50 protein-coding genes (2 of these 50 running past the window's edge) are annotated in these 57671 nt (G+C 31.4%); 34 read left to right on the top strand and 16 right to left on the bottom strand.

Annotated elements, in window-relative coordinates; all coding sequences use genetic code 11:
- From LQ609_RS02665 to LQ609_RS02640, 6 genes are all read left to right on the top strand, one after another.
- Positions 1–195 carry the 3' portion of a HesB/IscA family protein gene (locus tag LQ609_RS02665; protein ID WP_078357676.1) on the top strand. Its footprint begins 165 nt before the window's first position, so the window shows 195 of its 360 coding nt (coding positions 166–360); its start codon lies off the left edge, out of view; its stop codon occupies positions 193–195.
- 153 nt (positions 196–348) lie between these two features.
- Positions 349–1563, top strand: coding sequence for an NAD(P)/FAD-dependent oxidoreductase (locus tag LQ609_RS02660; RefSeq protein ID WP_078357675.1), 1215 nt, complete (start codon positions 349–351; stop codon positions 1561–1563).
- Between the two features lie 65 nt (positions 1564–1628).
- Positions 1629–1949 (top strand): YuiB family protein, encoded by a 321-nt coding sequence (locus LQ609_RS02655; RefSeq protein WP_078357674.1) that lies wholly within the window; start codon positions 1629–1631, stop codon positions 1947–1949.
- A 16-nt stretch (positions 1950–1965) separates the two neighbouring features.
- Positions 1966–3441: a M17 family metallopeptidase gene (locus LQ609_RS02650; protein ID WP_208144041.1), complete on the top strand. Its 1476-nt coding sequence runs from the start codon at positions 1966–1968 to the stop codon at positions 3439–3441.
- Positions 3442–3667: 226 nt separating this feature from the next.
- Positions 3668–4951 carry a Na+/H+ antiporter family protein gene (locus LQ609_RS02645; protein WP_239710560.1) on the top strand — a complete coding sequence of 428 codons (1284 nt, stop codon included), beginning with the start codon at positions 3668–3670 and terminating at the stop codon, positions 4949–4951.
- A 22-nt stretch (positions 4952–4973) separates the two neighbouring features.
- Entirely contained in the window at positions 4974–5342 is a 369-nt protein-coding gene (locus tag LQ609_RS02640) for a PaaI family thioesterase (protein WP_078357671.1), read from the top strand.
- Between the two features lie 97 nt (positions 5343–5439).
- Here the strand turns inward: LQ609_RS02640 and mnhG are convergent, their stop codons facing one another.
- From mnhG to kapB, 8 genes are all read right to left on the bottom strand, one after another.
- Positions 5440–5781 carry a monovalent cation/H(+) antiporter subunit G gene (mnhG, locus tag LQ609_RS02635; protein ID WP_078357670.1) on the bottom strand — a complete coding sequence of 114 codons (342 nt, stop codon included), beginning with the start codon at positions 5779–5781 and terminating at the stop codon, positions 5440–5442.
- Complete coding sequence (locus LQ609_RS02630; protein ID WP_078357669.1) at positions 5759–6049, bottom strand: Na(+)/H(+) antiporter subunit F1; 291 nt, start codon at positions 6047–6049, stop codon at positions 5759–5761. The genes mnhG and LQ609_RS02630 overlap by 23 nt, the downstream gene beginning before the upstream one ends.
- Positions 6046–6528, bottom strand: a complete 483-nt coding sequence (locus LQ609_RS02625; RefSeq protein WP_078357668.1) for a Na+/H+ antiporter subunit E — start codon at positions 6526–6528, stop codon at positions 6046–6048. The genes LQ609_RS02630 and LQ609_RS02625 overlap by 4 nt, the downstream gene beginning before the upstream one ends.
- A complete protein-coding gene (locus LQ609_RS02620; RefSeq protein ID WP_078357667.1) occupies positions 6528–8018 on the bottom strand; it encodes a Na+/H+ antiporter subunit D in 1491 nt (496 codons plus the stop codon). Before LQ609_RS02620 ends, LQ609_RS02625 begins: the two co-directional genes overlap by 1 nt.
- Positions 8011–8352, bottom strand: a complete 342-nt coding sequence (locus tag LQ609_RS02615) for a Na(+)/H(+) antiporter subunit C (RefSeq protein ID WP_078357666.1) — start codon at positions 8350–8352, stop codon at positions 8011–8013. Before LQ609_RS02615 ends, LQ609_RS02620 begins: the two co-directional genes overlap by 8 nt.
- On the bottom strand, positions 8352–8780 hold the full coding sequence (locus tag LQ609_RS02610) for a Na(+)/H(+) antiporter subunit B (RefSeq protein WP_078357665.1): 429 nt from the start codon (positions 8778–8780) through the stop codon (positions 8352–8354). The genes LQ609_RS02615 and LQ609_RS02610 overlap by 1 nt, the downstream gene beginning before the upstream one ends.
- Positions 8761–11172, bottom strand: coding sequence for a Na+/H+ antiporter subunit A (locus LQ609_RS02605; RefSeq protein ID WP_078357664.1), 2412 nt, complete (start codon positions 11170–11172; stop codon positions 8761–8763). Before LQ609_RS02605 ends, LQ609_RS02610 begins: the two co-directional genes overlap by 20 nt.
- 152 nt (positions 11173–11324) lie before the next feature.
- Positions 11325–11702 carry a sporulation phosphorelay system protein KapB gene (gene kapB, locus LQ609_RS02600; protein ID WP_078357663.1) on the bottom strand — a complete coding sequence of 126 codons (378 nt, stop codon included), beginning with the start codon at positions 11700–11702 and terminating at the stop codon, positions 11325–11327.
- Between the two features lie 76 nt (positions 11703–11778).
- Between kapB and LQ609_RS02595 the strand changes: the two genes are divergently transcribed.
- The 6 genes from LQ609_RS02595 to LQ609_RS02570 all read left to right on the top strand — a co-directional run bounded on the left by LQ609_RS02595 (position 11779) and on the right by LQ609_RS02570 (position 18072).
- On the top strand, positions 11779–12372 hold the full coding sequence (locus tag LQ609_RS02595) for a peptidylprolyl isomerase (RefSeq protein ID WP_239734281.1): 594 nt from the start codon (positions 11779–11781) through the stop codon (positions 12370–12372).
- An 82-nt stretch (positions 12373–12454) separates the two neighbouring features.
- Positions 12455–12655: a hypothetical protein gene (locus LQ609_RS02590; RefSeq protein WP_078357661.1), complete on the top strand. Its 201-nt coding sequence runs from the start codon at positions 12455–12457 to the stop codon at positions 12653–12655.
- Between the two features lie 589 nt (positions 12656–13244).
- Positions 13245–13625, top strand: coding sequence for a S1 domain-containing post-transcriptional regulator Ygs (gene ygs, locus LQ609_RS02585; RefSeq protein WP_078357660.1), 381 nt, complete (start codon positions 13245–13247; stop codon positions 13623–13625).
- 288 nt (positions 13626–13913) lie between these two features.
- A complete protein-coding gene (gene pruA, locus LQ609_RS02580; protein WP_208144039.1) occupies positions 13914–15458 on the top strand; it encodes an L-glutamate gamma-semialdehyde dehydrogenase in 1545 nt (514 codons plus the stop codon).
- A 70-nt stretch (positions 15459–15528) separates the two neighbouring features.
- On the top strand, positions 15529–16719 hold the full coding sequence (locus LQ609_RS02575) for an ornithine--oxo-acid transaminase (protein ID WP_239734280.1): 1191 nt from the start codon (positions 15529–15531) through the stop codon (positions 16717–16719).
- 108 nt (positions 16720–16827) lie between these two features.
- A complete protein-coding gene (locus tag LQ609_RS02570) occupies positions 16828–18072 on the top strand; it encodes a Glu/Leu/Phe/Val family dehydrogenase (protein WP_078357657.1) in 1245 nt (414 codons plus the stop codon).
- Between the two features lie 564 nt (positions 18073–18636).
- On the opposite strand, the gene argH is transcribed toward LQ609_RS02570, so the two are convergent.
- On the bottom strand, positions 18637–20010 hold the full coding sequence (gene argH / locus LQ609_RS02565; protein WP_208144038.1) for an argininosuccinate lyase: 1374 nt from the start codon (positions 20008–20010) through the stop codon (positions 18637–18639).
- Positions 20007–21209: an argininosuccinate synthase gene (locus LQ609_RS02560; protein ID WP_078357655.1), complete on the bottom strand. Its 1203-nt coding sequence runs from the start codon at positions 21207–21209 to the stop codon at positions 20007–20009. Before LQ609_RS02560 ends, argH begins: the two co-directional genes overlap by 4 nt.
- A 212-nt stretch (positions 21210–21421) precedes the next feature.
- Here LQ609_RS02560 and LQ609_RS02555 point away from each other — a divergent pair, with 212 nt between their 5' ends.
- From LQ609_RS02555 to LQ609_RS02505, 11 genes are all read left to right on the top strand, one after another.
- Positions 21422–22759 carry a glucose-6-phosphate isomerase gene (locus tag LQ609_RS02555; RefSeq protein WP_107510101.1) on the top strand — a complete coding sequence of 446 codons (1338 nt, stop codon included), beginning with the start codon at positions 21422–21424 and terminating at the stop codon, positions 22757–22759.
- A gap of 94 nt (positions 22760–22853) precedes the next feature.
- Positions 22854–23756, top strand: a complete 903-nt coding sequence (locus LQ609_RS02550) for a nuclease-related domain-containing protein (protein ID WP_239734279.1) — start codon at positions 22854–22856, stop codon at positions 23754–23756.
- A gap of 428 nt (positions 23757–24184) precedes the next feature.
- The gene (locus tag LQ609_RS02545) at positions 24185–24793 is read left to right on the top strand and encodes a TVP38/TMEM64 family protein (protein ID WP_078356662.1); all 609 of its coding nucleotides are present in this window, start codon (positions 24185–24187) and stop codon (positions 24791–24793) included.
- Between the two features lie 2 nt (positions 24794–24795).
- Positions 24796–25326, top strand: coding sequence for a signal peptidase I (gene lepB, locus LQ609_RS02540; RefSeq protein WP_239734278.1), 531 nt, complete (start codon positions 24796–24798; stop codon positions 25324–25326).
- A 19-nt stretch (positions 25327–25345) separates the two neighbouring features.
- Entirely contained in the window at positions 25346–25912 is a 567-nt protein-coding gene (gene lepB / locus LQ609_RS02535; protein ID WP_078356664.1) for a signal peptidase I, read from the top strand.
- A gap of 96 nt (positions 25913–26008) precedes the next feature.
- Positions 26009–29479, top strand: a complete 3471-nt coding sequence (gene addB, locus LQ609_RS02530; RefSeq protein WP_239734277.1) for a helicase-exonuclease AddAB subunit AddB — start codon at positions 26009–26011, stop codon at positions 29477–29479.
- A complete protein-coding gene (gene addA, locus LQ609_RS02525) occupies positions 29476–33117 on the top strand; it encodes a helicase-exonuclease AddAB subunit AddA (protein WP_239734341.1) in 3642 nt (1213 codons plus the stop codon). Before addB ends, addA begins: the two co-directional genes overlap by 4 nt.
- Positions 33117–34244 carry a DUF418 domain-containing protein gene (locus tag LQ609_RS02520; protein ID WP_239734276.1) on the top strand — a complete coding sequence of 376 codons (1128 nt, stop codon included), beginning with the start codon at positions 33117–33119 and terminating at the stop codon, positions 34242–34244. The genes addA and LQ609_RS02520 overlap by 1 nt, the downstream gene beginning before the upstream one ends.
- 76 nt (positions 34245–34320) lie before the next feature.
- A complete protein-coding gene (locus LQ609_RS02515) occupies positions 34321–35226 on the top strand; it encodes a fumarylacetoacetate hydrolase family protein (protein ID WP_078356668.1) in 906 nt (301 codons plus the stop codon).
- 231 nt (positions 35227–35457) lie between these two features.
- Positions 35458–35802: a YisL family protein gene (locus tag LQ609_RS02510; RefSeq protein ID WP_078356669.1), complete on the top strand. Its 345-nt coding sequence runs from the start codon at positions 35458–35460 to the stop codon at positions 35800–35802.
- Between the two features lie 155 nt (positions 35803–35957).
- Positions 35958–37379 (top strand): alpha-amylase family protein, encoded by a 1422-nt coding sequence (locus tag LQ609_RS02505; protein ID WP_239734275.1) that lies wholly within the window; start codon positions 35958–35960, stop codon positions 37377–37379.
- A 427-nt stretch (positions 37380–37806) separates the two neighbouring features.
- Here the strand turns inward: LQ609_RS02505 and LQ609_RS02500 are convergent, their stop codons facing one another.
- Genes LQ609_RS02500 through LQ609_RS02490 form a run of 3 tightly spaced genes read right to left on the bottom strand, consistent with a single transcriptional unit; the run spans position 37807 to position 40814 of the window.
- On the bottom strand, positions 37807–39138 hold the full coding sequence (locus tag LQ609_RS02500) for a CoA-disulfide reductase (protein WP_078356671.1): 1332 nt from the start codon (positions 39136–39138) through the stop codon (positions 37807–37809).
- A gap of 5 nt (positions 39139–39143) precedes the next feature.
- Positions 39144–39989, bottom strand: coding sequence for a DegV family protein (locus LQ609_RS02495; protein WP_078356672.1), 846 nt, complete (start codon positions 39987–39989; stop codon positions 39144–39146).
- Positions 39990–40001: 12 nt separating this feature from the next.
- Positions 40002–40814: a Cof-type HAD-IIB family hydrolase gene (locus tag LQ609_RS02490; RefSeq protein WP_078356673.1), complete on the bottom strand. Its 813-nt coding sequence runs from the start codon at positions 40812–40814 to the stop codon at positions 40002–40004.
- 119 nt (positions 40815–40933) lie between these two features.
- On the opposite strand from LQ609_RS02490, the gene LQ609_RS02485 reads away from it, so the two are divergent.
- The gene (locus LQ609_RS02485) at positions 40934–41242 is read left to right on the top strand and encodes a metal-sulfur cluster assembly factor (protein ID WP_037588867.1); all 309 of its coding nucleotides are present in this window, start codon (positions 40934–40936) and stop codon (positions 41240–41242) included.
- A gap of 147 nt (positions 41243–41389) precedes the next feature.
- On the opposite strand, the gene LQ609_RS02480 is transcribed toward LQ609_RS02485, so the two are convergent.
- A complete protein-coding gene (locus LQ609_RS02480) occupies positions 41390–42082 on the bottom strand; it encodes a Crp/Fnr family transcriptional regulator (RefSeq protein WP_239734274.1) in 693 nt (230 codons plus the stop codon).
- A gap of 172 nt (positions 42083–42254) precedes the next feature.
- Here LQ609_RS02480 and clpB point away from each other — a divergent pair, with 172 nt between their 5' ends.
- The gene (gene clpB / locus LQ609_RS02475) at positions 42255–44852 is read left to right on the top strand and encodes an ATP-dependent chaperone ClpB (RefSeq protein ID WP_078356675.1); all 2598 of its coding nucleotides are present in this window, start codon (positions 42255–42257) and stop codon (positions 44850–44852) included.
- 35 nt (positions 44853–44887) lie between these two features.
- On the opposite strand, the gene LQ609_RS02470 is transcribed toward clpB, so the two are convergent.
- Positions 44888–45091 carry a YjzD family protein gene (locus LQ609_RS02470; RefSeq protein ID WP_078356676.1) on the bottom strand — a complete coding sequence of 68 codons (204 nt, stop codon included), beginning with the start codon at positions 45089–45091 and terminating at the stop codon, positions 44888–44890.
- A 187-nt stretch (positions 45092–45278) separates the two neighbouring features.
- On the opposite strand from LQ609_RS02470, the gene LQ609_RS02465 reads away from it, so the two are divergent.
- Both LQ609_RS02465 and fabF read left to right on the top strand, forming a co-directional pair.
- A complete protein-coding gene (locus tag LQ609_RS02465; RefSeq protein ID WP_078356677.1) occupies positions 45279–46220 on the top strand; it encodes a beta-ketoacyl-ACP synthase III in 942 nt (313 codons plus the stop codon).
- 14 nt (positions 46221–46234) lie between these two features.
- Positions 46235–47479: a beta-ketoacyl-ACP synthase II gene (gene fabF, locus LQ609_RS02460; RefSeq protein ID WP_078356678.1), complete on the top strand. Its 1245-nt coding sequence runs from the start codon at positions 46235–46237 to the stop codon at positions 47477–47479.
- Positions 47480–47901: 422 nt separating this feature from the next.
- Here fabF and LQ609_RS02455 read toward each other — a convergent pair whose 3' ends face one another.
- Positions 47902–48273: a DUF3899 domain-containing protein gene (locus tag LQ609_RS02455; protein WP_078356679.1), complete on the bottom strand. Its 372-nt coding sequence runs from the start codon at positions 48271–48273 to the stop codon at positions 47902–47904.
- A gap of 382 nt (positions 48274–48655) precedes the next feature.
- Between LQ609_RS02455 and opp3b the strand changes: the two genes are divergently transcribed.
- The 7 genes from opp3b to LQ609_RS02420 form a co-directional block, all read left to right on the top strand.
- Positions 48656–49582, top strand: coding sequence for an oligopeptide ABC transporter permease (gene opp3b / locus LQ609_RS02450; protein WP_078356680.1), 927 nt, complete (start codon positions 48656–48658; stop codon positions 49580–49582).
- On the top strand, positions 49582–50652 hold the full coding sequence (gene opp3C, locus LQ609_RS02445) for an oligopeptide ABC transporter permease (protein WP_078356681.1): 1071 nt from the start codon (positions 49582–49584) through the stop codon (positions 50650–50652). Before opp3b ends, opp3C begins: the two co-directional genes overlap by 1 nt.
- A 17-nt stretch (positions 50653–50669) precedes the next feature.
- Positions 50670–51743: an ABC transporter ATP-binding protein gene (locus LQ609_RS02440; protein ID WP_078356682.1), complete on the top strand. Its 1074-nt coding sequence runs from the start codon at positions 50670–50672 to the stop codon at positions 51741–51743.
- Positions 51743–52708, top strand: a complete 966-nt coding sequence (locus tag LQ609_RS02435; RefSeq protein ID WP_078356683.1) for an ABC transporter ATP-binding protein — start codon at positions 51743–51745, stop codon at positions 52706–52708. Before LQ609_RS02440 ends, LQ609_RS02435 begins: the two co-directional genes overlap by 1 nt.
- Positions 52709–52876: 168 nt before the next feature.
- Positions 52877–54547, top strand: coding sequence for a peptide ABC transporter substrate-binding protein (locus LQ609_RS02430; RefSeq protein ID WP_239734273.1), 1671 nt, complete (start codon positions 52877–52879; stop codon positions 54545–54547).
- Positions 54548–54635: 88 nt separating this feature from the next.
- Positions 54636–56297, top strand: a complete 1662-nt coding sequence (locus LQ609_RS02425; protein ID WP_239734272.1) for a peptide ABC transporter substrate-binding protein — start codon at positions 54636–54638, stop codon at positions 56295–56297.
- 416 nt (positions 56298–56713) lie between these two features.
- Positions 56714–57671, top strand: partial view of a peptide ABC transporter substrate-binding protein gene (locus tag LQ609_RS02420; RefSeq protein WP_239734271.1) — the 5' portion only. 683 nt of this gene lie beyond the right edge of the window; only the first 958 of its 1641 coding nucleotides appear in the window; the start codon lies at positions 56714–56716; its stop codon lies off the right edge, out of view.

Below are 57671 nucleotides of genomic sequence, written 5' to 3'. Positions count from 1 at the left end.
ACACTAGAATTTTTTGGTGTTAAAGTAATAGTAGATAAGAATGATGCTCCGATACTAAATGGTACAACAATTGACTTCAAAACATCATTAATGGGCGGTGGATTTTCTATTGAGAATCCTAATGCAATTGCAGCTTGCGGTTGTGGAAGTTCATTTAAAACAAAAGACGTTGCAGGTACGCCAGAGAATTGCTAAGGAAATAACATGTGACACTTGAATTTATCTTTATAAAAATATACAATTGTACTTGTATGTAAATAGCAGTATCATTACTTGTGATGAAAAACACAAAGTGACACAACTTTCCTATAAGTGTCAAACAAATATTAGAAAGTATAGGTGAAAATAATGGGATTTGAACGTAAAAAAGTTCTCGTATTAGGGGCAGGTTACGCTGGCTTACAAACAGTAACTAAATTGCAAAAATTAGTTTCAAACCAAGATGTTGATGTTACTTTAATCAACAAAAATGATTATCACTATGAAGCTACATGGTTACATGAAACTTCAGCTGGAACATTAAATTACGAAGATGCTTTATATCCAATTACAAATGTAATTGATAGAAATAAAGTAAACTTTGTAAAAGCAGAAGTTAGTAAAATCAATAAAGATGCTAAAACAGTTGAAACATCTAATGGTATATTTGAATATGACATTTTAGTTGTTGCATTAGGATTCGAAAGTGAAACATTTGGAATTGAAGGTATGAAAGAACATGCTCTTCAAATCGAAAATATTAACACTTCTCGTCGTATTTCTAAGCATATTGAAGATAAATTTGCTAATTATGCTGCATCTAAAGAAAAAGATGAAAATGATTTAGCTATTTTAGTAGGTGGTGCTGGTTTCACTGGTGTTGAATTACTAGGTGAATTAACTGAACGTATCCCTGAATTATGTAAAAAATACGGTGTAGATCAATCTAAAGTTAAAATTACTTGTGTTGAGGCTGCTCCAAAAATGTTACCAATGTTCTCAGAAAACTTAGTGAACTATGTTGTTAAATATTTAGAAGACCGTGGAGTAGAATTCAAAATTTCTACACCAATCGTTGCTTGTAACGAAAAAGGCTTCGTAGTTAAAGTTAATGATGTAGAACAAACTCTTGAAGCAAACACAGCAATCTGGGCTGCTGGAGTTAGAGGTAGCAAATTAATGGAAGAATCATTCGATGGCGTTAAACGTGGTCGTATCGTTGTTAAAGATGATTTATCAATCGACAATTACGATGATATCTTCGTTATTGGTGACTGTTCAGCTGTTATGGCTGGTGAAGGAGACAACAAACGTCCACTTCCAACAACAGCTCAAATCGCTATGCAACAAGGTGAACACCTTGCTAAAAATATTAAAAACATCTTTAACGGTGAAAAAACAGAAGCTTTCTCTTATGATGACAAAGGTACTGTATGTTCATTAGGTAGCCGTGACGGTGTTGGTGTCGTTATGGGTCGTGAAATTACTGGTAAAAAAGCAGCATTCATGAAAAAAGTTATCGATACTCGCGCTATTTTCAAAATCGGTGGTATCGGATTAGCCTATAAAAAAGGTAAATTCTAATTGATTAATTATTAAATGTAGAGACCTGCTATTAGGCGGGTCTCTTTTTTTAAAGGAGGTTAGCTATGATATCTTTACCTCAAGTTATCATATCAATGGCATTGTTTTTTGTTTTGTTTTTTGGCATCGCATTTATATTGAATATGCTATTAAAAACTACTTGGCTAATGGTTGTATTTTATCCATTCGTTATTTTTGCGATTGTAGATAAAATATCGACAGCTATGTATTTTACAGATCCATCAACAGCATTTTCAAAGCTTATTTCTGGCATAACAAATATACATACAGCTGACATATTAATGCTCGGTTCAGGATGGATTGGTGCGATTGTAGCAGGTTTTGTTATAAGGAATTTAAGAAGAAGTGGTTATTCAATGTTCTAACAAAGGGGATAATAATATGAAATTTAACATTTTAGAAAAATATTCAAATAATGAATTTCCAATTATAATAGGTTGCCCAAGTCATTTAAATCAAATGCATAATTTTGAAGAAGTAAATAATATATTAAATGGGCAGTTAGATAATTTGAAAAAACAACAAATTATAAGTAGTGAACTAGGTGAAGTTACAAGTACTGCCGTTACTGTTAATAATAATATTGTTAAATTAATTTCTATAGGTTTAGGAAATTTAAAGGAAATTAAAGAAAACGATTATCAAGTTATATATGGTAATTTAAGCCGTTATCTACATAGCAATAAAATAGAAACTGTTAATTTATTTGATGATACATTTTTAACACAAAATGTTACTGAAAAAGAACGATTATATCGATTCGGATGGTTATCAAAACAAGCTGTATTCCAATTTGATCATTATAAGTCAAATAAATCAGCGAATGTTGAAACTACGATAAACTTTATTTCTACATCTAATGAAGATATTGAGTCATATATTAAGCAAGGTGAGATTTTAGGAGATAGTATCAATTTGGCGAGAACTTATTCACAAACACCTCCTAATATTTTGACACCTGATTATTTTGCACAACAAATTGAAGAACATTTTAAAAACTCTAAAGTTCAGGTCACTATCAAAGACGAACAAGCTATTCGCGAGGAAGGTATTGGCTTATTAGATGCAGTTGGTAAAGGGTCTGTAAACCCTCCACGTCTAGTTACTTTAGAGTATAAAGGATCTAAAAATGATCCTATCGCTTTAGTAGGAAAAGGGGTCACTTACGATTCTGGTGGTTATCAAATTAAATCCAAAACAGGTATGCCTACTATGAAATACGATATGAGTGGTGCTAGTAATGTAGTAGCAATGGTTAATGCGATCTCAGAATTGCAATTACCTGTTCACATTGTTGCTGTATTGCCGCTAGCTGAAAATATGGTATCTAGTAATGCAATGAAACCTGATGATGTATTTACTGCTTTAAGTGGTGAAACTGTTGAAATTACAAATACAGATGCTGAAGGTAGACTTGTTTTAGGAGATGCTGTTTCATATGTTGCTCAGTATAAACCAGAACTTATTATGAACTTTGCTACATTAACAGGTGCAGTAGTTGCTGCATTAGGATTAGGAAAAACAGGTATATTCTCTAGTGATGCAGATCAATATATTGAGGATGTAAAGAAAGCAGCAAGGTATTCAAATGAAGTAAGTTTTGAATTACCAATTACAGACGAAGAAAAAGATGATATTAAGTCTTCAGAAGTTGCCGATTTAACAAACTGTATATTAAATAAAAATGGTAAAGCGCTATTTGCTGCAGCATTTGTAACACATTTCAGTGGAGATATTCCTCATTTACATTTTGATATTGCTGGATCAGGTGAAACTGAAAAAGTATCGTTCCGTGGACCAAAAGGCGCTACTGGTGCAATGATTCCTACGGTTATTCATTTCTTAAAAAACAGATAATGCGATATATTATAAAATAATCGAAAAATACTTACAAAGTCACACTGGTTTTGTAAGTATTTTTTAAATTGTATTATTCTAAAAATTCTGACTAGTTATCGATATATTGACATCATATTTCTCAACTGATATGATAAATTCATCATTTTACTTTATCGTGGTAGAGAGTTAAAGAATGGAGAGGGTCTTTTTGGAATTTAATGCAGTACTTGTAGCTGTTATTGTAATGATTATACTTTGTTTAATGAGACTTAATGTCGTTTTGAGTATTTTCGTGGGTGCATTAACAGGTGGTTTGTTAAGTGGTATGTCGCTTGATAAAGTGATATCTACATTTGGAAAAACAATCGTTGATGGTTCAGAAGTTGCACTATCATATGCTTTATTAGGTGGATTTGCGGCACTTATTTCATATAGTGGAATTACGGACTACATAGTTGGTAAAATCATCAAATCAATGAAAAAAGAAAATTCGCAAAAAAGTAGACTTAAAATTAAAATTACTTTGGTAGCTGTATTACTCGTTATTTCAATTTTAAGTCAGAATATTATACCTGTCCATATAGCTTTTATACCAATCCTTATACCACCATTATTAAGTCTATTTAATGAATTAAAAATGGATAGAAGGTTAATAGCAACAGTAATAGGTTTTGGATTATGTTTTCCTTATATATTATTACCATACGGATACGGACACATCTTCCAGTCAATTATATTTGATGCATTTGGTAAAGCAAATGTAGATATAGAATTTTATAATATTTGGAAAGCAATGCTTATTCCTTCAATGGGCTATGTTGTTGGATTAATAATTGCAATCATACTTTATTGGAGACCAAGAACATATAAAACAATAAAAATAGAAGAAGAACAAGAATTGAAAACTTTAAAACCATATCCTTTAATTGTTACTGGAGTTGCCATTTTAGCAACATTTATTGTTCAGACATTTACAGAATCAATGATATTCGGTGCTTTAGCTGGTATTCTAATTTTCTTCTTCTCAGGATTATATAACTGGAAAGATTTAGATGTTAAATTAGTTGAAGGAATTCAAATAATGGCATATATAGGTGTTGTTATTTTAACTGCAAATGGTTTTGCGGGTGTAATGAATGAAACGAATGAAGTAGGTACACTAGTTAAAAGTCTCTCTTCTATTACAGGCGATAACAAAGCTTTTAGTATCATAATGATGTTGATAATAGGATTGATCGTGACATTAGGCATAGGTTCTTCATTTGCAACCATTCCCATTATTGCAAGTTTATTTATCCCATTCGGACAAGAAATTGGTATGAGTTCTATGGCACTAATAGCAGTGATTGGTACTGCAGGTGCATTAGGCGATTCAGGGAGTCCTGCAAGTGATTCAACATTAGGTCCAACAGCAGGATTGAATGTCGATGGAGAACATGATCATATAAGAGATACTTGTATACCCAATTTTATTATATATAATATACCATTATTGATATTTGGCTTTATCGCTGCTATGGTATTATAGTATCAATAAGGGGGATCATAATATGGACTTAATAGAAAATCTTCAAATAGAAACAGTAGAATCAAAATATGGTTATATTGAAATGACAATGCCTGTAACTGACAAAGTCAAACAACCATTTGGATATTTACATGGTGGCGCAACAATCGCATTAGCTGAAACAGCAGCATCTGTTGGTGCACATATATCTTCAAATGAAGATGAAATACCTTTAGGATTAGAAATTAATGCAAATCATATTAAATCTATACGAAGCGGTGAAGTAAGAGCTGTGGGGAAAGCACTTCATATCGGACGTACTACACAAGTATGGGATGTTAAAGTAACAAATGAAGAAGAGCAATTAATTTCAGTAATTAGAGCAACTATAGCTATAAAAAAGAAAAGATAAAAATAGGGCTGAGACATAGATTTATAGAATCCCAAAGAAAAAGACGAAATTCACGATAAAGAGTGAATTTCGTCTTTTTTAATTCCTAAAGTATTGTTTATTTTGCATCTTTTAAATCGTCTCGAATTGTACGTTCAGTAGGTTTAACCCCCATATAATACGCACTTCTTGAAACTAAGTGTCCTGCTAAAGGACCTGTAATAAATATAAAAATAATACCTAGTAATAATTGAACATTGAAATGACCTTCTTTACCTATGAAGTAGATCATTACACCTAATAAAATTAACATAACTCCAAGAGTTGAAGCTTTACCAGAAGCATGTGCTCGTGAGAACACATCTGGTAATCTTAGAATACCTAACGCTGCGAAAAAGCTAAAGCATGCACCAATGACCATCATAATTATTGAGATACTAATAAGAATCGTTTCTATCATTTTCAATGATCTCTCCTTTATCCATGAATTTCGCAAATGCTGCAGTACCTAAGAATGCTAAAATACCTATTAATAAAAGTATAACGAATAAATATCTTGTGTTAGTTAATACAGAGAACAATGCAATCATTGCCATTAAAGTTATGCCTAATGCGTCAAGAGCGATTACTCTATCAGCTAAAGTTGGTCCGATTATGACACGAACAAGAATACCTATCATAGAGAGTGCAACGATGATAATAGCGATTATTACGAATATATTTGTCATCGTATGCTCACCTCCTTGATTGCTTTTTCAAATGAATCTTTAATAGAACTTATTTCCGAATCTATATCAGAAAAATCTATAGAGTGAATATAAAGTGTTTTTTTATCATCTGAAATGGCTACGACGATTGTTCCAGGCGTTAATGTAATCAATTGTGATAGTAATGTAATTTCCCAATCATGCTCTAGTTCTGTTGGGTATGCAAAGAACGCTGGTTTATTATGAATTTCTTTTTGGATAACAATTTTAATTACATCTATATTAGCAAGTATCAATTCTTTCATAAATAATATAGCTAATAAGATGCTTTTCCATACTGGACGTAAGTACAAATGTTTGCCAGGTAGTAGGGGTAATGCAACTAATACAAACAATATACCGAATAAATATCCAAATATGAATGCACCAAAAGTATATGTCTCAGAAAGCATCATCCATAGAGTTGCTAATAGAACATTAATTAGTACTTGTATAGCCATTAATAATCGCCTCCTAACGCATTTACATATGTCTCAGGGTTATAGAAAGGCAAGGCTGCTTTTTCTATAAGAGGATATAAAAAGTCTGCGCCAAGTCCAAATAATATTGCCACTACTGTAATTGTGATTGATGCGATCATTAACTTATTAATTGGTAATTTAGGATTGTAAACATATCCTTTTTCTTCTCCCCAAAATGCCATTAAGAAGATTCGCATTACTGAGTAAAGGACACATAAACTAGATAATAATACGACAATACCACTTATATAATGACCATTTTCAAATGTAGACATTACGATAAAATACTTACCGTAGAAACCACTTAATGGAGGTATCCCGGCTAATGATAGTGCGGCAATAAAGTATATCCATCCTAGAACTGGATAATGGTTGATTAGACCACTATATTTTCTTAAATCTGGTGAACCAGTTATTTTAATGATGACACCAATTAATAAGAATAAAGAAGCTTTAATAATCATGTCATGTAGTAAGTAATAAATGCTACCCATCATACCATTTTTGTCCATCATTGCAGCACCGATAAGAATGACACCAATCGCAATCATAATATTATAAATAATAATCTTTTTAACATCATAGTATGCTATCGCACCTATACAACCCATAATAATGGTTAGTATAGCAAGTACAATCAATGTTTGAGTTATAAACTCACTATTCGTTGAATAGAATAAACTGAAAGTACGCATGATTGCATATGCGCCTACTTTAGTTAGTAATGCACCGAATAAAGCAATAATCGGGATAGGTGGTGCGTAATAAGCTCCAGGTAACCAGAAATACAATGGGAACATACCTGCTTTAGTAGCAAAAACAAATAAAAACATAATAAAAGTAATTACGACTATATTTAAATTTGCTTCTGAAAGATCAGCAAGTTTAACGTGTAAGTCACCCATATTTAATGTTCCTGTTATGGAGTAGAGCATACCAACACCAAGTACAAAGAAAGCTGAAGTTAAAACGTTAACTAATATATATTTAATACTTTCTTGTAATTGAATTTTTGTTCCACCAATCACAAGTAATAAATATGATGACATTAAGAATACTTCGAAAAATACGAATAAGTTAAATAAATCGCCTGTCATAAAGGCACCGTTAACACCAGTAACCATCATTGATACACCAAAGTAATAAAAATATCTTTCCCGGTGTATACCAATCGATTGGTGTGAGTATATGAGTACTACGAGTGTAATAAACAAACTCGTACTAACTAACAAAGCACTCAACATATCAACGTATATGACAATACTATACGGAACTGGCCAACTACCTAAGTTCAGTGTTTGTGTACCATCCATATTAATCATATAGATATTATATAAACTTACTAAAAAGGCTAAAGTAAAACCAGTTAGTACGACTTTACGCTTTAAATAAGGTCTTGGACCTACAAAAATTAAAGTAACAGCCGTTAAAAATGTAATGATAAGAGGTACAATAATCAAATTATTCATCTTTCGGTACCTCCTTCATCTCTTCTAAATTATCAGTTCCAAGCTCTTTATAACTTCTAAAAGCTAGTACTAAGAAAAATGCTGTAACAGCAAATGCAATAACAATTGCTGTTAAAATCAATGCTTGTGGTAATGGATCAACATAATTTTTGATGCCTTCTTCTTCAATTGGTAAAGCACCTTTCTTTAATCCACCCATAGTAAGAAGCATTAAATGAACACCGTGTGAAAGTAACGTTGTACCAATAATAATCCTAATTAAACTTTTAGAGAGAACTAGGTATACTGATACAGATATAATAATACCCGAAACGAAAATCATTAATATTTCCATTATTCATTCTCTCCAATCGCTAATATAATCGTTATCGCAGTACCTACAACAGCTAGCAGTACGCCTAAATCAAATAGCATTGCTGTATGCCAATGTACTTCACCAAATATAGGAAGGTGAAATTCCCCAAATGCGTGTGTAAAAAATGTTTTATTGTAAGTCCAACTTAAAATAGGTGTAAGAACACAAAAGAATAAACCAGTGCCTGTCACCAATTTAAAGTCAAAAGGAAACATTTTCTTTAATGTTTTAGTGTCAAATGCTATCCCGATGATGATAACTGCAGATGATAGTAATAAACCACCAACGAATCCGCCACCAGGTGTATAGTGTCCACCAAAGAATATAGAAACAGCATACATCATAATAATTAAGAAAATGATTATGGAATTAAACTGAAAGAACACATCATTCGATTGTTTCTTCATGTTCTTCACCTCCATTTTTATCATTATTACGTAGTTTAATTAAAGTATAAATTCCTAAACCAGCAATACCTAATACTGCAGATTCAAACAATGTATCAAAACCACGGAAGTCTACAAGTATTACATTGACCATATTTTTACCTGCTGCTAAGTCATAAACATTATCAATATAATATTTAGAAATTGAATCATAATGTCTATTACCATATGCAATTAGCCCAATTGTAATTACAGCAATACCTATGCAAATAGAAATTATGAAATTACCGATTTTAAATTTACGGTTTTCATCGTGTCTATTCATTTTAGGTAAATGATAGAAACATAATAAGAATAGGGCAGTTGAAATTGTTTCAATAGATAATTGAGTTAGTGCCAAATCAGGTGCACCAAAGAATACAAAGAATAACGCAACTGAGTATCCAACTGCAGCAAGCATAATGATACTGAACAATCTTGATTTTGCTAATACGATACAAAATGTACTTACTAAAATTAATCCCATTAAAATCACTTCATATGGTCTAATTTCGCTTATATTATCAAATGCGATACTAACAGGATGCGTGAATAAAGTTAGTGCAGTCATAATAATAAAGAAAGCAAATATATACATTAAGTATGTTCTAATAAATCCAGTCATATAACTTTGAGTAATTTTATTAGATAAATAAGAGCTTAATTGAATACCTCTATCGTAATAATAATTAAACGTTAAATATTCTGGCTGAATATTGTAAACACCAATCCATTTTTCAACGGATTTAAATAATATGAAACCTACTATAAATACAATTAATGTACCTATTAAAGCAGGTGTGATACCGTGCCAGTGTGATATATGTACTTCAGGTGCATCAGCAAATGGTGCTATAGCTCTTACAGCTGGAGCAATAATACTTTCACTTAATATATTTGGGAATAACCCGAAAAGCACTACTAAAAATGTTAGAATACCTGTTGGCAACAACATAAGCATTGGTGCTTCGTGTGGCTTTTTAGGTAATGCATCTGGTTTATATTCACCAAAGAATACTTCATGTACATATTTAAATGAATACACAAACGTGAAGATGCTACCTACAATAGCGACGATTGGTAGTAAGTAACCAATTGTTGATAAGCTGAAAACATCTGCTTTATGAGCATCAAACATCGCTGTTAAAAATAACTCTTTAGATAAGAATCCGTTAAACGGTGGCACACCAGCCATACTTAAAGCTGTAATAATCGTGAATGTACAAGAAATCGGCATGATGGTCATTAGTCCACCTAACTTTTTAATATCTCTTGTACCAACTTCATGATCAATTGTACCTGTAATCATAAATAACGCGCCTTTAAATGTAGCATGATTAATTAAATGGAAAACTGCTGCGATTATACTCGCTAAGAATAATTGACTTTCTTCTCCAGAGTAGTGATAACTTACAGCACCAATTCCTAACATCGACATAATCATACCGAGCTGAGAAACAGTTGAAAATGCTAAAATACCTTTTAAATCTTGCTGTTTTACGGCATTAAATGATGCCCAGAATAGTGTTATTAAACCTATTGCAGTCACCGCCCACACAAATCCTGCGCTTGCTGCGAAAATCGGTGTAGTTCTAGCAACTAAATAAATACCTGCTTTAACCATTGTTGCTGAATGTAAATAAGCACTTACTGGAGTAGGTGCTTCCATTGCATCAGGTAACCATATGTGAAATGGAAATTGTGCAGATTTAGTCATTGCACCAATTAAAACTAAAATCATCGCAAATATAAAGTAAGGTGATGATTGTATTGTTTCTGCATTCTGTATAAGTGAAGTAATACTCCATGAATTACCAGCTAATGCTAAACAAATGAATCCACCCAGTAACATTAAACCACCAAATACTGTGATTAAAAGTGACTTTTGAGCACCATATATTGATGACTGTTTATGACGCCAATAAGCGATTAGTAAGAAACTTGAAATAGATGTTAATTCCCAGAATAGATAAAGCATAAGTAGATTATCTGATAAAACAACACCTAACATTGCACCCATAAACATTAATAAATAACAATAAAAATTCCCTAATGATTCATTCTTACTTAAATATGTAATGGAATAAAGAACGACTAATGCTCCAATACCTGTAATTAATGATGCAAATAATAAACTCAAACCATCTAGATGAACTGAAAAATTCATTCCTATTCTTGGCATGAATTCCCAAATGACAATAAATGGTTTGTCCGAGTCAGGAACCTTTATGTATGACATAAAATAACTAAATATAATAATAGGAATCGGTAATACAAACCATCCTAGATGAGTTCCTTTATAAAACTTATATAAAATTGGTATTATGATTGCAAAAATTAAAGGTAATAAAATCATAATATGCATTAAACTCATTTAATAACCTCCCTCCAAAAATTCACCTAATTAATATTATACACAATAATCTCAATGCTTGAAAATACTAGCATTACTATATTTCAGAATTTTTAGGCGATTTTTAAATATGAAGAAACTCGTAATAAATTTCTTGAATTTTTTTGTAAAATTTATATATTAACCTTATATTGTCTCGAATAATCTTTTTTCAATTGTTCTATACACTTTAATGCTTGATCACTATAAGCGTTATTTTTTTTCTTCATCTTCTCTTCTAATTCATAAATAGAAGATTTTAGTGATTCAATATAATTCGGTACCTCTTCATTATACGCTTTCAAAAATTGAGCTGTTGTATATCTTTTTTCAAACTGACTCAATGCTTTTCTTTCATGGAAAAACACATTTTCTACTTCATTAGGGCTATGTAAATCACCTTGTCTAGGATGTTTCAATACTGCTAAAATTTTAACAAGAAGTTGATCTCCTATTTCTTCAATTACTTCTACAACATACTGACCAGTTTTATGTGGAAATTGATATAACATGTTGATATCCCCTTTCTATTAAATTATGTTATGATATCACTATTGTAATTATTTTAACATGAATGGAGAATTTTAAATGACAAACTATCCACAATTAACAAATGAAATACTAGAAGGTGAAAGAGTTGTAGAAATTAAAACAACTAAAGGTAATATGACTTTCAAATTATTCCCTGAGCTAGCACCTAAAACAGTAGAAAACTTTATCGGCTTAGCTGAGAAAAAATATTACGACGGAATTATTTTCCATAGAGTAATTAATGGCTTTATGGTTCAAGGTGGAGACCCAACAGGAACTGGTATGGGTGGAGAAAGTATTTATGGAAGTGCTTTTGAAGATGAATTCTCATTACAAGCATTTAACTTGTATGGTGCATTATCAATGGCAAACGCTGGTCCAAATACAAATGGTTCTCAATTTTTCATTGTCCAAATGAAAGAAGTACCAGCCAATATGTTATCTCAACTTAAAGATGGCGGTTGGCCAGAAGAAATCGTTGATCGTTATGCTGAAAAAGGTGGAACACCTTGGTTAGACCAAAAACATTCAGTATTTGGTCATATCGTTAAAGGTGAAGACATTTTAGAAGAAATCGCTAATGTTAAAGTTGGCGCTAATGACAAGCCAGCTGAAGACATAGTAATCGAGACAATTGATATTATAAAATAAATCGACATTCAATTGTCATAAAAAATCAATTCATTCGACTTAATCTTTGTTATAATCTAGATGCTAAGGGAGTGGTCGGATTATGATGGAATTTCTTTATTTTCCAGATAATAAATTAGAATATATTCCTGCTGTTGCTACGTTATTATTATTTATGGTTTTGGCGTACATTGTTTTTATGATGTTTCGTAAAAAATCAAAAAAAGACGAAGAGAAAATGAAATCATTTGAAAAACAAGTGATGGATCATTTAGAGCAAGAGGAGAATAAAAGTAAAAAATAACTAAGTGAATATTGCTTTGCACCAACTACTATCTGATTGAAATCCTATGAAGTTTGAGGATTAAACAATTGTAAGATCATGGTAATAAAAGTAGTATCATTACAAGCTAGTTGAGAAATGTAATATAAGAGAATACTTTGGGATATAAATATCCTAGAATTTATTAAGAACAGAAATTCATTTTAATAATGAATTTCTGTTCTTATTTTTTATGAAAATTATTGTTCAGCTCATAGACTTTGTTGGTATTTTTTATGCGCATGCTTTCCGCGGGCATGTTCTCAGCCTGTAGTCTTCGAATCATGCTTTTCCCGCAGGAGTCAGCGCTAAAAAATAACAAATATTAATTAAATATTTATTAAATAGTTGGAATTCATTCAAGAACTGATTCTATGTTTAATAAATCTACTTATTAAAACAAAAAACAAACTGAACTTATAAATTTAAGTTCAATTTGTTCCAAGTTCATTCTTTAAGTTATATTTATGCATTGTATTTTCAGAATTATATATCAAATTAATGGTTAATTAAAAATAACTATGCTATGATGTAAGAGTTAATAACTATAAGTACAAGGGGTTTTCTAAAAGTGGGAAAACAATATAAAGTTGGTCAGTTTGTGAAGGTAAAAGTGACTGGCATTCAGCCATATGGCGCCTTTGTTGAAACCCCTGAACATGTGGAAGGTCTCATTCATATATCAGAAGTGATGAATGATTACGTGCATAATCTCAATCAATTTTTAAGTGTTGGTCAAATTGTTAAAGCAAAAGTGATCAAAGTTGAAGTAGATGGTAAACTAAATTTATCACTAAAAGAGAATGAGTATTTCAAGAGACAAGAGCGTAAGAAAGAAAAGCGTTCAGTTCTAGATGAAATACGTGAGACAGAAAAATATGGGTTTCAACCTTTAGAAGAAAGGTTGCCTAAATGGATTAATCAATCTAATAAGCATCTTGAAGACGATTAAATAATTATTTAATCGTCTTTTTGTATACTCATTTTTTGTTTAAAAGGACTATAAAGAATAAAACACTGCTATTTGTAAGTGAAAATTATGAAAAAATATTAAATTTTTATAGTGTTTAAGTGAACTTTTAATCGTCTTTTTGTATATTTATTTGAAGTAATTTTACAACTTATTTTAATCCTTAATTTTTGAAAAAAATAGCTTGAAGTAATCTATAAAAGTGTGTCATTATAGGAATGTAAGGGGTTTCTTTTTTTGCCCCATATAAACATAGGGAGGTTTACTTTAATGATTCCATACAAACACGAACCATTTACTGATTTTACGAAAGAGGAGAATAAGGCTGCTTATTTAGAAGGTCTTAAAACTGTTGAAGGATATTTAGGAAAAGAATATCCGATTATTGTTGGAGGGGAAAGAATTTTTACTGATGATAAAACACGTTCTTATAATCCTTCTAATATAGAAGAAACAGTTGGACTAGTTTCTAAAGCAAACAAAGAGCATGCTGAAAAAGCAATGGAAGCGGCTAAAGAAGCTTTTAAAACTTGGAGAGAAACTGATCCAATTGTTCGTGCAGATGTGTTATTTAGAGCAGCTGCAATTACTAGACGCCGCAAACATGAATTCTCAGCGTTACTTTCTAAAGAAGGTGGTAAACCATGGAAAGAAGCTGATGCTGATACAGCTGAAGCGATTGACTTTATGGAATACTATGCGCGCCAAATGTTAGAACTAAAAGACGGTAAAAAAGTAGAAAGCCGTCCTGGAGAATATAATAAATATAATTATTTACCAATTGGTGTTAGTGTCGTTATTTCACCTTGGAACTTTGCATTTGCTATTATGGCAGGAACTACTGTAGCACCAATCGTTACAGGTAATACGGTATTGTTAAAGCCATCTTCAAAAACACCTGTTATTGCTTATAAATTTATGGAAGTTCTTGAAGAAGCTGGTTTACCAAAAGGGGTAGTAAACTATATACCTGGTTCATCAAGTGAAATCGGTGATTACTTAATTGATCATAAAGATACAAGTTTAATTTCATTCACAGGTTCTCGCGATGTTGGTGTATCTATTTATGAAAGAGCAGCAAAAGTACAAAAAGGTCAAACACATCTTAAGCGTGTAATTGCTGAGATGGGTGGTAAAGATACTATCATTGTTGATTCTGAAGGTGATTTAGATTTAGCTGCAGATTCTATAGTACAATCAGCATTCGGTTTTTCAGGACAAAAATGTTCTGCATGTTCTCGTGTAATTGCTGTTGAAGATATTTATGATGATTTATTAGATAAAGTGGTTGAGCGTACTGAAAAATTAACAGTCGGCGATTCTACAAATCATGAAAATTATATGGGACCTGTAATCGATGAAAATTCATTAAATAAAATTAAAAAATATATTGAAATCGGTAAAAAAGAAGGGCGTATTGTAGCTGGTGGAACAACTGATGAAGAAAAAGGTCATTTTGTTAACCCGACTGTTATTGCTGATTTGAAACATGATGACAGAGTGATGCAAGAAGAAATCTTTGGACCAGTTGTTGGTTTCAGTAAAGCAAAAGATTTTGATCAAGCAATCGAATTTGCAAACAACACTGAATATGGCTTAACAGGCGGCGTTATTTCTAATAATAGATTTAAATTAGAACAAGCACGCAAAAACTTCTTAGTAGGTAACTTATACTTTAATAGAGGTTGTACAGGTGCGATTGTAGGATATCAACCATTTGGTGGGTTCAAAATGTCTGGTACAGACTCAAAAGCTGGAGGACCAGATTACTTAGTACTTCATTTACAAGGACGAACTACGTCAGAAATGTTATAATGATGTTGGAATATTCAAAATACAGTAGGGCGTATACATGCTCTACTGTTTTAATGGGAGGAGATTTAATATGACAAAATCACAAGAAATAATTGAACAAACAAATACATTTGGTGCTCCAAACTATTTGCCATTACCAATTGTAATTTCAGAAGCAGAAGGCATTTGGGTGAAAGATCCAGAGGGTAATCGTTATTTAGATATGTTATCAGCATATTCAGCTGTTAACCAAGGTCATCGTCATCCGAAAATCATCCAAGCATTAAAAGATCAAGCGGATCGAGTAACACTAACTTCACGTGCATTCCATAGTGATCAATTAGGTCCATGGTATGAAAAAATATGTAAACTTGCCAACAAAGAAATGGTACTACCTATGAATACTGGTGCAGAAGCTGTTGAAACAGCAATTAAAGCTGCAAGACGTTGGGCATATCAAGTGAAAGGTGTAGAAGATAATAAAGCAGAAATTATTGCGATGAATGGAAACTTTCATGGTCGTACTATGGCTGCAGTTTCACTTTCTTCAGAAAAAGAATATCAAAGAGGTTATGGTCCATTATTAGGAGGATTTAAACTCGTTGATTTTGGTGATATTGAGCAAATTAAATCAGCTATTACACCTAACACAGCAGCTGTGTTAATTGAGCCTATTCAAGGTGAAGCGGGTATTAATGTACCTGAAGATGGCTATTTAAAACAAATTAGAGAAGTCTGTGATGAAAATAATGTGTTGTTTATAGCAGATGAAATTCAAGCAGGTTTAGGAAGAACTGGAAAATTATTTGCTACTGATTGGGATAACGTACAACCAGATATGTATATTCTTGGTAAAGCATTAGGCGGAGGCGTATTCCCAATTTCATGTATTGTAGGTAATAAAGAAATATTAGAAGTATTTAATCCAGGTTCTCATGGTTCTACTTTTGGTGGTAATCCACTTGCTGCTGCTGTTTCAAATGCAGCATTAGATGTAATAATTGATGAAAAATTATCAGAGCGTTCATTAGAGCTTGGTACTTATTTCAAAGATGAATTGAAAACAATCGAACATCCATCTATTAAAGAAGTAAGAGGTAAAGGATTATTCATCGGAATCGAGTTAACTGAAGATGCTAGACCATATTGTGAGAAATTAAAAGAATTAGGACTATTATGTAAAGAAACTCATGATACAGTAATCCGTTTTGCACCGCCATTAATCATTGAAAAAGAAGATTTAGATTGGGCACTTGATCAAGTTAAGTCTGTTTTTAAATAAAAAAGCTGATAACGTTTACAAAAAAGTGTTAAAGACCTTTTAAAAATAATCAATTATGTTACAATTATTTAGAGATTAAAAGTATTTAAAAAAGAGGCGAAGAGGATCATGAGCGAAAATTTAAATTTAGTTTCATCGACACAAGAAATTATTGGTGTAGCCCTTAATAAATTAGGTTTTGATGAGGGGATGTACGATTTAATTAAGGAACCAATGAGATTATTAACAGTGCGTATACCAGTTAGAATGGATGACGGTTCTGTTAAGACGTTTACTGGGTATCGTGCCCAACATAATGATGCAGTTGGTCCAACAAAAGGTGGCGTACGTTTCCATCCTGATGTTGACGTTGAAGAAGTAACAGCTTTATCTATGTGGATGACATTAAAATGTGGAATTGTAGATTTACCATATGGTGGCGGTAAAGGTGGTATCGTTTGTGACCCAAGACAAATGAGTATTCATGAAGTTGAAAGATTATCTCGTGGATATGTTCGTGCTATTTCTCAAATAGTAGGGCCAACAAAAGATATACCAGCACCAGATGTATTTACAAATTCACAAATTATGGCTTGGATGATGGATGAATACAGTCAAATGGATGAATTTAATTCACCTGGATTCATTACTGGTAAGCCAATTGTGTTAGGTGGTTCTCAAGGTAGAGACCGTTCTACTGCATTAGGTGTAGTTATTGCAATTGAACAAGCTGCCAAAAGACGCGGTAAAACAATCGAAGGTTCTAGAGTCGTTATACAAGGCTTCGGTAATGCCGGTAGTTTCTTAGCGAAATTCTTATATGACCAAGGGGCAAAAATTGTAGGTATCTCTGATGCTTATGGTGCACTTCATGATCCTGAAGGTTTAGATATCGATTATTTATTGGATCGTCGTGATAGCTTTGGAACTGTTACTAATTTATTTGATGATACTATTTCAAATAAAGAATTATTTGAAATTGACTGTGACATTCTTGTTCCAGCAGCAATCTCAAATCAAATTACTGAAGAAAATGCAAATGACATAAAAGCTAATATTATTGTTGAAGCAGCAAATGGTCCAACTACAATGGGAGCTACTAAAATTTTAAGTGAACGTGGTATTTTATTAGTACCAGATGTATTAGCAAGTGCGGGTGGCGTAACGGTTTCATACTTTGAGTGGGTACAAAATAATCAAGGTTATTATTGGACTGAAGAAGAAGTTAATGAAAAATTACGTGAAAAACTAGTTAAAGCATTTGATACAGTTTATAACTTATCAGAAAACAGAAAAATAGATATGCGTTTAGCAGCTTATATTGTAGGTATTAAACGTACAGCAGAAGCAGCTAGATACAGAGGTTGGGCATAAGCTTCAATCCAGTAATCTACTGTGAATAGAATGATTTGAGGGTGAGACAATTAATTTGTCTCACCCTCAAAATGATTTTGGGACATAAATTCTAACTCAAAATAAATAAGCATATCACTTAACTGATTTTTTAAAAGTTTATAGTGATATGCTTATTTTTTATAATACTTTACGATTTTGTACGTGCATGCTTGCCTAGGGGTATGGATCGAGCCTGTAGTCTCTCACGCATACTATTCCCTCAGGCGTCCGCACTACAAAATCGTTACTAATGATCTATTTTTATATACAGGCTTACGATTTTGTATGTGCATGCTTGCCTAGGGGTATGGATTGAGCCTGTAGTCTCTCACGCATACTATTCCCTCAGGCGTCCGCACTTACAAAATCGTTACTAATAATCTATTTTTATATGCATTTTTTCTACGATTATACTTATAAGTGATGCGTTAAAAGCAGATTTAGGTAAAATTGCTGATAAGAGATACAGTAAAAGCGGATTTGACTACAAAATGGAGGCTGAGACAATTTAATTGTCCCAGCCTCTGGAATAATAATTTTATTTTAAATAAGTTCTTTAGCTACATTAATCTGATGTTGTACGGACTCTTGTCCTGTTGAACCATAACTTTTTCTACGGCTTAAGCAATTTTCAGGTTTTAAATAATCATATACATTTGATTCGATTTTATTGTTATATGATTGATATTGTTCTAAAGGTACATCTAATAAATATTTTCCATTTTGTATACACCATAATACGATTTTACCTACAATTTCGTGTGCTTCTCTAAATGGTATATTTTGTTCTACTAAGTAATCTGCCAATTCTGTCGCATTTGAAAAGTCTTTATGAACTGTTTCATTTAAACGATCTTTATTGACTTGCATTGATGTAATCATACCTTCAAATATACGTAAAGATCCTTTAATAGTATGAATAGCATCAAACAATCCTTCTTTATCTTCTTGCATATCCTTGTTATAGGCTAAAGGTAGTCCTTTTAAAGTAACTAACATACTCATTAAGTAACCAGTTGTTCTTCCTACTTTACCTCTAATCAATTCTGCCATATCTGGATTTTTCTTTTGTGGCATAATAGAAGATCCTGTTGAAAAGCTATCTGATAAAGTAACGAACTTAGCTTCATCTGTAGACCAAAATATGATTTCTTCAGCAAATCTTGATAAATGGACCATCGTTAATGAAATGTTATGCAATGTTTCAACAATGTAATCACGGTCACTTACAGCATCAAGACTATTTTCATACAAACTACTGAAACCTAGAAGTTCTTGTGTACGATGTCTATCTATTGGATGTGTAGTGCCACTTAATGCTGCTGCACCAAGTGGATTAATATCAATCCTTTTAATGCTGTCATTAAATCTTGATTTATCACGTTCTAACATCCAAAAATACGTCATTATATGGTGAGCAAACGATATTGGTTGTGCTCTTTGAAGGTGTGTATAACCCGGCATAATTGTATGAATATGATCATCTGCAATGCTGATAATAGATTTTTGTAAAGATTCAACAAGTTTAATAATTTCTTGGACATTTTCCTTTGTATAAAGATGCATGTCAGTTGCAACTTGATCATTTCTACTTCTACCTGTATGTAGCTTTCCACCGACTTGACCAATTTTTTGAATTAATGCGTGTTCAACGTTTAAATGAATGTCTTCTAATGATTCTGATAGTTCTAAATTATTGTTGTAATAATCTTGTTTTATTTCTTTTAAACCTTGAATAATTAATTCAGCTTCATCATTTTGAATAATATTTTGTTCAGCAAGCATTGTTGCGTGCGCAATACTGCCTTGTATATCTTGATCAATCAAATTTTTATCAAAATGGATAGATGCATTGAATGCATCTACCCATGATTCAGGGTTAGACTCGAATCTTCCACCCCATGCTTTTTTTGTCATTTTAAAACACCCTCTGTTTCTAATAATGCTTTAACTTTTGTAGGTAAGCCAAAGATTTCGATAAATCCTACTGCAGCTTCTTGATTAAATGCATCTTCTTTAGTATATGTTGCAAGTTCTTCATTATATAAACTAAATGGAGATTTACGTCCATTTACAATAACATTTCCTTTGAATAGTTTAACACGTACTGTACCAGTTACTTGAGTTTGAGTAGAATCAATAAATTGTTTTAAGCTCTCAGTTAAAGGTGAGAACCATAAGCCATTATAAATTTGTTCTGATAATTGTTTTTCGATAACTGGTTTGAAATGTGCAACATCTTTAGTTAAAGTAATCGTTTCTAAAGCTTTATGTGCTTCCATAATTACTTTTGCACCAGGTGTTTCGTACACTTCACGAGATTTAATTCCAACTAGACGATTTTCTACATGGTCAATTCTTCCGATACCATGTAAACCAGCAATTTCATTTAAATTTAAAATGAGTTGATCTAATGGATACGACTTATTATTTATTGAAGTAGGTAATCCATTTTCAAAAACAATTTCAAGTTCTTCTGGTGTATCCGGAGTTTCTTCTATTGGATTAGTTAAATCATATGCATCTTCTGGTGGTGTTGCGAATGGATCTTCTAAAATACCACATTCATTACTACGACCCCATAAATTTTGGTCAATTGAATAAGGAGAGTCTAAATTGATAGGAATAGGAATATTATGTTTTTTTGCATAATCAATTTCTTCCTCACGACTCCAAGACCATTCACGAACTGGTGCTAATACTTTAATATGTGGTGCTAATGATTTAATAGCAACTTCAAAACGTACTTGGTCATTACCTTTACCAGTACAACCATGTGCGATAGCAATAGCGTCTTCAGCTTGAGCTATTTCTACTAATTTTTTGGAAATAAGAGGTCTACTTAATGCAGATACTAAAGGATATGTTCCTTCATACATTGTATTACCTTTAATTGCATAACCAACAAAATCTTCGCTAAATTCTTTAGTAGCGTCAATGACATATGATTGTTCTGCGCCCATATCGAATGCTTTTTGTTGTACAAGGTCTAAGTCTTTACCTTCACCAACATCTAAACAACATGCAACTATTGAATAACCTTTTTCTATTAACCATTTTACTGCAACACTTGTATCTAAACCACCTGAGTAAGCTAAAACTACTTTATTAGACATAACTTAAATCGCTCCCTTTTGTATTAATATTTAATATCTTGTATATTTAATCGATAAACATACAATACCATATTGATTTTGTATTTTCAATAGTTTTATTAAATATTTATGCATTACAAAGTATATCGTTACATTTCAATTGAAAGCCTATGAAAACTAGAGTAAAATAAAGACGTTGTTTAAATTAACTATGAATTCAATAGGAGGATACTATGTCACATATTCAATTTGATTATAAAAAAGCATTAACGTTTTTTGGTGAACATGAACTAGACCAATCAAGAGATTTAGTAAAGAATATACATCATGTTATACATGAAAAAACAGGAGCAGGTAGTGACTTTTTAGGATGGGTTGATTTACCTGTTGATTACGATAAAGAAGAATTTGATCGAATCTTATCAGCTTCTAAACGTATTAAAGAACAATCAGAAGTATTACTTGTTATCGGTATTGGTGGTTCTTATTTAGGTGCACGTGCTGCAGTAGAGATGTTGAATTCAACATTTGCTAACTACGAAAAAGGTGAGAATCCTCAGATTATATTTGTTGGACATCATTTATCATCATCATATGTACATGATTTAATTGAATATATAGATGGTAAAGATTTCTCTATTAATGTTATTTCTAAATCAGGTACAACGACTGAACCAGCTGTAGCATTTAGAATTTTCAAGAAAATTTTAGAAGAAAAATATGGTAAAGATGAAGCTAAAAATCGTATCTTTGCTACTACAGATAAAGAAAAAGGTGCTTTAAAAGATTTAGCTACTGGAGAAGGTTACGAAACATTTGTAGTGCCAGATGACGTAGGTGGTAGATATTCAGTATTAACAGCTGTAGGATTACTACCAATTGCAGCAAGTGGTGTAGATATTCAAGAAATGATGAATGGTGCTGCTGCAGCACGTGAAGATTTATCATCATCTGAACTTGAAGAAAATATTGCATATCAATATGCAGCAATCCGTAATATTCTTTATGCAAAAGGTTATTCAACTGAAATGTTAATTAACTATGAGCCTGCATTACAATACTTTAGTGAATGGTGGAAACAACTATTCGGTGAATCAGAAGGTAAAGACTATAAAGGTATTTATCCTTCAAGTGCAAACTTTACATCTGACCTTCACTCATTAGGACAATATGTACAAGAAGGACGTCGTTTCTTATTTGAAACAGTTGTTAAAGTTGAGAGCCCTAAACATGATATTACAATAGAAGAGGATAAAGACGATTTAGATGGTTTGAACTTCTTAGCAGGTGAAACTGTTGATTTTGTTAACACTAAAGCATTCCAAGGTACACTATTAGCTCATACAGATGGTGGCGTACCAAACTTAGTTGTTAAAGTACCTCAATTAGATGCATATACATTCGGTTATGTTGTATACTTCTTCGAGTTGGCTTGTGCTATGAGTGGATACTTACTAGGCGTTAATCCATTCAACCAACCAGGAGTTGAAGCATATAAACAAAATATGTTTGCTCTACTTGGTAAACCAGGATTTGAAGATTTGAAAAAAGAATTAGAAGATAGACTATAATATGAGAATGATTTTAAAAAAGTCCCCGAATTTTTATTCGGAGGGCTTTTTTTGATTTGTAAGTGAAATTTTGAAAATATGAGGTGAAAAATTTTTGAAGTTGATTAACAATTTATTCATTGATTATGTTGAAGCGGTTAAAGAAAGGGTGGAAGATTTTCCAAAAGAATTAGATGAACAATACCAAGTCATTAAACAAGGTTTCGAAGGAGAAAAGCAATTTGCTAGCCTTCTAAATGAAATAGAAGGTCTATGGTGGATATATGATTTACAAATTAAAAATTACAACCAAATTCAATTTGATTTCTTAGTGGTAACTGATGATGAAATCATTCAATTTGAAATTAAAAATTTCACAGGAGACTATTATTATGACAACCAAAAGCTATATAGAAGTTCTGGTTATGTAGCAAAAGATCTGATTAATCAATTTGAAGTAGCACATGATGGATTAAAAAGAGTTATTCAGAAATATAATATAAATAGAAGGGTGAAAAGTTATATTGTATTTATACATCCAACATTTACATTACATGGTGATTTAAGATCTAAAGTGGATATTTTAGTGAATAGCGAGTTGTACAAATTAAAAGAAATGGTATCAAATAACTTCAAATATGATCACAATAAATTGATTTATGACAAGTTGAAATCACTACACCAGCCATTTTTAACCAACAATAAACATTTTCAAAAAATACAGTTTGATGAGATAAATGGAGGGGTAAGATGTACAAAATGTCGGAAGATGTTGCAAACAGAGTTGATTTATAATAAACGAAAATATTTAAACTGCAACCATTGTGGTACCGTATTGATGAGAAGTGATATTATTATAAAATCATTAAAAGAATTATATTTATTGAAAGATGCACCTTTTTCAGTCAAAGAAGCAGAAGAATGGACAGGTGTTTCAAATAGCGCCATTAAACGAATACTTTATTGTAATTTTGAAAGAGTAGGTCAAGGGAAAGCTACTAAATATGTTACTAGATAATTGAAATACAGGCCGATAAAAAAATTTATCGACCCGGAAAGACGAAATACAGGCCGGTAAAAAAATTTATCGACCCGGAAAGACGAAATACAGGCCGATAAAAAAATTTATCGACCCGAAAACGCGAAATACAGGCCGATAAAAAAATTTATCGACCCGAAAACACGAAATACAGGCCGATAAAAAAATTTATCGACCCGAAAACGCAAAATACAGGCCGATAAAAAAATTTATCGACCTGGAATAATCCTAATTATCATCATAGCGGCATACGACAACTCTATAAACTTCAAATATTAATTTATCCAATAAATCCACTAAAACTTTCATTACAACTTATCTACGACTTTTATACGATGTCAATTTACTTTTCTATTTACACTTTTATAGATATAATTAATATAAATTTAAGAAGGAAGTTGCATGACATGTTATTTCAAGACATTATAAATTGGTTCACTTATGAAAATATTACTGAATTAATTGAAACGTTTAGATCTTTCGGGATATTTATTGCGTTTTTATTACCATTTATTGAAGCATTTATTCCATTTTTACCTATTATTTTGTTCGTTATAGCTAATGTAAATGCATATGGTTTATTTTTAGGATTTATAATTTCGTGGGCTGGAACTGTTGCGGGAAGTTACCTTGTCTTTTTATTTTTAAGATTAATTTCTAAAAAGCCATTTATGAAAAAAATTGTTGAACAACCAAGAGTTGTAAAGTTTATTCACTGGATTGATGATCACGGGTTTGGTCCATTGTTTATTTTACTATGTTTCCCATTCACACCTGGTGCATTAGTAAATATGGTGAGTGCTTTTTCAAATATTAGTAAGCAAGTGTATTTAATAGCATTGATTTTATCAAAAGCGATTATGATATTTACTTTGAGTTTCATCGGGGCAGACATAAATTCCTTTTTTGAAAGTCCTAAAAAGAGTATAATAGTATTCGTGATTATATTTATGCTATGGTTAGTAGGTAAAGGATTTGAAAAATATTTTGACAAACGATTGAAAAACAGGAGTTAGCGATGAAAAAATTATTCGAATGGGCAATTGCAATTATTATCGCGTTAGTATTATTATTTATAGTGAGAACTTTTTTATTTATAGGTTATATTGTTGATGGTGATTCAATGGAGCCAACTTTCCATAATGAAGACAGATTAATTGTTAACAAACTTGTTAAAAATATTGGACAGATAGATAATGGAGATGTTATTGTTTTTCATGCTAATAAAGAGTCTGACTTTATAAAAAGAGTAATTGGTTTACCAGGTGACACTGTTGAAATGAAAAACAACAAATTGTATATTAATGGTACACAAGTTAACGAGCGTTATTTAAATGATAATATAAAAACGGATGATTTCAGTACTAGAACAATTCAAGGTTCTAAAAGTGACGTTATTCCTAACAATGAATACTTAGTATTAGGAGATAATCGCGGTAATAGTAGGGACTCAAGAGAAATTGGGTTTGTTCACGAGAAAGATATTGTTGGAGAAGTTAATTTAAGATATTATCCATTTGATAAAATAGATGTAAATTTCGATAAATAATAATAATGAGGTGGCATTTTTGAAAAAAGAGATATTTGAATGGGTCGTAGCAATTGCAGTCGCAGTTGTATGTGTATTATTAATACAGAAATTCTTATTTGTAACTTATACAGTTTCTGGTGATTCGATGCATCCAACTTTAAAAAATGGTGAAAAAGTAATTGTAAATAAAATTGGATACAAAGTTGGAAATATTGATAACGGAGATGTCATTGTATTTCATGCAAATGAAAATGATGATTACGTAAAGCGTGTTATCGGTAAACCAGGTGATACAGTAAAGTATGATAATGATCAATTATATGTAAATGATAAAAAAGTACCAGAAGAATACTTAAAAGCAAATAAAGCAAATAAATCTCGTGATTTACTAACTGAGAATTTTGAAGTTAAAGACCTCGTTAATTCAAACGGCGTTAATAAAATTCCAAAAGGTGAGTATCTAGTACTTGGAGATAATCGTGAAGTAAGTAAAGATGGCCGTTCATTTGGACTAATTAATGAAGATGTCATTGTCGGTGAAGTAGCACTTAGATTCTGGCCAATCAATCAATTCCATTATGATTTTGACCCATCTACAAATTAGTAATATAAATAGGTTGAACACCTCACTTAAAATTAAGTGAGGTGTTCTTTTTATGTTAAAATATATACATGAGAAATTGCCAAGGAGGTCGAATTAATGCAACTAAATGTATGGACTGGTCGAAGTGGCACCGGAAAAACTAAACAAATGATTGAACAAATGACAGAAGCTATGATAGAGAACCCATTAGGTGACCCAATTATCTTTTTAACACCTACTCAAAATACGTTCCAATATGAACAAGCATTTGTTCGAAATCCAAAATTAAAAGGAAGTATAAGAACCTCAGTATTTGGCTTCGAAAGACTAAGCTGGAGAGTCTTGAGTGATGAGGGAGGTTTAATAGAACAGCAAATATCTGATGAGGCATTAGAAATGCTTACTTATCATTTATTACATACACACAAACAACAATTAAATTTATATCAATCTACAATTCAACATTATGGATTTAGTCATAAAATGATGAATGAAATTAAAGATTTCAAAAAATATAATGTACAACCAGAAGATATCTCAGTATATATTGAAAATAATGATAATATACCAAAAAGAATGAAAGATAAATTAAGTGATATTGAAACGATTTATAAAGCATTAGAAGGGCAACTCGATGGTCGCTATGTGCAAGCTGAAGATGTATTGTACAAATTAATAGAGAAAATTCCAAATTCTGATTATATCAAACAAGCTGATATTTATATTGATGGATTCCATAACTTTTCAACTTTAGAATATCGTGTTATTGAAACACTTGTAAAATACAGTAGGTCTGTAACGATAGGATTAACGACCGACGGGGATAAAGATCCGTTTAGTTTATTTAGAAAGACTTCTGAAACATTAAGTCATATAGAAGAAGTTGCGCAATCATTACATACTACAATAAATAAAAAGCATTTTAGTAATGCTACAAGATTTAACAATAACCAAGACTTAAAACATTTAGAAAGTCAGTTTGATGCGTTATTACCAAACAAAATTGATAGTAAAAATTTAAAGGTTATTGAAGCATCAAACATGAGAGAAGAAGTTCAATATGTAGCTAGAGAAATCTTGAGACGATCTCGTGAAGACAATTTATCATTTAAAGATATTGCCATACTTTATCGTGATCCGAACTATGAACAGCTAATTGAAACAGTTTTACCTCATTTTAATATTGCTTTTAATCATGATGCTAAAAAGAAAATGGCATATCATCCTTTTATAGAATGTTTAAGGTCAATGTTAGAAGTGATTCAATCAGGTTGGAGATTTGAACCTGTCATGAGAATGCTGAAAACAGGTATATTAACGAGTCATATACCAAACGATTCTTATTTAATTGATATTCTTGAGAATTATGCTTTTGAAAGAGGTATATCAGGTAAAAGATGGACTAATCCAGAATTTTTCACTATTGAATCATTTGAAAAATTAGGAAAAAAATCTTTGAGAAAAGAAGAAGATACTTTTGTTGAAGAAGATATTAATACAATTAAAAGTGTAATCAACTTAAAAGATTATATAGTTAGTCGAATTGAAAAGTTGAACAATGCTTTATCTGAAAGTAAAACAGTTGAAGACTTTACGGTTAGATTATATGAAGTGATAGAGAAATTTGAATTACCGACTCATCTAATGACGATGAGAGATGAGTTAGAAATAAAGAGTCAATTTGAAGAAGCTGAACAAATAGACCAAGTGTGGGAAGGTACAATTCGAATATTTGATGACATTGTAGAAGTATTAGGAGATGTAACTTTATCACTTAATGAGTATATTGAAATTCTTGATCGTGGTTTAGATGAATTAGAATTTTCAATGATACCTCAAACATTAGACGAAGTAACAGTTGGTAATATGGATTTAGCTAAAGTAGATAATAAAGAAACAGTATTTTTATTAGGTATGAACGATGGTGTTTTACCAAGTGTATCCAATCAAATGCTTTTACTTACAGATGATGAGAAAAAGGAATTGGCAGAAACAAGTGGATTGGAACTCAGTCCGACTAGTGATATTTTACAAATGGATGAAGCGTTTGTATGTTATATTGCGATGACACGTGCTAAAAGAGAGGTCGTATTTACGTATAGCCTTATGTCTGACAGTGGAGAAGTAAGAGAAAAAAGTCCATTTATCAATACAATTCAATCATTATTTACAAATTTAGAAGTTAAATCACTTAAATCAAGTATTGAGAATAATCCTATCCAACTATTAGAACATGAACATCAAAGTCAAATGCATATATTTGAACACTTAAACGATTGGTTAAATGATGAAATCGTTAATGATATTTGGTTAGATGCTTACTATGCAGCTCAAGATATACATTATTTAGACAATACAATTCAATTTTTAACATCAGCTTTAACTTATAAAAACGACACAGTTCAGCTTAATACAGAAGTATCAGAACAATTATATGGTAAAAAAATAAACGCAAGTGTTTCAAGATTTGAAACATACAATCAATGCCCATTTAAACATTATGTATCACATGGATTAAGGTTGAACGAACGATCTAAATATCAAATTCAGAGTGTAGATATTGGTAATATATTCCATCAAACTTTAAAATATATATCTGATGAGGTTAACGGAGATTTTAGTAAATTGTCAGCTCAAACGATGACAAAATTAATTAATGAAGCCATTGATGAAAGTTTGCCTAAAATTCAGTTTGATGTATTACACCGAACAGCACACTACAGATATTTAAAATTAAGAATACAAAATATACTTAAATCAACATTAGAAGCAATGAAATATCAAACAGGTCATTCAAAATTTAAAGCCTATCAATTTGAATTGAATTTTGGTGCTACATCTAAGCATCAATTGAAAACAACGCCGCTTGCGACTAAACGTCAAATACCGATTAATATAAGAGGGCAAATAGATAGATTAGACGTTTATAAAGGAAAAGATAAAGACTATGTTTCAATAATTGACTATAAATCGTCTGAAACCAATCTAGATTTAACAAAAGTTATGTACGGAATGCAAATGCAAATGTTTACTTATCTAGATGTTGTATTACAAAACAAGACAATTTTAAATCTACAAGATGAAGTGTCGCCAGGGGCACTATTATACTTCCATGTACATGAGCCAGAAATAAAAGCAAAAAGCTGGGGAGAAATTCCTGAAACTGATGATATATATCAACATACAATTGAAAAGTTTAAAATGGATGGTTATGTTAACAAAAATCCTGAAGTAGTAGATGCACTAGATGATAAATTAAATGAACAACTTAAATCGGATATGATACCAGTTGCAAGAAAGAAAAATGGAGATTTATACAGCTATAGTAAAGCATTGGACGAAGATTTATTCTATAAATTAATTAACAAAAATAGAAATAATTTTGTTGAAACGGCTACACAAATTATGGATGGTCATACAGAAGTTACACCTATGAGATATCAAAAGAAACTACCTTGTCAATTTTGTGAATATAAGTCAGTATGTCATATTGATCCTATTACAGATACTGACCAATATAGAGAAATAGACCATACTTTAAGTAAAGATGAATTGATTAATATGTTAAGAGAGGAGGAAGAAGAATAATGTCATTACCTGTTAAGCTATTTGATGCACAATGGACAGACGATCAGTGGAAAGCTATTTATACTGAAGGAAGAGATATTCTAGTTGCTGCAGCTGCAGGAAGCGGTAAAACTGCTGTATTAGTTGAGCGTATTATTCAAAAAATCATGCGTAATAAACAAGATGTGAATAAATTACTTGTTGTAACATTTACGAATGCGAGTGCTAGAGAAATGAAAGCAAGAGTGAATGCTGCTATTCAACAAGAAAGTTTAAAACATCCTGAAGATGAACATTTAAAATCCCAAAGAATAAAAATTCATCAAGCACATATATCTACACTTCACAGTTTTTGTTTATCATTAATTAAATCACATTATGATGAAATAGATATAGATCCAAACTTTAGAACAGCAAATGAAGTAGAAGGTATCGTACTTTTAGAACAAGCAATTGATGATGTATTAGAAATGTATTATGAAAAAAATGAACAACCGTTTTTAGATATAGTTGAACATTTGTCAAACGACCGATCTGATGAGCCATTAAGAGATACTCTGAAACGGTTATATCGATTTAGTATTGCACATGCCAATCCAATTGCCTGGTTAGATCATTTAGATAAACCATATAAAGAGATAGATATAAAACATCCATATTTCAATATGTTGAATCAATTAATCAATCGTAAATTAGATAGTGCTATGCATGCTTTATATCAATCATTGGATTGTTATCAACATTTGAATGACGTCGACAAGCATATGACTTATCTTGAAGGTGAAAGAATTTGGATTGAACAAGTTATAAATGGAACTAAATCACTTGATAATCTCCATCTAGATGTCGCTTTAAAAAAATTGCCAACTAATACTGCCAAAATTAAAAGTCAAAATGAAGGTGACGAGCAGTTATTAGAACTTGGAAAGAATTATCATAAAGATTATATTGACCATTTAAAAGCGTTATCAGAAGGTTATTTAAGTCGTGATAGAGAAGAGTTAGTTCAAGATATGCATGAGATGCATCCAAGAGTAAGGGTAATTGCTGACATTACAAAAGACATCATTAAGTATTTCAAAAGTTTAAAACAGAATAAACGTATTATCGATTTTTCTGATTATGAACATTTAGCTTTAGAAATTTTAACTGATGATGAAGGTAAACCATCAGAGATTGCACTCCAATATAGAGAGTTATTCGATGAAATATTAGTAGATGAATATCAAGATACTAACAGAGTACAAGAAGCAATTATAAGCTGCATTAAACGTGGTGAAGAATATAATGGTAATTTATTTATGGTTGGAGATGTAAAACAATCCATTTATAAATTTAGACAAGCAGAACCAGAATTATTTATAGAAAAATATAAACGCTTTAATCAGGCAAAGCATGAATCAGGAGAAGTCATCGATTTATCTAAAAACTTTAGATCTAGAAGAGAAGTATTAGATAATACGAATTATATATTCACACACATGATGGATGAAACTGTTGGTGAAATTGAATATAATGATGAAGCCAAATTGTATTATGGCGCTGATTATGATGAGCAAAACACACCATTAGAAATGGATGTTTTAGTTCAAGATTCATTTGAAGAGGAAGACAATAATCTTATAGAAGCGAAATGTATCGTAGATAAAGTTCAACATATTCTTGATAATAAACAAGTATATGATAGAAAAACACAAAGCTATCGTCCGGCCACTTTTAAAGATATTGTCATTTTGGAAAGAAGTTATAGTAACGCAATGCATTTACAGCAACAATTTAAAGATGCCAATATACCTTTTTATGTCGAATCGAAGAAAGGTTATTTCGAACAAAATGAAATTCGCTTAATGCTTTCATTTTTACGAGTTATCGATAATCCTTTACAAGATAAATATTTAGTAGGTTTAATGCGTTCAATTGCTTTTCAATTTAAAGAAGATGAGTTAGCAGAAATTAGAAATAAAGCACCACAAGAAATTTATTATTTCGATTCAATATATAAATATATAGCTGATTCTGAAGCAGATACACAACTAGTTGAAAAGCTTAATAATTTCTTAAAACAACTGAAAAGTTACCAGTCTTATAGTAAGGCTGTTCCTGTTTGGCAATTGCTAGATAAATTATACAACGATTACTATTTAATTTCTTATTTCAGTGGACTTACTGGTGGCGTACAAAGAAGACAAAATTTATACGGATTATTAAATAAAGCAATTCAGTTTGAAGCGTCTAGTTTACGAGGGATTTTTCAATTTATAAGGTTTATAGATGAGTTAATAGAACGTGGCCAAGATTTTGGTCAAGAAAGTGTTATTGGTCCGAATGATGATGTCGTACGTATGATGACAATTCATAGTAGTAAAGGATTAGAGTTTCCATTTGTTATATATTCTGGTATTACAAGAGAATTTAATCGTGCAGATTTAAGAAATCATGTTATATTAAACAATCGCTATGGTATGGCTTTATCTTATTTTAATATTGATAAGGCATTAACATACCCAACGTTAGCGTCTATTATCTTTAAAAATATAAATGAAACTGAAATGATATCTGAGGAAATGCGTTTAATTTACGTCGCACTAACAAGAGCTAAAGAAGGTTTATATCTAGTTGGTCGAGTTAAAAATGAAAAAGCAGTCGAAAATTTAGGATTAGTAAATGCAGATAAATTTGAAATGATTGATCCTGAATATAGAGTGAAAGCTAAATCAGCATTTGATCTCATTTCTACTATTTTGTCTAAGTCAAAATCTCATGGCTTATCAAATGCAATTACATTTAATTCAACTCATAATGAATCATTCAATATCAATATCATTAGAGAAGAAGAAAGCAATGAAGAAGATGATGTATTAAATGACAAACCTACTATTGAAACACTATTAAATTATAAACCATCAGATAAAAAAGATGAGATATACAATCAAATGGTGTACTCATATCCTAATGAGAGCCTATTAAATATAGCAGCAAAACAGTCAGTATCAGAAATTAAGAGACAGCGAGAAACTGAAGAAGCGGGAACAGATTATCAAATCGTAAGACAATATCAGCTAGGTACAAAATCATATGACAAACCTAAGTTCTTATCTAATCAAAAGAGACAAAGTGCTGAAATAGGTACTTTAATGCATGCAGTGATGCAACATCTCCCTTTGAAAAGCGGTGGCTTAAATATTGACCAACTAAAAGATCTTGTGAATGAACTCATAGAGAAGGACATTTTACCAGATGACACGTTAGATGATATCGACTTATCACTTATTCAAGGATTTATTCAATCAGACTTATATACTCGATTAGTAAATGCTGATAAAGTGTTTAGAGAAGTGCCTTTCGTAGTTGGTCAAGATGATATTGATCAAGGATTAACTTTTAATGTTTCTGAGGATGACAATAAACCTATCATTCAAGGGATGATTGACTGTATATTTGTTGAAGGAGATAAAGTTTCTTTCATCGATTATAAAACAGATACATTTATTGTACGAAGAGGTAAGACTGAAGAAGAAGTGGCAGAAACAATGAAGCAAAAATACGAAGTACAAATGCAATATTATAAAAATACTTTGGAAACAATTTTACAACAACCAGTTGAAGGGTATTTATATTTCTTTCAATATGGCACGAAACACATCAAGGAGAATAATTAATGGCAAAACAAAGAATATTTAGTATTGATGCATTAAGAGGATTTAGTTTATTAGGCATATTACTTATGAACATCTTAACATTTGCTTTTCCATATCAAATCATCAATCCATTTGAATTTTTTCAACAACAAGATGGTGCATTATTTAAAATAAGCTCACTTTTTATTATTGCATCATTTTATCCAATATTTGCATTTTTATTTGGGTATGGCTTATCCATAATGTATCAAAATAGTATAGAAAAAGAACTGAATTATTATCCAATGATAATAAGAAGATTGTCATTTTTATTACTAATTGGAATGATCCATGGCATATTTATATTTTACGGTGATATTTTAGCTACATATGCATTGTTAGGATTTATTGCGATTATTTTCGTGAGACTAAAGCCACAACATTCGTTAGTTGCGCTAACTATTGGTTTTGGTATTTTAATTCTTTTGTATATTTTACCTATGGTTTTATTACAAGATGCTACTCAAGTTGAAAATTTTGTAGGGTTACAAGAATTAGAAAGAGTCAATAATATATTAGCAAGTGCAGACTATTTATCAATTATAGGTGTTAACTTGAAGTACTTTGGCATGAATGTAGCAAATACTATTTTAGTTGGTCCTTTTAGTATATTACCAATTATGTTATTCGGAATATATGCACATCAAATAAATTGGTTGAATAAAATTCGTAATCATAAAAATTTATACACAGTAATTGGACTCGTTATTTTTATTTTAGGATTAGCAATTAAAATGATTCAAATCGTCTTAGAAGGATCAATGACATCTCAATTAATTAGTCAATTGCTTGGTGGGCCAATTGTTGCGCTAAGTTATATTATCTTTTTTGTACTACTATGTGAAGATGGAACAGCCAGAAAAGTGTTAAATCCGCTACAATATATTGGTAAATTAAGTTTAACGACTTATTTAACACAAAGTATAATTTGTATCTTTATCTTCTATGGTATTGGGCTGAACTATTATGGTAAATTACCAGTACTCACAATATACACAATTGCTATTGTTATATATTTAGTTCAATTGTTATTGAGTTATTTATATTTAAAGAAATTCAAACAAGGTCCAATAGAGAAATTGTGGAGAAAAGTGACATATTTAAAATAATAGTTTGAAAATAATGCGATTTATCAAAAAATTCGTTATAATTAAGGATAAGAACAAGAAGGAGCTGACAGAGTGGATGAAATTTTTAACTTTTAAATACAAAGATATTACTTCTTATGGTGTGAAAGTAAAACGCGAAGAAGCAGTTTGGGACTTACGTAAAGTTTTCGCAGACTTTGGAGAAGAGGCATTCAATCCTAAAACATTACTAGAAGGCTTACAATTTAATATTAACGTTGACTTTCAAGAGGCAGTTCGTAAAGCAGTAGTCAAAGTAGAAGAAACTGCTGAAAAAGACGATTATAAATATAGCTTCGAAGATATCGAATTTTTACCACCTGTAACACCTACAAATAATGTTATAGCTTTTGGTCGTAATTACAAAAAACATGCTGAAGAATTAAATAATAAAGTTAATAGACTATATGTATTTACTAAAGCAGCATCTTCATTAACAGGAGATAATGCAACAATTCCTAATCACAAAGACGTAACTGACAAATTAGATTATGAAGGTGAACTAGGTGTTGTAATTGGTAAATCAGGAGAGAAAATACCACGCGGTCTAGCATTAGATTACGTATATGGTTATACAATTATCAATGATATTACAGATAGAAATGCTCAAAAAGAACATGATCAAGCATTTTTATCAAAATCATTAACTGGTGGTTGCCCAATGGGACCTTATATCGTAACAAAAGATGAATTACCTTTACCAGAAGACGTTAATATTGTGACAAAAGTTAACAATGAAATTCGTCAAGATGGTAACACTAACGAAATGATATTAAAAATTGATGAACTAATTGCTGAAATTTCTAAATATGTTGCTTTACATCCAGGAGATGTTATCGCTACAGGTACACCAGCTGGAGTTGGAGCGGGTATGAACCCAGCTCAATTTTTACAACCTGGAGATGAAGTAAAAGTAACAATCGATGGAATAGGTACTTTAACTACTTTCATTAGCGAAAAATAATAGTATTAGTAGAATATTAAGTTGATGAGCTGGAGATAATGAAACTTTTTGAATAAATTAGATTTCAGTCTCTTACTCATCTTCTTTTTGTCGTTATATTAATAAAATTTTGAATAAATTGTGAAATATAAGCAAACATGATTATTTGGTATGTAAAAAAGGCTTATTCTAATAATGCATATGTTATAATGCTATTGGAAAACAAATATTATTATTTAGGGGGAACTGAATATGATACATTTCCATATTTTTAGCTGGTTAGTAACGATTATTCTATTTTTCGTAGTTTATATGAAAGTTACAAACAAATCAGTTCATATGGTATTAAGGTTATTCATGGTGCTTACATTAATTTCTGGTTTTGTTATTTTTATACAAGCCATGGGTATTAATGGTATGTTATATGGCATCAAATTTATTCTTGGACTGGCAGTTATTGGATTAATTGAAATGACAATTGCTAAGAAGAAAAAGAATAAAAATAGCCAAGGATTTTTCATTGCAACAATAGTTGTTATGGTATTAACAATTTTATTAGGTAGTTATTTACCAATGGGCGTATTACATTTTGGTTAATTACTAACGTTAACAAATCCATTCATAACTTTATTCAATAAAGTTATGAATGTTTTTTTATGTGAAATAATTTATGACAATTTCATGTAGTTCTATCAGTAAAGTAAACGTTTTAGTATAATAGAGATAATTGGGTAATAAAGAGGGTTGAATATATGAATAAATGGACAAAGTTAGTAATAGCAGTAATTTTGATGGCACCACTTTTTAATGGTTATGCTTTTGCGAAAGATAAGGAATTTGAAGATGTGAAATATCCTAGAATATATAGTCTAGTTGTCGATCGTTTTATGAATGGTAATAATGATAATAATAAAATGATTAAAAACAATGACAAATCTGAAAATTTACCACTTGGGGGAGATTTCCAAGGGATTAAATCTAAATTAGATTATATTCATGATATGGGCTTCAACACAGTACATATTTCTCCAGTCTTTTCACACGAACAAAATGACTTTTTAGGCTATAAAGTCAATAATTACGATGAAATTGATAAAGTATTAGGTGGGGAAAAGGCTTTTAAATCACTCATTAAAGAAGTGCATAAAAAGGACATGAAAATTATAGTTGATATGCCTACTACTTATACTGATACATTTAAGCAATCAGTTAACGGTGATTTAAATAGCGTGCAAAAGTCATATTTTAAAAATGACAAATTTATAGATTTAAAAAATAATGAAAACCAAGGTATTTATAAATCTAAAGTTAAAAAATTTATAGATCAATATGAAGTTGATGGAATATCAATGAATATTGTACAGGATGGCATAGATGCTCAAGCATTTTTACCTGAAGGTATAGATACTTATGGCATCATTAACAAAGACGGCATTGATGCCAAGAACTTTAAACATTTATCTACTGACAAGAAACGTACTGCTCTTCAAGATGCGTTTAAAACGGTAAATACAAACATTCCATCATATAAAGAAGATGGAGAGGTACTTTTAGCTGATACATGGTTTACAGAAAGATTTACTAAGCATGCAGCTGATGAAAATATGTTTCCAGGAACACGTATCAAACAATTAATGACTTATATGTGGGGATATAAAGGTCCTATAATGATGAATTATGGTACTGAAATAGCAGTTAATGGTTCTAATATCGAAACGATAAATCAACTACAGAATTTCAGAACCGATAAAGAAGTAATTGATTATTTAGAAAAAATTTCAGATACATTCAAACAATATCAAGAATTATTTGAAGGAGAAGTGAAAGTTCTACCTCATAATAAAGGAACTAATGTATTTTATTATGATACGAACACGATTGATTATATATTGAATGTTAATGACTCAAGTAATTCAAAAAAAGTAACGTTAACAGACAAAGTAATTGAAAAAAACAAAATGCTCTCAGGGTTAATTTTGGGAGATAATATAAAGAAAAAGAATAATCAATATGATTTAATCACTGATAGAGAAGAAAGTGAATTATATGCAGTGATTAACGAACGAGGATTAAATAATAGTTACTTTATTGCAGCTATTTTAGTGGTATTATTATTCGGATTATTTATATTCCTTGTTTCAAGAAGAAGCAAAAGACAAAGAAATAAATCTTAAACATAGAAAAGGCTGAGACAATTAAATTGTCTCAGCCTTTTAGTTATAGAGTATCTATGTTCACACAAGTTGGTAGAAGTGTGAGTATGAGTATCTATATTCACACAAGTTGGTAGAAGTGTGAGTATGGGTATCTATATTTACACAAGTTGGTAGAAGTGTGAGTATGGGTATCTATATTTACACAAGTAGGTAGAAGTGTGAGTATGGGTATCTATATTTACACAAGTCTATAGAAGTGTAAGTAAGAGTATCTATATTCACACAAGTTGGTAGAAGTGTAAGTAAGATTATCTATGTTCACATAAACCTATAGAAGTGTGAAATATTTGTATAAGAAAAAAGAGCAGAATTTAATTTTTACAATAAATTTCTGCTCTTTTTAATTTTCTAAGATATTTATATCCTGGACTTTTCTAATCTATTTTTATTTTGATTGTGCTTTGTAACCAATCATATTGACGATATCTTTTGGACTTGAGAAAGGAGGGGCATAAGCAATTTCTATGTCTCTCATTTCATCTATAGTCAATTCACCGATAATAGCAGTTGATAAAATATCGATTCGTTTATCTGCGCCGTCTTTTCCTACTGCACATGCACGTAATATTTTACGCGATGATTTATCGAAATAAACACGTAAGGTGATTGGTTCTGCGTTTGGATAATACCCAGCATGTTGTTTTTGAATTTGTTCAACGACACCGTAATTGTAGTCCTTCAATTCTTGTTCTGATATGCCTACGCTTCCTAACGCGTAATCAAATATTCGTACAATATTAGTTCCAAGTAGACCACGAAAAGCTGATTTTTCATTAGGTGATTTCACTGCAAGGTTTTCAGCTATTATTGCTGCTGCTCTATGCGCTCCCCAAGCTAATGTAATACTTGTAGGTTTTTTTGTATGTCTATAAAATGTTTCAATTACATCACCTAAAGCGTAAACACTGTCTAAATTTGTTTCGAAATATTCATTGACAGGTATATAGCCTTTTTCATTTAATTGTAGTGATGATGACTTTAACCAGTCACTATTAGGCTCAATTCCAACACCTGTGATGATTATGTCATATTCTTCAACGTTACCAGATTTAAAAGTAACTTTACGGTCTGAAATATCTGCAATTTCTTCATTTAATCTATATTTGATATTTCTTTTATCTAACTCATCGAAAATGACATTATTTAAATCTTTATCCATACTTTTATTTATATGGTCACTTCTGTGAATTAATGTTGGTTCTATACCTCTAGCATAAAAATTTTCTAAAATTTCTAAACTGACATATCCGGCACCAACTATTAATGCAGATTTTACATTTTCATTTACGATAAAACTTTCGATTTCATCAGTATCAACTAAGTTTCTTAAAGTAAATAACCTATCAGATTGGAGTGGTAAGTGTCTTGCACGACACCCAGGACTTAAAATAAGTGTGTCATAATGATCATCAAAAGTTTCTCCAGTTTGATGATTTTTTACTGTAATTGTTTTATTTTTATCATTTAATGCAATAGCTTCATGAAAAGGTTTTACAGTTATATTCTTTTTATCATGAAATTTTTGAGGTGTAGCAGATAGCATTAAATTTCTGTCTTCTACAACATCTCCTAAATAATAGGGTAGGCCGCAATTGGCGAAACTCATATCTCTATCTTTCTCGTATACTACAATTTCACTTTCTGAATCAAGTCGTCTAATTTGTGATGCAACTGTGGCACCACCAGCTACTGCACCAATAACGATAATTTTATTCAATATTATCACTCCTTATAATAAAAAATTGCTACCGTGCCACTACCTGTATGAGAACTAATAACTGGACCAATGTCTGAAATAATAACATCTTTTGGTGATAAAGATTGGTGCATTAATTCTTTTAGTTTTTCAGCGTCTTCGATATCATCAGCATGAGTTATATAGATTGTTTCACTTGAAAAGTCGCTATTTTCATTTTTCATTTTATCTATAATAGCATGCCATAGTTTTTTTGAACCACGATATTTCTCGATTGGAACGAGTTTTCCTTCTTCTACATGTAGCAACGGTTTGATATTTAATAAATTACCTAAAAATGCCTGACCTTTAGACAATCTACCGCCACTTGCTAAATAATTTAAGTCTTTTACTGTGAATAAATGTCTTATTTTATCTAGTTTATTTTTAATATATTTATCTAATTCTTCGAAACTATAATTCTGTTCGATTTTATCTTGTACATCGAGTATAAGCTTGCCACATCCCATAGAAGCACTTAAAGTATCATAGATTGTTAAATCAAGATTAGGATAATCCTCTTTAACTTGTTCTTTTACTAGACAAGCAGTTTGATATGTTCCACTTAATGCACTACTAAAAGCTAAATAAATAGCTTGTTCATTATTTTCAGCAATTTCAGTGAATACTTTAGTCATTTGTTCCATAGTTGCTTGGTTAGTCTTAGGGTGTTTATTATTTTTAATAGCAGCTAATACTTCATCGTTTGATATTTCATATTGATCAACTTTACTTTCATTGTCGATGACTATTCCATAAGGTAAAAAGTAGAATCCGTATTTTTCAATTTGAGATAATGTTAAATCTGATCCACTGTCTACTATCATTTTCATTTGAATAACCCCTTACATATTTAGTCCAAAATGTTTGTTTAAGTATTTTCCGATACCATCATTATTATTAGTGTCTGTAACTTCGTTTGCTATTTCTTTAAGTTCAGGTATAGCATTACCCATAGCAATTCCATAATTAGCAAATTGAATCATTTCATTGTCATTATCTTCATCGCCAAATGCAATAATATTATCAAAATCTACATTCAAATATTCAGCAACATATTTCACAGCTTTACCTTTATTAATACCCTTTTTAACAATTTCAATAACTGGAAATGGTGCTCCCCAACGACGATGTTCAATAAATTCAGCATAATGTTTGTTTAAATGTTTTTTTATGTTAGGAATTTCATCATCTTCTGCTTGAATCAATAAACTTGTAGGTGATTCCGTAAGTAACTCATTTAATTTACCATATTTAATTTCAGGATTACCCATGCTGAAACCTTCAAATAATGTTTGGTCATAGTTATTAATATAAACTTGATCTCTTACTTCTGCTATAATATTTTTAACATTAAGTTGGCTAATATCTTGAAAAATTTTAGAAGCTATACGTGCATCAAATTGTTCATGTTTAGGTTCAAATCTATTGTCAGTCGGATGATGAATATATGCGCCGTTAAAATTAATAATAGGTGTATTCATATCCATTGCTCTATAATAATCTACACTTGCTCGATATGGTCTACCAGTTGAAATAATGATTTCATGACCAGCTTTTTTTAAATATTGTAGTACTCTTTTTGTATAAGGTGAGATGTGCTTTTCATCGTTTAATAATGTGCCATCTAAATCTAAACAGATTAAATGTTTTTCCATATCGATAACTCCTTAGTCATTTTCTTTTTGATACATACTATAATATCATATCATTTTCTTTAACCAATGCTTTAAATTTGATATATTATATGTAGTAACTTTTAGAATGAGGTGAAAATATGGAAGAAGCAATGAAAGATAGTATCATTGGTGCACTTGAAAATGTAATTGACCCAGAACTAGGAATTGACATAGTTAACTTAGGTCTTGTATATAATGTAGACTTAGACGACGAAGGATTATGTACAGTAGAAATGACATTAACTTCAATGGGTTGTCCGATGGGGCCACAAATTATAGATCAAGTTAAAACAGCATTAGCTGAATTACCTGAAATTAAAGAAACAGAAGTAAATATTGTCTGGAATCCACCATGGGGCAAAGACAAAATGTCACGATACGCTAAAATTGCATTAGGTGTAAGCTAATAGAATAAAGAAAAAGCCTAGGAGAAATCCTTGGCTTTTTTTTGGTTTAATTCAATAACAACGCACGAAGACTCCAGAGATATCGTACGATTCAGCGCAAATCCGTATCAAATCTAGCTCAAATCCAGCTCAATATATGTTATAGCTCTATTCAATCCTACAAATTGATAAAGGACAATTTTCACAGTTTATGGATTTTTTTAAGTATTCAAGGTCGTGTATTGTAATTCTTTTATGATTGACGGATACGATATTTTCTTTTTTTAAATAGCTCAATATTCGATTTACACTTTCTCTTGTGACGTTGCAAAAATTAGCTAATTCGTGATTTGTTAAATCGACATTAATCAATATACTATCTCCAACTTGAATACCGTATGTGTTTGATAACTTTATAAGTATAGAATAGAATGCGCCAGTTTTTCCTAATGTATAAACATCTCTTATTAAATATTCATTCTTTTCATTTTCGTTTTGTACCCACAATAACCATTCGTATTTAAGTACTTCATCATTTAAAATCGCTTCCTCAAATTGAATTTTGGGTATGCTATATACGATGGCTTCTTCTTTTACTCTAGCTGATAGGGTATGTTTTTTTCTACCGCAAAATAAAGTGGTGGATCCAAAGATGCTATGACGTCCAAGTAGTTTAGTGTTAAATTCTTTACCATCTTCCATCACACGATGTGTAATAACTTTTCCTTCAGAAATAACGTAAATATGGTTACATAAGTCCTCAGTATGGTATATATAATGGTGAGTATGAAAATGTAACTTTTGTCCATGTGTTTTAATGTATTCAATAACTGAAGCTGCTTCTGTATATGTAGTTTGCAAAAGATCACTTCCCCGTTTATTTTTATTTATATTTTACCATAAAATGTAAGTGAAAAGGTTTGTAATTTTGATGCTTTATATTTGTCAAAGAAGGTCAAACGGTATATAATCAAATTAAGGTCAAAGATAGTCAAACTATTAGACTGATGAAAAATTTAAAGAGGTGATACATTTGGATATTAATCAAATGACTTATTCAGTTCAAAGTGTTATCGAGAAAGCGCAACAATTATCACAATCATATGAACTACAAAATATTGAAATAGAAGCTGTATTATTATCAGCATTAAATGAAGATGAAAGTATTTTCAAAAGAACATTAGACAGAGCTCAAATTGATACAGACGAATTAGAAAGTAAATATAAACAAAAGTTAAATCAATATTCAGTAGTTAAAGGCGATAACATCCAATACGGACAATATATTTCTCCTAAACTTAATGAATTATTTAACAAAGCTAATCAAATTAAAGAAGAAATGCAAGACGACTTTATGTCTATGGAGCATATTTTAAAAGCATCTATAGAAGTCGATCAAACAACTAAAGATATAGTTGGTAATAAAAAAGAAGTTATAAATGAAATTATTAATAAAATAAGAGGGGGTAATAGAGTGACATCACAAAATCCTGAAGTACAATATGAAGCATTATCTAAATATGGAAGAGATTTAGTTGAAGAAGTTAGAAAAGGGAATATGGATCCAGTTATTGGTAGAGATGAAGAAATTCGAAATACTATTCGAATATTGAGCAGAAAAACTAAAAATAACCCAGTATTAATTGGTGAACCTGGTGTAGGTAAAACAGCAATCGTTGAGGGATTAGCACAACGTATAGTTAGACGAGATGTTCCAGATTCACTTTTAGATAAGACAATATTTGAATTAGATTTATCAGCATTAGTAGCTGGTGCTAAGTTTAGAGGTGAATTTGAAGAAAGATTAAAAGCTGTCTTAAAAGAAGTAAAAGAGTCTGAAGGTAGAATTTTACTTTTCATTGATGAAATTCATATGCTAGTTGGTGCAGGTAAAACGGATGGTGCAATGGATGCAGGTAACATGCTTAAACCGATGTTAGCTAGAGGTGAATTGCATTGTATCGGCGCAACAACGTTAAATGAATATCGACAATACATTGAAAAGGATTCTGCATTAGAAAGACGTTTCCAAAAAGTGAATGTTAAAGAACCAGACTTAGAAGATACGATTTCAATTTTAAGAGGTTTAAAAGAAAGATATGAAGTTCACCACGGTGTACGTATACAAGATAGAGCATTAGTTGCAGCAACAGAACTATCAGATCGATATATAACTGATCGATTCTTGCCAGATAAAGCGATAGACTTAGTAGACCAAGCTTGTGCAACTATTAGAACAGAAATGGGCTCTAATCCTACAGAATTAGATGCTGTAAACAGACGTGTTATGCAACTTGAAATTGAAGAAAATGCACTTAAATCTGAATCTGATCAAAGTAGTCAAATTCGATTATCAGAACTTCAAAAAGAATTGGCAGATGAAAAAGAAAAACAACAACAATTACAAAGTAAAGTTGAACAAGAAAAAGAACAAATCAAATCTCTTCAAGATAAAAGAGCAGAGTTAGACGAAAGTAAACAAGCGTTAGAAAATGCAGAAAATCAATATGATTTAGGTAAAGCTGCCGAACTTAAACATGGTAGAATACCTCAAATAGAAGCTGAATTAAAAGAACTTGAAAATGAATTTGCAGAAGAAACAGGTTCTGATCATGATAGATTAATTAGAGAAGTAGTAACAGATGAAGAAATTGGTTATATTGTAAGTCAATGGACAGGAATCCCTGTTTCAAGATTAGTTGAGACTGAAAGAGAGAAATTGCTTAAACTATCAGATATATTACATGAGAGAGTTGTAGGTCAAGACGAAGCAGTAGATTTGGTCTCTGACGCAGTAGTTAGAGCAAGAGCAGGTATTAAAGATCCAAATAGACCAATTGGTAGTTTCTTATTCTTAGGACCAACAGGGGTTGGTAAAACTGAACTAGCTAAGACATTAGCCGCAACTTTATTTGACTCTGAGAAACATATGATAAGAATAGATATGAGTGAGTATATGGAAAAACACTCAGTTGCAAGATTAATTGGTGCACCTCCAGGCTATGTAGGTTATGAAGAAGGCGGTCAATTAACAGAAGCAGTAAGAAGACAACCTTATTCAGTAATTCTTCTAGACGAGATAGAAAAAGCTCATAATGATGTATTTAACGTATTGCTACAATTATTGGATGAAGGTAGATTAACAGATGCAAAAGGTCGAAGTGTTGACTTTAAAAATACAATCATTATTATGACAAGTAATATAGGTTCCCAATATTTATTAGATGGTGTAACAGATGAAGGTGAAATCGATGAAGCAGCTAAAAAACAAGTAAATGAAAGTTTACATGCATACTTCAAACCGGAAATATTAAATAGAATGGATGACATCGTACTATTTAAACCATTATCAATTAAAGATATGAGCTACATTGTCGACCACATTATTACTAATTTAAATATTAGATTAGAAGATCAACACATTAAAATTAATGTAGATCAAGAAGTTAAAGAATGGATCGCACAAAAAGCATATGAGCCACAATTTGGAGCAAGACCTTTAAAACGATTTGTTCAAAGACAAATTGAAACACCATTAGCGAGAATGATGATAGGTCAAGAAATGAAAGAAGGCACTATTATAGATGTACATCTCGTTGAAGACGAAGTGAAATTTGAAATAAATGAATAAAAAAATTCCCGTCAACTAAAATTGACGGGAATTTTTTATGAATGTTGTGCGTTTTGTTTGTCTGAAGAAGATTTACCAACTAAAATATCTAGTAGAATAATAACTACTGTAAAGACAATAGCATAAACTGTAGGACTAACAAAATTCAGCGATTCTGTTGAGCCACCTAAACTATGTAAAACAAAGTTAATCATTTGTGATAATACGAATGCCCAAATTAATGTTAAAATGTAATGCATGACTCATCCTCCGTAACTTTTTATATCATATCTTTCATTATAATTAACTTTTTATAAATTGTATACCTATTATGATGAAAACGATTTAAAATATTTCATAAAAGAACTCAGCGCTTGTGCATTAAGGCAAAAGTGTGTTAAATTAGTACCTGATAATAACAACAGATTATAAGAAGGTGTCAATATAATGGATATTGGTATAAAAGGTTTTGGTGCATATGCGCCGAAGCAAGTGGTAAAAAATGATCATTTTGAAAGTTATTTAGATACATCAGATGAATGGATAACTAAAATGACTGGTATAAAAGAAAGACGTTTTGCTGCAGAAGATGAAGATACAAGTGATTTAGCATATGAAGCGGCAGTTAGAGCGATAGAAGATTCAGGTATTGATAAAGAAGAAATTGAAATGGTCATTGTAGCAACATCAACAGGTGATAAACCATTTCCAACAGTTGCAACAACTTTACAAAAAAGATTAGGCTTAAACAAAGTACCATCAATGGACCAACTTGCAGCATGTACTGGGTTTATTTACGGTATTGTTACTGCACAACAATTTGTAAATTCAGGTTTATATAAAAACGTATTAGTAGTTGGTGCTGATAAGTTAACAAAAATTACGGATATGAATGATAGAAGTACTGCAATTTTATTCGGTGATGGAGCCGGTGCTGCCATAATTGGTGAAGTATCTGAAGGTAGAGGTATCTTAGGTGTTGAACTTGGTTCAGATGGAAACGGTGGACCATACCTATATCAAGATATGGATGAACATACTATTCAAATGAATGGACGTGAAGTGTTCAAGTTTGCAGTAAGAATTATGGGTGAAGCTTCTACTAAAGTAGTGGAAAAAGCAGGTTTACAATCAAGTGATATTGATATGTTTGTACCACATCAAGCCAATATTAGAATTATGGAATCTGCACGGGAAAGATTAGGTATTGAAAAAGAAAAAATGAGCGTAACGGTAGATAGATTTGGGAATACTTCTGCTGCATCAATACCCTTAAGTATTGCATATGAATTAGAACAAGGTAAAATAAAAGACAATGATACAATAGTCCTGGTAGGATTTGGTGGTGGCCTGACTTGGGGTGCCATAACGTTACGCTGGGGTAAATAGGAGGAAATTGAACAATGACAGAAAATAAGCGTGTTGTAATGACTGGTTTAGGGACATTAAACCCTTTAGGTAATGATGTACCTACAACTTGGAAAAATGCAATTAACGGTGAAAACGGCATAGACGAAGTAACAAGAATTGATGTTTCTGAATTTCCAGCTAAATTAGCAGGTGAATTAAAAGATTTTAGCATTGACGAACATATACCTAAAAAAGATGCTCGTAAAATGGATAGATTTACTCAATATGCTATTGTAGCCGCTCGTGAAGCTTTAAAAGATTCCAAATTCGAAATAACAGATGAAAACAGTCATCGTATTGGTGTTTGGATTGGATCAGGTATTGGCGGAATGGAAACATTCGAATACTCACATAATATGTTATTGAAACGTGGTCCTAAAAGAGTAAGTCCATTTTTCGTACCAATGATGATTCCAGATATGGCTACTGGACAAGTATCAATCGATTTAGGTGCAAAAGGTCCAAACGGTTGTACAGTTACAGCTTGTGCAACAGGTACAAACTCAATAGGTGAAGCCTTTAAAATCATTCAACGTGGCGCTGCTGATTTGATGTTAGCTGGTGGGTCAGAAGCACCTATTACAGAAATGGCAATGGCTGGATTTAGTGCTAATAAAGCATTGTCTACAAATCCTGATAAAAATACTGCATGTCGTCCTTTCCAAGAAGGTAGAGATGGTTTTATCATGGGAGAAGGTGCTGGAGTAGTTGTTCTTGAATCACTTGAGTCAGCTGAAGCTCGTGGCGCTCACATATATGCTGAAGTAGTAGGTTATGGATCAACGGGTGATGCATACCATATTACAGCTCCTTCACCAAATGGAGAAGGCGGAGCACGTGCTATGCAAGAAGCAATTAAAGATGCTGGAATTAAACCAGAAGATATTCAATATTTAAATGCTCATGGTACAAGTACACCAATCGGCGACTTATATGAAGTATTAGCAATTAAATCTACTTTTGGTGAAGCTGCTAAGAACTTAAAAGTAAGTTCGACTAAATCGATGATGGGTCATTTACTTGGTGCAACAGGAGCAGTTGAATCTATTCTGACAGCATTATCAATTGAAAATAGTATTGTAGCACCAACAATCAATGCTGATTCACCTGATCCAGAAATAGATTTGGATTATACACCAAATGAAGCTACTAAATTAGATATCGAGTACGCTATGAGTAATAGTCTTGGTTTCGGTGGACATAACGCAGTATTAGTATTTAAAAAGTATCATAAATAATAAAGCTAGATAGAAGTCTAACTAGAAATATATTATAATTTTCTACATAAAGCACCTCGTTAATTTGATTTTTATTAATTAAATTATACGAAAGTGCTTTATTTTTTTGTGAAAATAGATATTGGTACGATTTTGTAAAGTGCTGACGCCTGAGGGAATAGTATGCGTGAGAAACTACAGGCTCGAACCATACCTTAGGCAAGCATGTACGAACAAAATCGAATGATTTTATAAAAAATAGATATTGGTACGATTTTGTAAAGTGCTGACGCCTGAGGGAATAGTATGCGTGAGAGACTACAGGCTCGAGCCATACCCTAGGCAAGCATGCACGTACAAAATCGTAAAATAAAAAAAGCATATCACTGTAAACTTTAAAAAATCAGTTTAATGATATGCTTATTTATTTACAATCATTGAATTTAAACGATAAAGCCAAGAATAATCGAAACGATAAAAAATAAAGTACTCAGTACGACAAAAGAGAATATCCAATTATATTGTTTTCTTTCTTTTAAATGTAATTCTTTCATACTTGGATTCATCATCTCATCATCTTTCAAATAATCTTGTGATGCTTTTGACTTCATATGGAAATTAAACTTCCTAATAGCTTGTCTTGATACAGTACCAACACCATCCTGTTTCATAGCCAAAACCCAACTCGCAGCAAAAAGCAAAGTCATAATATAAAAGTATATATTAACCGCTTGATCAATATCTTTTAAAAAGATAAGACAAAGTAATAAAAATAAACCAATATAACTAATTGTAAAAATACTCCAATATTTCATAATTACCTACCTCAACTGATTAGAATTACTTGTATTATAACAGATTGAAAAAAAATTTTTATGTTTTGCGGAACTTAATAAAAAAAATGGTGTAATATTACTTATGTATATTTTGTGTATGTTGCTACATAGTAAATGACAGAAAATTAGCAAAAATAGGTAATCAATACATTGCTTATGAATAAATATACGTAATATATGTATATAACTGTCGCGTTGTCGCTTTATTGTAATAAAATAATTGCGTATTTCAAATAGTTTCATATTCAAAATTCAGAATATTCGTGTTGATTTACATTGTATAAATTATGTATAATGTATATAAATATTTCTGAATATTAAAAAGAAATATGAAATAGATAAGGGGATTGGAGGCAAAACAATGGTTAGGTATACTTTGAAACGTATTATTTATATGTTCATATCATTGTTTTTAATTATGACGATAACATTTTTCTTAATGAAATTGTTACCGGGTTCACCGTACAACGATGAGAAATTATCAGAAGATCAAAAGGTTATTATCAACGAAAAGTATGGTTTGAATGATCCTGTACCAGTACAGTACGCAAACTATTTGGGCAGTGTTGCAAAAGGGGATTTCGGTATTTCATTCCAATACGATAACAGAGAGGTTTGGAGTTTAATTAAACCAAGACTTGGACCATCTGTAGAAATGGGTACATACGCAATGATTTTAGGAACTATAACAGGATTATTACTTGGTATAGTTGCTGCAATTAGACAGAATACAATTATAGATTATGGGGCCACCTTCCTATCGGTAATATTTATATCTGTTCCATCATTCGTTCTAGCAGTACTACTACAATATGTATTTGCAGTTGAATGGCAAATATTCCCTGTAGCAGGTTGGAGTGGATTCATGACAGCAGTACTACCGTCGATTGCTCTAGCAGCTGGTGTAACAGCAACAATTGCACGTTACATTCGTTCTGAGATGATTGAGGTCCTTGGTTCTGATTACATAGAATTAGCGAGAGCTAAAGGGATGTCTAGCGCTCGAGTTATATTTGGACACGCAGTTCGTAATGGTTTAATTCCAATAATTACGATTATCGTTCCAATGTTAGCAGGTATTTTAACAGGTACTTTGACAATTGAAAATATATTTGGCGTACCAGGTCTAGGTGACCAATTCGTACGTTCTATTCAAACTAATGACTATCCAGTTATTATGGCTTTAACTTTATTATTTAGTTTCTTATTTATTATTTCAATCTTTATAGTAGATGTACTTTATGGATTAGTTGATCCAAGAATTCGTGTTGAAGGAGGTAAAAAATAATGGCTAACAATGAAGATAACAAATTAAATAATAGCGGTTATGATAATGCCTCAGTCACACATTCTTCACAAGGTATACCTGCTGAAAAGTTTGTGTTACATGGTAGAGACAAAGTAGTAGAAGAGAAATTTGAAAGGCAAAGTCGTACATTTTGGCAAGATGCATGGAAACAATTAATAGGTAATAAATTAGCTGTAATAGGGCTAGTTGGATTATTAATCATGACTTTATTATCACTTGTTGGTCCATTGATGAATGATCATAAATTTAGTGACCAAAATGTATCACACGCAAACTTACCACCTAAAATTCCAGTATTAGATAAAGTTCCTTTCTTACCATTTGATGGTACTGATAGAGATGGCTTTGATTTATATGAAAGTCAAAGTGTAAATGAAAATTACTGGTTTGGTACAGATGAACTTGGACGTGACTTATGGACACGTACTTGGAGAGGAACTCAAGTATCATTATTCATCGGTTTAGTAGCAGCAGCATTAGATATCTTTATCGGTGTAATATACGGTGCAGTTTCAGGGTACTTCGGAGGTAGGATTGATGATATTTTACAACGTATAGTTGAAATTCTTTCTTCAATTCCTAACTTAATTGTCGTGATTTTATTCGTATTACTATTCGATCCATCAATGTGGACGATTATATTAGCCATGTCAGTAACAGGTTGGCTCGGTATGAGTCGTATCGTTCGTGGTCAATTCTTAAAACTAAAAGAACAAGAATTCGTAATGGCTTCTAGAACATTAGGTGTTTCAAACTTTAAATTAATCTTTAAACATATCCTGCCAAATACACTTGGTCCAATAATTGTAACTTCAATGTTTACAGTTCCAAGTGCGATATTCTTTGAAGCTTTCTTAAGTTTCATCGGTTTAGGGATTCCTGCACCACAAGCGTCACTAGGTTCATTAGTTGATACAGGAAGAAAGATGTTATTAATCTTCCCACATGAATTATTCGTACCAGCTGTTGTACTTAGTTTGTTAATCTTATTCTTCTACTTATTCAGTGATGGTTTAAGAGATGCATTCGATCCTAAAATGCGTAAATAATAAGGAGGAAATTAAATATGGCTAAGAGAATATTAGAAGTAAATAACTTACATGTTTCCTTCGACATTGACGCGGGGGAAGTACAAGCAGTAAGAGGTGTTGACTTTTATTTAGATAAAGGTGAAACACTAGCTATTGTTGGTGAATCAGGTTCGGGAAAATCAGTTACAACAAAAGCTTTAATGCAATTACTACCTAAAAAAGTAGGTAGAATTAAAGACGGCTCAATCTTATTTGATGGGAAAGATTTAGCTAAATTAAGTGAAAAAGAAATGCAAAAAATTCGTGGTAAAGAAATCGGGATGATATTCCAAGATCCAATGACTTCGCTTAATCCAACAATGAAAATTGGTAAGCAAGTAATGGAACCACTTATTAAGCACCAAAAATTATCAAAAAGCGATGCCAAAAAAAGAGCGTTAGATATCTTGAACTTAGTAGGATTACCGAAAGCTAAAGAAAGATTTAATAACTTTCCTCACCAATTCTCTGGTGGTCAAAGACAAAGAATTGTTATTGCGACAGCATTAGCTTGTGATCCTAAAGTGCTAATTGCAGATGAACCTACAACAGCATTAGACGTAACGATACAAGCACAAATTTTGGAGTTAATGAAAGAATTACAACATAAAATTGACACATCTATTGTTTTTATTACGCATGATTTAGGTGTTGTAGCAAACGTTGCTGATAGAGTTGCAGTTATGTATGGCGGTCAAATTATTGAAACAGGTTCAGTTGATGAAATTTTCTATAATCCGAAACATCCTTATACTTGGGGGCTATTATCTTCTATGCCAAGTTTAGAGACATCACATGACACAGAACTATTAGCAATACCTGGTTCTCCACCAGATTTAATTAAGCCTCCAGTAGGCGATGCGTTTGCGAGACGTAGTGAATATGCGTTAGATATTGACTATAAGGAAGAGCCACCTTGGTTCCAAGTGTCTCCGACGCATTTCGTTAAATCTTGGTTATTGGATGATAGAGCACCTAAAGTAGAATTGCCAGAAGCTGTTAAATTAAAACAAAGAGAAACACCAGAACAATTTGACAAGCCAAAACGTGTAGAAAGGGTGACGTTCTAATGGCTGATAATAAAGAAGTATTAATTGATGTTCAAAATTTAAAGCAATATTTTAATGTTGGTAAGAAAAATGAAGTTAGAGCAGTTGATGATATCTCCTTTAAAATCTATAAAGGTGAAACATTAGGTTTAGTAGGTGAATCTGGTTGTGGTAAGTCCACAACTGGTCGTACACTTATCAAATTATATGATGCTACTGACGGTAAAGTGGTATTTGATGATGTTGATATACAGAATATTAAAAAGAGAAAAGATTTATTAAGATTTAATCGACGCATGCAAATGATATTCCAAGACCCATATGCCTCATTAAATCCAAGGTTAAAAGTTATGGATATCATTGCTGAAGGATTAGATGTACATAAACTTGTATCAAGCAAAGAAGAAAGAAAAAAACGTGTCTATGATTTATTAGAGACAGTTGGTTTATCTAAAGAGCATGCAAATAGATATCCACATGAATTCTCTGGTGGTCAAAGACAAAGACTGGGAATTGCACGTGCATTAGCTGTTGAACCTGAATTTATTATTGCAGATGAACCGATATCTGCACTAGATGTATCTATTCAAGCTCAAGTAGTTAACTTAATGCAGAAGCTACAAGATGAAAAAGGTATAACTTTCTTATTCATAGCGCATGATTTATCAATGGTTAAATATATTTCAGATAGAATTGGTGTAATGTACTTTGGTAAGTTGGTTGAACTTGGACCTTCAGATCAAATATATAAACATCCACAACATGAATATACAAAATCATTATTATCAGCTATTCCATTACCAGATCCTGATTCTGAAAGAACAAGAACAAGATCATCATATAATCCGGAAATACATAAATATGAAGATGATGATAAATTGGAATTAAGAGAAGTAGGACCTGATCATTACGTTTATTGTTCTGAAAAGGAATTTGCTGAGAAAAAAGAAAACTATAACAAAACTTTTGATTTATCAGAAGCGTAATTTTAACAAACCTTAAAATTGCTATTACTTGTTATAAAATTATTTTGTAGTATAACTATTGTTTGAAAATTGTGTGAAATACTATTGTCTTTCATACATTTTTAAAATATAATAAAATTAACAATCTTCTGAAAATTCAGAAGAAAGTAAACAAGGGGGAAAAGCTATATGAGGAAAAGACTTTCGGTTTTATTGTCAATATTAGTTGCAGCTGTTTTAACGTTAGCAGCATGTAGTGGTGGCGGTTCTAAAAAAGATGAGGGAGGTAAAGGCGGCGTTAAAAGTGAAAAATCTGAAAACGTCTTAAACTTATCTTCAACATCTGATATTCCTACGATGGATTCATCGTTAGCAACTGACCAAGTTTCATTTATCAACTTTAACCAGACATTAGAGGGATTATATGTACTAGATAAAGATGATAAGGCAGTACCAGGTGTTGCTAAAGGGGAACCTGAAAAATCAGAAGACGGGAAAACATGGACAATTAAATTACGAGATGATGCAAAATGGTCAAATGGTGATCCAGTTACTGCTCATGACTTCGTATATGCATGGCAAAGAACGGTAGATCCTAAAACAGCTGCTGAATATGCATACATGTTTGAAAATATCGAGAATGCTAAAGAAATCTCAGCAGGTAAGAAAAAACCTGAAGAATTAGGTGCTAAAGCAATTGATGATCAAACATTAGAAGTCAAATTAGTGAAAGACGTACCTTGGATGCAAAGCTTATTCGCTTTCGGTTCATTCATGCCTCAAAATGAAAAATTCGTTGAAAAACAAGGTAAAAAGTTCGGTACTACAGCTGAAGCTACTTTATCTAATGGACCATTCCAATTAAAAGAATGGAAAACAGAAGATAACTGGAAACTAGTACCTAACAAAGAGTATTGGGATAAAGACAAAGTTAAACTAGACGAAGTAAACTATAAAGTCGTAAAAGAATCTCAAACAGCTTTAAACATGTATCAAACAGGTAAATTAGATTCAGTAGTATTAGACCCACAAAATGTTAATAAATATAAAGATAAAGAAGATTTTGTAACTGAATTAAACACTTCAAATTATTTCTTTAGAATTAACAGTACGAAAAATAAAGATTTGAAAAATGAAGATTTAAGAAAAGCATTTGCAAAATCAATTGATAAAGATGAATATGTAAAATCATTATTAAATAATGGTTCAACTGTTTCAGATAAATTAATGGTTAAAGATTTCGTTAAAGATAAAGATGGTAAAGATTACATCGATGGCGTGAAATCTCCATTAAATTATGATAAAAAAGAAGCGAAAAAATTATTAGAAAAAGCTAAAAAAGATACTGGTAAAGATAAATTCGATATTGAATTATTAACTTATGATGCTGATGAATCTAAAAAAGCAGCTGAATTTGTAAAAGAACAAGTAGAGAAAAACTTACCAGGCGTAACTTTAAAAATTAAACAACAACCGTTCAAACAAAAATTAGCTTTAGAATCTAAAGGCGACTATGATATTTCATTCGCTGGTTGGGGTCCTGACTATCCTGATTCAACGACTTTCTTAGACTTATTCAAGAAAGATAGTCCTCATAACCAAACTGGATATTCAAATCCTGAATATGACAAAGCTTTAGAGGAAGCTAACTCTGATGAAATGTTGAAAGAAGAAAATAGTGCTAAACGTACTAAATTGTTACAAGATGCAGAATCTAAATTCTTAGACTCAGCCTCTATTGGACCACTATATCAACAAGGTATTGCACGTTTACGTCAACCATATGTTAAAAACTGGGAACCACATAAATTCGGTGGAGACTACTCACTTAAACAAGTAGAAATCGCTGGAGCTAAATAAAAGTGAATGAAAGCAATCAATGTAAACATTGATTGCTTTTCTTTATATCAATTTCTATGTTTTAAAAATTAAAAGGGGGATTATCAATATGCATAAAAGATTAAAAATAATTTTTGTAATGTTAGTGTCTCTTGTAGTGATCTTGTCTGCGTGTAGTAGTGATAATAAGGAGAAGAAAGATAATAATATTAAACAATCTAAATCCAAAAACGAATTGAATTTATCATCTGGTGATGATATTCCTACAATGGATCCTTCATTAGCAGCTGACCAAGTATCATTTACGACTTTTGCTCAAACTCTAGAGGGCTTGTATGTACTTGATAAAGATGATAAACCAATTCCAGGAGTTGCAAAAGATAAGCCTAAAAAGTCGAGTGATGGTAAAACATGGACAATTAAATTAAGAGATAATGCAAAATGGTCTAATGGTGACCCAGTTACAGCTCACGATTTTGTATTTGCTTGGCAACGTTCAGTAGATCCTGAAACTGCAGCAGAGTTTGCATATATGTTTGAAAACATTGAAAATGCAAAAGAAATAACTGCTGGAGATAAGAAACCTGAAGAACTTGGTGTGAAAGCAATTGATGATCAAACACTAGAAATTAAACTTATTAAAGATGTACCATGGATGGAAAGTTTATTAGCTTTTGGCTCATATATGCCTCAAAATGAAAAATTTGTTAAAAAACATGGAGACAAATTTGGGACAACAGATAAAACGACTTTATCAAATGGTCCATATAAATTAACAGAATGGAAACCAGAAGATAGATGGAAATTAGAAAAGAATGATGAATATTGGGATAAAGATAAAGTGAAAGTTAAAGAAGTTAATACTAAAGTAGTGAAAAACACACAAACTGCTATTAATATGTATCAAACAGGCAAATTAGACATGGTCGGTTTAGACGCTCAAAATGTTAAGAAATATAAAGAGAGAAAAGACTTTTCAACGGAGTCTACATCGGGTAGTTACTTCTTTAGAATCAATAAAGAGAAGAATGAAAATCTAAAAAATGAAGATTTAAGAAAAGCGATAGCTAAATCAATTGATAAAAAATCATATGTTGATTCATTATTAAATAATGGTTCTAAACCTTTAGATACTTTAATGATTAAAGACTTTGTAAAAGATAGTGATGATAAAGATTATACTAAAGGTGTTAAATCTTCATTAAACTATGACAAAGATGAAGCTAAGAAACATCTAGATAAAGCTAAAAAAGATTTAGGAAAAGATAAATTTACAATAGAATTACTGACTTATGATGAAGATGAATCTAAAAAAGCAGGAGAATTTGTAAAAGAGCAAATAGAGAAGAACTTACCTGGTGTTACTTTAAAAATTAAGCAACAACCATTTAAACAAAAACTTGCATTAGAATCTAAAAAAGATTTTGATATATCATTTGCAGGTTGGTTCCCGGACTATCCAGATCCAACAACATTCTTAGATTTATTCACATCTGACTCACCACATAACCAAACAGGATATGCGAATAAAGAATATGATAAAGCATTAGAAGAAGCGAATTCAGATGAAATGCTTAAACCAGAGAACAGCGATAAAAGAATTAAAGCGTTACAAGACGCAGAAACTAAATTCTTAGATTCAGCCTCTATTTCGCCATTATTCCAGACAGGCTCAGCAAGATTGAGACAACCATATATTAAAAATTGGCAAAATCATAAATATGGCGGGGACTATACATTGAAAGGTGTAGAAATAGAAGGAGCTAAATAATTATGAAAGACTGGGACAAATTAATTGTCTCAGTCTTTTTTTGAATGTGATCACAAGTTTATAACACCTTACAAGAGTGGACTTAAAAACAGAACTCAACGAACTTATTATAAGTGCTACTTTATAAATGAATTTTCATATCCGACACGCCTGAGGAAACAGTACAAGTCGAAGACTACAGGCTAAGACTGTACCCTAGGCAAGGGAGGTTATGAAACCTTTTTTAGTATAAACGAAGAAGCATGACGCATATAAGTTGTACTTCTTTTTGATGAATAATAATAATATTTAAAATTAAACAATATATTTTAAGTATATAATGTGAAGTTATGTTGCGACAAATGGAAAATAACATTATAATTGAAGAAAGTTCAGAAATGACTGAATTTTCAAAAATTGAATAAGGGGAAATGTTTATGAATAACAAGCATTTTAGGTGGAGTTTTTTAGTTTTATTGTCGGTTGTATTACTTTTATCGGCATGTAGTGGTGGAAATGGAAAGAAGGATAGTGACTCTTCTGCAGGGGATGGCAAAAAGTTACGATTAATTTCAATTTCTGATATTCCATCAATGGATTCAACGTTAGCAACAGATGCTGTTTCATTCGATGCGTTAAATAATACAATGGAAGGATTGTATAAGTTAGACAAGAATGACAAGGCAATACCGGGAATTGCGAAAGGTGATCCTAAAAAATCCGACGATGGTTTAACGTGGACAATCGAATTGAGAGATGCGAAATGGTCTAATGGCGATAAAGTTAAAGCTGACGATTTTGTATATGCTTGGCGTAAGCTTGTAGATCCAAAAAACGCTTCTGAATATGCATTTATCATGTTTGATATTGAAAATGCAGAAGATATTAACAAAGGAGATAAAAAGCCTGAAGAATTAGGTGTTAAAGCGATTGATGATAAAACACTAGAAATTAAACTTAATCGTGAATTACCTTATTATCAAGAACTATTAACATTCGGATCATTCTTACCACAAAATGAGAAGTTCGTTAAAGAAAAAGGCGATAAGTACGGTACAACAGCAGAAGATACATTATATAACGGTCCGTTCACATTATCAGATTGGAAAACGGAAGATAATTATACATTGACTAAAAATAAAGAGTACTGGGATAAAGGTAACGTGAAGTTAGACAGCGTTAACTTTAAAGTAGTTAAAGAACCTCAAACAGCTTTAAATATGTATAATGCTGGTGATGTTGATGAAGCTTTAATACCAGCTGAAAATGTTAAAAAATATAAAAAAGATAAAGCTTATAATACAGAACTTGAATCACGTGTTTACTTTATGAGATTGAACCAAAAAGATGTACCTGAATTTAAAAACAAAGATTTAAGAATGGCTATTGCACAAT

The sequence above is a fragment of the Mammaliicoccus sp. G-M28 genome (assembly GCF_022386595.1).
GTDB classification, from domain to species: domain Bacteria; phylum Bacillota; class Bacilli; order Staphylococcales; family Staphylococcaceae; genus Mammaliicoccus; species Mammaliicoccus fleurettii.
This window is presented reverse-complemented; position numbering and strand designations above follow the sequence as displayed.

Bases quoted from the DNA above. Each gene is read 5' to 3' on its own strand.
- LQ609_RS02660 (WP_078357675.1), top strand. From the start codon at position 349: ATGGGATTTGAACGTAAAAAAGTTCTCGTATTAGGGGCAGGTTACGCT.
- LQ609_RS02485 (WP_037588867.1), top strand. From the start codon at position 40,934: ATGGAAGAAGCAATGAAAGATAGTATCATTGGTGCACTTGAAAATGTA.
- LQ609_RS02590 (WP_078357661.1), top strand. From the start codon at position 12,455: ATGATGGAATTTCTTTATTTTCCAGATAATAAATTAGAATATATTCCT.
- LQ609_RS02560 (WP_078357655.1), bottom strand. From the start codon at position 21,209: ATGTCTAATAAAGTAGTTTTAGCTTACTCAGGTGGTTTAGATACAAGT.
- LQ609_RS02510 (WP_078356669.1), top strand. From the start codon at position 35,458: ATGATACATTTCCATATTTTTAGCTGGTTAGTAACGATTATTCTATTT.
- LQ609_RS02455 (WP_078356679.1), bottom strand. From the start codon at position 48,273: ATGAAATATTGGAGTATTTTTACAATTAGTTATATTGGTTTATTTTTA.
- addB (WP_239734277.1), top strand. From the start codon at position 26,009: ATGCAACTAAATGTATGGACTGGTCGAAGTGGCACCGGAAAAACTAAA.
- LQ609_RS02430 (WP_239734273.1), top strand. From the start codon at position 52,877: ATGAGGAAAAGACTTTCGGTTTTATTGTCAATATTAGTTGCAGCTGTT.
- LQ609_RS02640 (WP_078357671.1), top strand. From the start codon at position 4,974: ATGGACTTAATAGAAAATCTTCAAATAGAAACAGTAGAATCAAAATAT.
- mnhG (WP_078357670.1), bottom strand. From the start codon at position 5,781: ATGATAGAAACGATTCTTATTAGTATCTCAATAATTATGATGGTCATT.
- LQ609_RS02495 (WP_078356672.1), bottom strand. From the start codon at position 39,989: ATGAAAATGATAGTAGACAGTGGATCAGATTTAACATTATCTCAAATT.
- LQ609_RS02615 (WP_078357666.1), bottom strand. From the start codon at position 8,352: ATGGAAATATTAATGATTTTCGTTTCGGGTATTATTATATCTGTATCA.
- LQ609_RS02555 (WP_107510101.1), top strand. From the start codon at position 21,422: ATGTCACATATTCAATTTGATTATAAAAAAGCATTAACGTTTTTTGGT.
- LQ609_RS02610 (WP_078357665.1), bottom strand. From the start codon at position 8,780: ATGAAGAAACAATCGAATGATGTGTTCTTTCAGTTTAATTCCATAATC.
- LQ609_RS02440 (WP_078356682.1), top strand. From the start codon at position 50,670: ATGGCTAAGAGAATATTAGAAGTAAATAACTTACATGTTTCCTTCGAC.
- LQ609_RS02490 (WP_078356673.1), bottom strand. From the start codon at position 40,814: ATGGAAAAACATTTAATCTGTTTAGATTTAGATGGCACATTATTAAAC.
- opp3b (WP_078356680.1), top strand. From the start codon at position 48,656: ATGGTTAGGTATACTTTGAAACGTATTATTTATATGTTCATATCATTG.
- LQ609_RS02655 (WP_078357674.1), top strand. From the start codon at position 1,629: ATGATATCTTTACCTCAAGTTATCATATCAATGGCATTGTTTTTTGTT.
- LQ609_RS02470 (WP_078356676.1), bottom strand. From the start codon at position 45,091: ATGCATTACATTTTAACATTAATTTGGGCATTCGTATTATCACAAATG.
- LQ609_RS02650 (WP_208144041.1), top strand. From the start codon at position 1,966: ATGAAATTTAACATTTTAGAAAAATATTCAAATAATGAATTTCCAATT.
- kapB (WP_078357663.1), bottom strand. From the start codon at position 11,702: ATGTTATATCAATTTCCACATAAAACTGGTCAGTATGTTGTAGAAGTA.
- lepB (WP_239734278.1), top strand. From the start codon at position 24,796: ATGAAAAAATTATTCGAATGGGCAATTGCAATTATTATCGCGTTAGTA.
- LQ609_RS02570 (WP_078357657.1), top strand. From the start codon at position 16,828: ATGAGCGAAAATTTAAATTTAGTTTCATCGACACAAGAAATTATTGGT.
- LQ609_RS02505 (WP_239734275.1), top strand. From the start codon at position 35,958: ATGAATAAATGGACAAAGTTAGTAATAGCAGTAATTTTGATGGCACCA.
- LQ609_RS02575 (WP_239734280.1), top strand. From the start codon at position 15,529: ATGACAAAATCACAAGAAATAATTGAACAAACAAATACATTTGGTGCT.
- pruA (WP_208144039.1), top strand. From the start codon at position 13,914: ATGATTCCATACAAACACGAACCATTTACTGATTTTACGAAAGAGGAG.
- LQ609_RS02645 (WP_239710560.1), top strand. From the start codon at position 3,668: ATGATTATACTTTGTTTAATGAGACTTAATGTCGTTTTGAGTATTTTC.
- LQ609_RS02515 (WP_078356668.1), top strand. From the start codon at position 34,321: ATGAAATTTTTAACTTTTAAATACAAAGATATTACTTCTTATGGTGTG.
- LQ609_RS02545 (WP_078356662.1), top strand. From the start codon at position 24,185: ATGTTATTTCAAGACATTATAAATTGGTTCACTTATGAAAATATTACT.
- LQ609_RS02620 (WP_078357667.1), bottom strand. From the start codon at position 8,018: ATGAATAATTTGATTATTGTACCTCTTATCATTACATTTTTAACGGCT.
- fabF (WP_078356678.1), top strand. From the start codon at position 46,235: ATGACAGAAAATAAGCGTGTTGTAATGACTGGTTTAGGGACATTAAAC.
- LQ609_RS02465 (WP_078356677.1), top strand. From the start codon at position 45,279: ATGGATATTGGTATAAAAGGTTTTGGTGCATATGCGCCGAAGCAAGTG.
- opp3C (WP_078356681.1), top strand. From the start codon at position 49,582: ATGGCTAACAATGAAGATAACAAATTAAATAATAGCGGTTATGATAAT.
- LQ609_RS02625 (WP_078357668.1), bottom strand. From the start codon at position 6,528: ATGGCTATACAAGTACTAATTAATGTTCTATTAGCAACTCTATGGATG.
- LQ609_RS02595 (WP_239734281.1), top strand. From the start codon at position 11,779: ATGACAAACTATCCACAATTAACAAATGAAATACTAGAAGGTGAAAGA.
- argH (WP_208144038.1), bottom strand. From the start codon at position 20,010: ATGACAAAAAAAGCATGGGGTGGAAGATTCGAGTCTAACCCTGAATCA.
- LQ609_RS02605 (WP_078357664.1), bottom strand. From the start codon at position 11,172: ATGAGTTTAATGCATATTATGATTTTATTACCTTTAATTTTTGCAATC.
- LQ609_RS02435 (WP_078356683.1), top strand. From the start codon at position 51,743: ATGGCTGATAATAAAGAAGTATTAATTGATGTTCAAAATTTAAAGCAA.
- LQ609_RS02630 (WP_078357669.1), bottom strand. From the start codon at position 6,049: ATGACAAATATATTCGTAATAATCGCTATTATCATCGTTGCACTCTCT.
- LQ609_RS02425 (WP_239734272.1), top strand. From the start codon at position 54,636: ATGCATAAAAGATTAAAAATAATTTTTGTAATGTTAGTGTCTCTTGTA.
- LQ609_RS02520 (WP_239734276.1), top strand. From the start codon at position 33,117: ATGGCAAAACAAAGAATATTTAGTATTGATGCATTAAGAGGATTTAGT.